59 protein-coding genes and 2 tRNA genes (1 of these 61 running past the window's edge) are annotated in these 57,422 nt (G+C 51.5%); 38 read left to right on the forward strand and 23 right to left on the reverse strand.

Annotated features, from left to right (window positions below; genetic code table 11):
* Positions 1-122: 122 nt before the first annotated feature.
* From LQZ21_RS06755 to LQZ21_RS06825, 15 genes are all read left to right on the forward strand, one after another.
* Positions 123-455: a hypothetical protein gene (locus tag LQZ21_RS06755; RefSeq protein ID WP_411043506.1), complete on the forward strand. Its 333-nt coding sequence runs from the start codon at positions 123-125 to the stop codon at positions 453-455.
* 23 nt (positions 456-478) lie between these two features.
* Positions 479-646 carry a hypothetical protein gene (locus LQZ21_RS06760; RefSeq protein ID WP_411043508.1) on the forward strand — a complete coding sequence of 56 codons (168 nt, stop codon included), beginning with the start codon at positions 479-481 and terminating at the stop codon, positions 644-646.
* 145 nt (positions 647-791) lie between these two features.
* Positions 792-1,163, forward strand: a complete 372-nt coding sequence (locus tag LQZ21_RS06765) for a metal-dependent transcriptional regulator (RefSeq protein WP_411043509.1) — start codon at positions 792-794, stop codon at positions 1,161-1,163.
* A 44-nt stretch (positions 1,164-1,207) separates the two neighbouring features.
* Positions 1,208-1,582 (forward strand): hypothetical protein, encoded by a 375-nt coding sequence (locus LQZ21_RS06770; protein WP_411043511.1) that lies wholly within the window; start codon positions 1,208-1,210, stop codon positions 1,580-1,582.
* Positions 1,583-1,593: 11 nt separating this feature from the next.
* Positions 1,594-2,181: an RNA polymerase sigma factor gene (locus LQZ21_RS06775; protein ID WP_411043512.1), complete on the forward strand. Its 588-nt coding sequence runs from the start codon at positions 1,594-1,596 to the stop codon at positions 2,179-2,181.
* Positions 2,165-2,767, forward strand: a complete 603-nt coding sequence (locus LQZ21_RS06780; protein ID WP_411043513.1) for a 4Fe-4S binding protein — start codon at positions 2,165-2,167, stop codon at positions 2,765-2,767. Before LQZ21_RS06775 ends, LQZ21_RS06780 begins: the two co-directional genes overlap by 17 nt.
* Positions 2,768-3,011: 244 nt before the next feature.
* Positions 3,012-3,254 carry a hypothetical protein gene (locus LQZ21_RS06785; protein WP_411043515.1) on the forward strand — a complete coding sequence of 81 codons (243 nt, stop codon included), beginning with the start codon at positions 3,012-3,014 and terminating at the stop codon, positions 3,252-3,254.
* A 4-nt stretch (positions 3,255-3,258) separates the two neighbouring features.
* Complete coding sequence (locus LQZ21_RS06790; protein ID WP_411043517.1) at positions 3,259-4,629, forward strand: MATE family efflux transporter; 1,371 nt, start codon at positions 3,259-3,261, stop codon at positions 4,627-4,629.
* A 582-nt stretch (positions 4,630-5,211) separates the two neighbouring features.
* Positions 5,212-5,871: an efflux RND transporter permease subunit gene (locus LQZ21_RS06795; RefSeq protein WP_411043518.1), complete on the forward strand. Its 660-nt coding sequence runs from the start codon at positions 5,212-5,214 to the stop codon at positions 5,869-5,871.
* A complete protein-coding gene (locus LQZ21_RS06800; RefSeq protein WP_411043520.1) occupies positions 5,868-6,107 on the forward strand; it encodes an efflux RND transporter permease subunit in 240 nt (79 codons plus the stop codon). Before LQZ21_RS06795 ends, LQZ21_RS06800 begins: the two co-directional genes overlap by 4 nt.
* 287 nt (positions 6,108-6,394) lie before the next feature.
* Positions 6,395-8,266, forward strand: a complete 1,872-nt coding sequence (locus LQZ21_RS06805) for an urease accessory protein UreH domain-containing protein (protein ID WP_411043522.1) — start codon at positions 6,395-6,397, stop codon at positions 8,264-8,266.
* A 181-nt stretch (positions 8,267-8,447) separates the two neighbouring features.
* Complete coding sequence (locus LQZ21_RS06810; RefSeq protein WP_411043523.1) at positions 8,448-8,588, forward strand: hypothetical protein; 141 nt, start codon at positions 8,448-8,450, stop codon at positions 8,586-8,588.
* Between the two features lie 57 nt (positions 8,589-8,645).
* Positions 8,646-9,131: a DUF2318 domain-containing protein gene (locus tag LQZ21_RS06815; protein ID WP_411043525.1), complete on the forward strand. Its 486-nt coding sequence runs from the start codon at positions 8,646-8,648 to the stop codon at positions 9,129-9,131.
* Between the two features lies 1 nt (position 9,132).
* On the forward strand, positions 9,133-11,682 hold the full coding sequence (locus tag LQZ21_RS06820; RefSeq protein ID WP_411043527.1) for a heavy metal translocating P-type ATPase: 2,550 nt from the start codon (positions 9,133-9,135) through the stop codon (positions 11,680-11,682).
* Positions 11,683-11,704: 22 nt separating this feature from the next.
* Positions 11,705-12,388, forward strand: a complete 684-nt coding sequence (locus LQZ21_RS06825) for a hypothetical protein (protein WP_411043529.1) — start codon at positions 11,705-11,707, stop codon at positions 12,386-12,388.
* Between the two features lie 116 nt (positions 12,389-12,504).
* Here LQZ21_RS06825 and LQZ21_RS06830 read toward each other — a convergent pair whose 3' ends face one another.
* On the reverse strand, positions 12,505-13,029 hold the full coding sequence (locus LQZ21_RS06830; protein ID WP_411043530.1) for a flavodoxin: 525 nt from the start codon (positions 13,027-13,029) through the stop codon (positions 12,505-12,507).
* Between the two features lie 180 nt (positions 13,030-13,209).
* Here LQZ21_RS06830 and LQZ21_RS06835 point away from each other — a divergent pair, with 180 nt between their 5' ends.
* The gene (locus LQZ21_RS06835; RefSeq protein ID WP_411043532.1) at positions 13,210-13,848 is read left to right on the forward strand and encodes a TetR/AcrR family transcriptional regulator; all 639 of its coding nucleotides are present in this window, start codon (positions 13,210-13,212) and stop codon (positions 13,846-13,848) included.
* Positions 13,849-14,118: 270 nt separating this feature from the next.
* Here LQZ21_RS06835 and LQZ21_RS06840 read toward each other — a convergent pair whose 3' ends face one another.
* From LQZ21_RS06840 to LQZ21_RS06850, 3 genes are read right to left on the reverse strand one after another with little or no spacing between them, the layout of a single operon-like run.
* Positions 14,119-14,403, reverse strand: a complete 285-nt coding sequence (locus tag LQZ21_RS06840) for a PG0541 family transporter-associated protein (protein ID WP_411043533.1) — start codon at positions 14,401-14,403, stop codon at positions 14,119-14,121.
* Positions 14,400-17,513, reverse strand: coding sequence for an efflux RND transporter permease subunit (locus LQZ21_RS06845; protein WP_411043535.1), 3,114 nt, complete (start codon positions 17,511-17,513; stop codon positions 14,400-14,402). The genes LQZ21_RS06840 and LQZ21_RS06845 overlap by 4 nt, the downstream gene beginning before the upstream one ends.
* A gap of 13 nt (positions 17,514-17,526) precedes the next feature.
* On the reverse strand, positions 17,527-18,474 hold the full coding sequence (locus tag LQZ21_RS06850) for an efflux RND transporter periplasmic adaptor subunit (protein ID WP_411043537.1): 948 nt from the start codon (positions 18,472-18,474) through the stop codon (positions 17,527-17,529).
* Positions 18,475-18,655: 181 nt separating this feature from the next.
* Between LQZ21_RS06850 and LQZ21_RS06855 the strand changes: the two genes are divergently transcribed.
* The 13 genes from LQZ21_RS06855 to LQZ21_RS06915 all read left to right on the forward strand — a co-directional run bounded on the left by LQZ21_RS06855 (position 18,656) and on the right by LQZ21_RS06915 (position 28,752).
* Positions 18,656-20,200, forward strand: a complete 1,545-nt coding sequence (locus LQZ21_RS06855; RefSeq protein ID WP_411043538.1) for a type I restriction-modification system subunit M — start codon at positions 18,656-18,658, stop codon at positions 20,198-20,200.
* Between the two features lie 270 nt (positions 20,201-20,470).
* Complete coding sequence (locus tag LQZ21_RS06860) at positions 20,471-20,764, forward strand: nucleotidyltransferase family protein (protein ID WP_411043540.1); 294 nt, start codon at positions 20,471-20,473, stop codon at positions 20,762-20,764.
* On the forward strand, positions 20,757-21,110 hold the full coding sequence (locus LQZ21_RS06865) for a HepT-like ribonuclease domain-containing protein (protein ID WP_411043542.1): 354 nt from the start codon (positions 20,757-20,759) through the stop codon (positions 21,108-21,110). The genes LQZ21_RS06860 and LQZ21_RS06865 overlap by 8 nt, the downstream gene beginning before the upstream one ends.
* Complete coding sequence (locus LQZ21_RS06870) at positions 21,107-22,348, forward strand: restriction endonuclease subunit S (protein ID WP_411043543.1); 1,242 nt, start codon at positions 21,107-21,109, stop codon at positions 22,346-22,348. Before LQZ21_RS06865 ends, LQZ21_RS06870 begins: the two co-directional genes overlap by 4 nt.
* A 4-nt stretch (positions 22,349-22,352) precedes the next feature.
* Positions 22,353-22,592: a hypothetical protein gene (locus tag LQZ21_RS06875; protein ID WP_411043544.1), complete on the forward strand. Its 240-nt coding sequence runs from the start codon at positions 22,353-22,355 to the stop codon at positions 22,590-22,592.
* Positions 22,561-23,667 (forward strand): LPO_1073/Vpar_1526 family protein, encoded by a 1,107-nt coding sequence (locus LQZ21_RS06880; RefSeq protein WP_411043545.1) that lies wholly within the window; start codon positions 22,561-22,563, stop codon positions 23,665-23,667. The genes LQZ21_RS06875 and LQZ21_RS06880 overlap by 32 nt, the downstream gene beginning before the upstream one ends.
* Positions 23,668-23,731: 64 nt before the next feature.
* Positions 23,732-23,989 (forward strand): hypothetical protein, encoded by a 258-nt coding sequence (locus tag LQZ21_RS06885; protein ID WP_411043546.1) that lies wholly within the window; start codon positions 23,732-23,734, stop codon positions 23,987-23,989.
* A gap of 1 nt (position 23,990) precedes the next feature.
* Complete coding sequence (locus LQZ21_RS06890; RefSeq protein ID WP_411043547.1) at positions 23,991-24,212, forward strand: DUF3791 domain-containing protein; 222 nt, start codon at positions 23,991-23,993, stop codon at positions 24,210-24,212.
* Between the two features lie 192 nt (positions 24,213-24,404).
* Complete coding sequence (locus tag LQZ21_RS06895; RefSeq protein WP_411043548.1) at positions 24,405-24,614, forward strand: hypothetical protein; 210 nt, start codon at positions 24,405-24,407, stop codon at positions 24,612-24,614.
* Positions 24,615-24,712: 98 nt separating this feature from the next.
* Positions 24,713-24,949, forward strand: coding sequence for a DUF3791 domain-containing protein (locus LQZ21_RS06900; RefSeq protein WP_411043549.1), 237 nt, complete (start codon positions 24,713-24,715; stop codon positions 24,947-24,949).
* Entirely contained in the window at positions 24,934-25,425 is a 492-nt protein-coding gene (locus LQZ21_RS06905; protein WP_411043550.1) for a DUF3990 domain-containing protein, read from the forward strand. Before LQZ21_RS06900 ends, LQZ21_RS06905 begins: the two co-directional genes overlap by 16 nt.
* Positions 25,413-25,655, forward strand: coding sequence for a hypothetical protein (locus LQZ21_RS06910; RefSeq protein ID WP_411043551.1), 243 nt, complete (start codon positions 25,413-25,415; stop codon positions 25,653-25,655). Before LQZ21_RS06905 ends, LQZ21_RS06910 begins: the two co-directional genes overlap by 13 nt.
* Positions 25,648-28,752 (forward strand): type I restriction endonuclease subunit R, encoded by a 3,105-nt coding sequence (locus LQZ21_RS06915; protein WP_486401689.1) that lies wholly within the window; start codon positions 25,648-25,650, stop codon positions 28,750-28,752. The genes LQZ21_RS06910 and LQZ21_RS06915 overlap by 8 nt, the downstream gene beginning before the upstream one ends.
* Before the next feature lie 10 nt (positions 28,753-28,762).
* On the opposite strand, the gene LQZ21_RS06920 is transcribed toward LQZ21_RS06915, so the two are convergent.
* The gene (locus LQZ21_RS06920) at positions 28,763-30,049 is read right to left on the reverse strand and encodes a TolC family protein (RefSeq protein WP_411043553.1); all 1,287 of its coding nucleotides are present in this window, start codon (positions 30,047-30,049) and stop codon (positions 28,763-28,765) included.
* Positions 30,050-30,183: 134 nt separating this feature from the next.
* Positions 30,184-31,611, reverse strand: a complete 1,428-nt coding sequence (locus LQZ21_RS06925) for an MATE family efflux transporter (protein ID WP_411043554.1) — start codon at positions 31,609-31,611, stop codon at positions 30,184-30,186.
* Between the two features lie 90 nt (positions 31,612-31,701).
* On the opposite strand from LQZ21_RS06925, the gene LQZ21_RS06930 reads away from it, so the two are divergent.
* The 5 genes from LQZ21_RS06930 to LQZ21_RS06950 all read left to right on the forward strand — a co-directional run bounded on the left by LQZ21_RS06930 (position 31,702) and on the right by LQZ21_RS06950 (position 35,054).
* Positions 31,702-32,397 carry a response regulator transcription factor gene (locus LQZ21_RS06930; protein ID WP_411043555.1) on the forward strand — a complete coding sequence of 232 codons (696 nt, stop codon included), beginning with the start codon at positions 31,702-31,704 and terminating at the stop codon, positions 32,395-32,397.
* The gene (locus LQZ21_RS06935; RefSeq protein WP_411043556.1) at positions 32,394-33,752 is read left to right on the forward strand and encodes a HAMP domain-containing sensor histidine kinase; all 1,359 of its coding nucleotides are present in this window, start codon (positions 32,394-32,396) and stop codon (positions 33,750-33,752) included. The genes LQZ21_RS06930 and LQZ21_RS06935 overlap by 4 nt, the downstream gene beginning before the upstream one ends.
* A gap of 89 nt (positions 33,753-33,841) precedes the next feature.
* The gene (locus tag LQZ21_RS06940; protein ID WP_411043557.1) at positions 33,842-34,096 is read left to right on the forward strand and encodes a transposase; all 255 of its coding nucleotides are present in this window, start codon (positions 33,842-33,844) and stop codon (positions 34,094-34,096) included.
* A gap of 655 nt (positions 34,097-34,751) precedes the next feature.
* A tRNA-Ser gene (locus LQZ21_RS06945) sits at positions 34,752-34,838 on the forward strand.
* A gap of 129 nt (positions 34,839-34,967) precedes the next feature.
* Positions 34,968-35,054 (forward strand) — tRNA-Ser (locus tag LQZ21_RS06950).
* A 371-nt stretch (positions 35,055-35,425) separates the two neighbouring features.
* Here LQZ21_RS06950 and cobA read toward each other — a convergent pair.
* The 17 genes from cobA to iolG all read right to left on the reverse strand — a co-directional run bounded on the left by cobA (position 35,426) and on the right by iolG (position 52,655).
* Entirely contained in the window at positions 35,426-36,997 is a 1,572-nt protein-coding gene (gene cobA, locus LQZ21_RS06955; RefSeq protein ID WP_411043558.1) for a uroporphyrinogen-III C-methyltransferase, read from the reverse strand.
* Entirely contained in the window at positions 36,994-37,944 is a 951-nt protein-coding gene (gene hemC, locus LQZ21_RS06960; RefSeq protein WP_411043559.1) for a hydroxymethylbilane synthase, read from the reverse strand. Before hemC ends, cobA begins: the two co-directional genes overlap by 4 nt.
* A 9-nt stretch (positions 37,945-37,953) precedes the next feature.
* A complete protein-coding gene (locus LQZ21_RS06965; RefSeq protein WP_411043560.1) occupies positions 37,954-38,565 on the reverse strand; it encodes a precorrin-2 dehydrogenase/sirohydrochlorin ferrochelatase family protein in 612 nt (203 codons plus the stop codon).
* Complete coding sequence (locus LQZ21_RS06970; RefSeq protein WP_411043561.1) at positions 38,565-38,987, reverse strand: M67 family metallopeptidase; 423 nt, start codon at positions 38,985-38,987, stop codon at positions 38,565-38,567. Before LQZ21_RS06970 ends, LQZ21_RS06965 begins: the two co-directional genes overlap by 1 nt.
* On the reverse strand, positions 38,981-39,205 hold the full coding sequence (gene thiS, locus LQZ21_RS06975) for a sulfur carrier protein ThiS (protein ID WP_411043562.1): 225 nt from the start codon (positions 39,203-39,205) through the stop codon (positions 38,981-38,983). Before thiS ends, LQZ21_RS06970 begins: the two co-directional genes overlap by 7 nt.
* A 93-nt stretch (positions 39,206-39,298) precedes the next feature.
* Positions 39,299-40,189, reverse strand: a complete 891-nt coding sequence (locus LQZ21_RS06980) for a DMT family transporter (protein WP_411043563.1) — start codon at positions 40,187-40,189, stop codon at positions 39,299-39,301.
* A gap of 13 nt (positions 40,190-40,202) precedes the next feature.
* Entirely contained in the window at positions 40,203-41,027 is an 825-nt protein-coding gene (gene moeB / locus LQZ21_RS06985) for a molybdopterin-synthase adenylyltransferase MoeB (RefSeq protein WP_411043564.1), read from the reverse strand.
* On the reverse strand, positions 41,027-41,290 hold the full coding sequence (locus LQZ21_RS06990) for a sulfurtransferase TusA family protein (protein WP_411043565.1): 264 nt from the start codon (positions 41,288-41,290) through the stop codon (positions 41,027-41,029). The genes moeB and LQZ21_RS06990 overlap by 1 nt, the downstream gene beginning before the upstream one ends.
* Positions 41,287-42,150 (reverse strand): 4Fe-4S binding protein, encoded by an 864-nt coding sequence (locus LQZ21_RS06995; protein ID WP_411043566.1) that lies wholly within the window; start codon positions 42,148-42,150, stop codon positions 41,287-41,289. Before LQZ21_RS06995 ends, LQZ21_RS06990 begins: the two co-directional genes overlap by 4 nt.
* 131 nt (positions 42,151-42,281) lie before the next feature.
* Positions 42,282-43,598: a nickel-dependent lactate racemase family protein gene (locus LQZ21_RS07000; RefSeq protein WP_411043567.1), complete on the reverse strand. Its 1,317-nt coding sequence runs from the start codon at positions 43,596-43,598 to the stop codon at positions 42,282-42,284.
* 99 nt (positions 43,599-43,697) lie between these two features.
* Positions 43,698-45,149: an NAD(P)-dependent malic enzyme gene (locus LQZ21_RS07005; protein WP_411043602.1), complete on the reverse strand. Its 1,452-nt coding sequence runs from the start codon at positions 45,147-45,149 to the stop codon at positions 43,698-43,700.
* The gene (locus LQZ21_RS07010) at positions 45,146-46,177 is read right to left on the reverse strand and encodes a type II glyceraldehyde-3-phosphate dehydrogenase (protein ID WP_411043568.1); all 1,032 of its coding nucleotides are present in this window, start codon (positions 46,175-46,177) and stop codon (positions 45,146-45,148) included. Before LQZ21_RS07010 ends, LQZ21_RS07005 begins: the two co-directional genes overlap by 4 nt.
* A gap of 219 nt (positions 46,178-46,396) precedes the next feature.
* Positions 46,397-47,656, reverse strand: a complete 1,260-nt coding sequence (locus LQZ21_RS07015; protein ID WP_411043569.1) for a phosphoglycerate kinase — start codon at positions 47,654-47,656, stop codon at positions 46,397-46,399.
* 206 nt (positions 47,657-47,862) lie between these two features.
* Positions 47,863-48,756 carry a myo-inosose-2 dehydratase gene (iolE, locus tag LQZ21_RS07020; protein WP_411043570.1) on the reverse strand — a complete coding sequence of 298 codons (894 nt, stop codon included), beginning with the start codon at positions 48,754-48,756 and terminating at the stop codon, positions 47,863-47,865.
* A 49-nt stretch (positions 48,757-48,805) separates the two neighbouring features.
* On the reverse strand, positions 48,806-50,683 hold the full coding sequence (iolD, locus tag LQZ21_RS07025; protein ID WP_411043571.1) for a 3D-(3,5/4)-trihydroxycyclohexane-1,2-dione acylhydrolase (decyclizing): 1,878 nt from the start codon (positions 50,681-50,683) through the stop codon (positions 48,806-48,808).
* Between the two features lie 50 nt (positions 50,684-50,733).
* Entirely contained in the window at positions 50,734-51,561 is an 828-nt protein-coding gene (locus LQZ21_RS07030; protein ID WP_411043572.1) for a 5-deoxy-glucuronate isomerase, read from the reverse strand.
* 74 nt (positions 51,562-51,635) lie between these two features.
* Positions 51,636-52,655 (reverse strand): inositol 2-dehydrogenase, encoded by a 1,020-nt coding sequence (gene iolG, locus LQZ21_RS07035; protein WP_411043573.1) that lies wholly within the window; start codon positions 52,653-52,655, stop codon positions 51,636-51,638.
* A 357-nt stretch (positions 52,656-53,012) separates the two neighbouring features.
* Here iolG and LQZ21_RS07040 point away from each other — a divergent pair, with 357 nt between their 5' ends.
* The 4 genes from LQZ21_RS07040 to LQZ21_RS07055 form a co-directional block, all read left to right on the forward strand.
* Positions 53,013-54,014, forward strand: coding sequence for a LacI family DNA-binding transcriptional regulator (locus LQZ21_RS07040; protein WP_411043574.1), 1,002 nt, complete (start codon positions 53,013-53,015; stop codon positions 54,012-54,014).
* Between the two features lie 93 nt (positions 54,015-54,107).
* Complete coding sequence (locus LQZ21_RS07045; protein ID WP_411043575.1) at positions 54,108-55,622, forward strand: sugar ABC transporter ATP-binding protein; 1,515 nt, start codon at positions 54,108-54,110, stop codon at positions 55,620-55,622.
* Between the two features lie 2 nt (positions 55,623-55,624).
* The gene (locus LQZ21_RS07050) at positions 55,625-56,623 is read left to right on the forward strand and encodes a Gfo/Idh/MocA family protein (RefSeq protein WP_411043576.1); all 999 of its coding nucleotides are present in this window, start codon (positions 55,625-55,627) and stop codon (positions 56,621-56,623) included.
* 20 nt (positions 56,624-56,643) lie between these two features.
* Positions 56,644-57,422, forward strand: the 5' portion of a protein-coding gene (locus LQZ21_RS07055; RefSeq protein ID WP_411043577.1) for an ABC transporter permease. 208 nt of this gene lie beyond the right edge of the window; 779 of the gene's 987 nt are visible here — the first part of the coding sequence; it begins with the start codon at positions 56,644-56,646; its stop codon lies beyond the right edge, outside the window.

Here is a 57,422-nt window from a genome sequence, read left to right on the forward strand (position 1 = left end):
CAATCCATCGCCTCCTCCTAAACCACCGGCAATATTATCAGTTCAGCAGGAGTTCGTATGGTAGAATCTGTTCCTGTTTTGGACACTAGTGTGAGGAAATACAACGCTGTTTTTCACCAGAATTGACCGTCAATCAAAACTCCGCACCGACACCGGAGGAATTATCTCAAAAAATAGCGTTAAACAAGACGCTCCATGATGAACTGCAATATCAAATTCGCCAATTAAAATGGTCGCAGCTTACCGTTTTCAAGCTTAATTTCACTTATATACCAACCCATTATATTGCGAAGTATTCTCCCCTGCGCTTTATTGATGTTCCAAAAATTCGTACCATTACCAAATTTGGCGATAAGGTTGTTTTGGAGAACAGTAAATATATACATACCGTTTCCGGTGTCCGTATTTGGGCATACGAAAAACTTGTTGCGCTCTTGGACCTTCGGCTCCGTTAACTCAAAGATTTGGAAAAAATAGTATGATATATACCAACGTCAATCTTTCGCACAAGACAGCCGTTCTCAAAGCCGCCCTCGACAAAGCCGAAGCCCTCATCATCGGCGCAGGGGCCGGCCTCTCAAGAACCCGCTTGCGCTGGGGAGATCCGTGGTGCCTGAAATTCTTTAAAAATTGTATAAAATATTAAAATATTTTGGCTCCTTATTTGTCTATATACATAAGGAGTTAAATATGGTAGACAATAGGGCATGGATATACTATAGTTACCGCTGTAACAAATGCGGAGCTTGTATCGGAACCTGCCTCGCCGGTGCGCTGGAGTTCGCCGAAGCATGATGACCCCATCGCTTGAGGATTACCTCAAAATGATTGATGTACTTTCAGACAAAGGCAATGTTCGGGTAACGGATATGGCTTTGCGGTTGGGTGTTTCAAAGCCATCGGTAGTCAGCGCTCTTAAAAGGTTGGAAGATAATGGTATGGTGGAACATGAACGTTATCGGTACGTCAGCCTTACCCAAGAGGGCAAGCGCCGGGCAGATGAAATTCGCGCCCGGAACAGTTTGCTGATTGTCTTTTTACAAGATACGCTGGGGGTAAGCTCCGGGAATGCGGAAAAAGATGCCTGTAAACTGGAGCATACCGTTTCCGATGAAACCCTTAAGAAAATACGCATCTTAGTAAAGAATTTTGGGGAAAGGTAAAATGTTTCCCCAGAAAATTTGTCTACATATACAAGGAGACTAACATGAAACGAATTTTTGAATATCTTTTAGGCGCGGTAATTTTTCTGGCGATGATTGCGCTCTTCAGTTTGGCGGCAATGTTCCTTTGGAATAAATTACTGCCTGGCATTTTCGGATTGCCGGTAATCAATTATTGGCAAACAGCGGGTTTACTGATACTTGCCCGTATTATTTTCGGCGGCTACAGAGGAATTGGAAAAAATAGGACGCATGGTTTGAGTGGGCACAAAAACCCAATCCGTGACAGATGGGATAGCATGAGCGAAGAAGCACGAAAGGCTTTTATAAAAAAGCATGGAGATTTCTTTTTACATGACCACTTTCATCATCGTTTTACGGACGATACCGGAAAAGAGACGGATACCGAAAATGAATGAACGCATAGCCCATGCCGCAAATAAATATCGCAAAGATTTTTACAGAATATAAAGAACGGCTTGTTTCTTTTGTTCGCAAGCATCTTACATCCTCGGACGATGCCGAAGATGTTGTGCAGGATATTTTTTATCAACTTACCCGCATGAGTGATTTGACAAAACCTATCGAACAAACTGCGGCATGGCTTTTCAGTGTCGCCCGGAATATGATTATCAATCGGCATAAAAAAAAGCAGGACATTCCCTTTTCTGTATTGGCAGCTGTTGATGACGAAACCGAAGATGGTATAGCAAATTTTATTGATATACTATCCGCCGATGAAACGACGCCGGAAACAGAAATGTTACGTTCAATTATATGGGAGCAAATAGAAACAGCTATTGATGAATTGCCTCCTGCACAACGTGATATTTTTATTCAGACGGAATTTTTAGGTTTGCCTGTAAAAGAAATATCGCAAAAGAGCGGTGTTCCGGTAAATACTCTGCTTTCACGGAAACATTATGCGGTTATTTACTTACGAAAAAAATTAAATGATTTGTATATGGATTTTTTAAGAATACAACAACGATCATGGAAGTATGAATATGAACACTGAAATAGTAAGTGTGGGAAGCATTCTCCCACCGGCATTCTTAGGGCTGACAATCATCTCGGTTGTCATTTTTGGCAGGATTTTTTGCGGCATGGTATGCCCTTTGGGATTGCTCCAGAGTTTAATCCATAAAATACCATTTCCAATAAAAATTAAAACATTTAAAGCCGATAAATATTTTCGCCTCATAAAATATATCGGTTTAGCCGTTATGATCGTTTCAGGGATTTTATCGGCTGTTGGCATACTCCCCGCAACTAATGAAGAAAGCAGCCGGCCGTCCTATGGTGTTATTATAGGAGCAATTCTTTTTCTGGCGGCTGTTATAATACAAAGACCGTTTTGTAAATATTTTTGTGTGGTTGGGGCTGCGATGTCATTAGGAAATAAAATTTCATTATATAAATATCGTATCGATAGAGGGTTATGTATAGAATGTAATAAATGTACAAAAGCATGCAAGATGGATATTATTCCCTACGGGAAACAAAACGAATCGGAATGTATCAGATGCGGGCTTTGTAAAAAAGTATGTCCGCGTAAGGCGATTGTTACAGGATTTGGTTTGGGAAACAAGCAAAACAAATAGGATATTCTACAAATCCTTCGTAGAACACTACGGAAACCCTGTAGTGTTCTACGCAAGTCTTATAGAACTCTATAGAAATTTCGTAGAACTCTACGGAACTTCTGTAGAAGTCTATGGAACTCTTGTAGAACTCTGCGGAAATACTTTAAATACTACGGAACCTTCATAGAACTCTATGGGACTTCTGTAGAATATCCCCAAAGGCAGGACAATCTACAAAATTATCGTAAAAGGAGCGTAAATTATGGCTGAAGACTACATTCCCCACTCGGACGGGGCTTTTTTAGAATGGTCAAAGACACTTGTTGCCTATGTAAACCCAAAATTGGCGGCTTTTAACATTCCGGCGGGAGCAACAACTGAAATTCAGACCCTTTTAACCGCCTGCGAAGCGGTTTTTGGAAATGGCGGCTGGGTACTTGCGTGGCGAATAATTTTCCGTCCTGTATTATATAGCAGTGATAAAATAATTATCAAAGGAGATTGAAGAAATGTCAAAAATACAAAAAGACCTTACCACAGGGAGTGTTTTTAAGAAGATGGTGCTGTTCGCTCTGCCGTTCCTCGCGACGAACATCATTCAGTCATTGTATAACGCCGCCGATATATTCATCGTCGGCAACTTTTCCGGCCCCGCCAGTATGTCGGGCGTCAGTATCGGTGGGCAGATTACCATGACACTAACGTTTTTGGTTATGGGCTTCACTACGGGCGCGACCGTCCTCATCGGGCAGTATATGGGGGCGAACAACAACGACGGCATAAAAAAAACCACCGCTACAATCATTACCCTGCTGTTGTTCTGCGGTGCCGGCATCGCGGCGGTCATACTGATTTTTAAGAACCCGATATTGCGCCTTATACAAACGCCGCCTGAGTCCTATCCCGAAAGCGCCGCCTATCTTACGGTTACGGCGGTTGGTATTGTTTTCATCTTCGGGTATAACGCTTTGTCGGCAATTCTTCGAGGAATGGGAAATTCAAAACAGCCGTTCTACTTTGTATCGATTTCCTGTGTAACAAACATTGTGCTTGATTTGGTTTTTGTCGCGGGTTTCCACCTTGGCGCGTTTGGGGCGGCGGTGGCGACGGTGATTTCACAGGCGTTAAGCGTGATACTTTGTATCAGATATTTGATACGCAACAAGTTTCAGTTTGATTTTAAGCCGTCGTCGTTTAGGCTCTATAAAGCCGAACTTGGGCTTATCATCAAAATCGGTTTGCCGAGTTGTATACAAAGCGGCTTTACAAGCCTTTCGCTGTTGTTTGTTACAACGCTTATAAACGTGGTTGGCGGGGTCAGCGGTTCGGCGGGGGCCGCCTCCGCGAACCAATTCGGCAACTTCGCGTTCATACCACTTATGGCAATCAGCGTCGCTATATCGACTATGACAGCGCAGAACATCGGCGCAGGCAAAATGGATAGGGCGATAAGAAGCTGCCGTATCGGAACGACTTTTGCCGCCGTTCTAACTTGGGCGTTCTTCGTTTTAGCGTGGGTATTCCCGTCGCACATCATCTCGATTTTCGGTGACGACCCCGCCGTGATTCAAGACGGCGTCAGCTATTTAAGAGCTTTCAGCTTCAGCTTCCTGTTGCTCCCCATTATATCCTGTATTAACGGGTTCTTCATCGGCGCGGGGCACACGGTTATCGCTATGGTTACGAGCATTTTGTATTCGGTTTTATTGCGCGTTCCGTTAAGCTATCTCTTTGGCGTGTACTTCGGTTGGGGGCTTTTCGGTGTCGGGCTGGGCAGCCCCGGCGGGCATTTGGGCGGGTTGCTGATAATCGCCGTATACTTGATTTCCGGTAAGTGGAAGAATGTTTCGATAAAGGCAAAGGCGTCGGTTGAGGCGTAAATAAATTATGTGAGGAGTTGGTAATGCTCATAGCAACTATGCTTTCTTCGGCCAACGTGACGTTAAGACGCAGAGTTTCTATGGCCTCCTCTGACTGGATTATATTCCGTTGTAATTGCCAGACAGTATTCTGATGAATCAATATGCTTTCCCGCAAATGGTTTTGCTGCATGGCGATGCTGTCGCCGAGAGAATCAATTTGCTCTTTTGTCTGAGACTAGGGGAGAAAATTATCCAGTTTCATCAAAAGGGTTATTGAAAATTGTTCGCTGTCCATCCACTCATCGGTTTTACCGCTATACATGGGTGAGGCGTTCCATGAAAAATTCAACGATGGTACGTAAGAACTGATCCATAATCCTCTACGTTGCGCTTCAAGGGAACTGATGCTTTTTCGTAATATCCCTGCCGCCAGAGACTCGCCGTTTATTCCGGCCCGTAAATCGATCTTTCGGTAAGCAAGGTAGGCAGGGCCGAAACCGCAATGGACCCCGCCCCTATCAGCATGATTGAAACCATTGTCACCCTGAAACCAAAAAACAGTGGCGCGAAGGGCTTACCCAGGAAACCATAGAATATGAAATGATGGGCAAACTCGCCGCCCTGCCGGGGCTGAACCTGGCCTTTACCCAGCCCATCACCGGACGGCTCGTCATGCTGACCACCGGGGTAAGAACCGACCTCGGTATCAAACTCTACGGCGAAGATATACGCGCCTTACAGCAAACCGCCTTTGACATTGAGGCCGCTCTCGCCGTACCCCTGGGCGATCTGGCGCAATTCCGTATAGTGGACGACCCGTCCATGATCAGCAGTGAGGACGGTATGCCGGTACTCATCATCCAGATGAATACCAGAGGCCGGGACGTGGTGAGCTTTGTCAACGAAGCCAATCAAGTCATCAGTGAAAAAGTAAACCTTCCCGCGGGCTACTCCTACAAGTGGGCCGGGGAATTTGAAAACCAGGAACGGGCGAAAAACCGGCTGGCCATCGTTGTTCCCATCGTCATCGCCCTGATGTTTTTCCTGCTCTATATGGCCTTTAAGTCTTTCAGTGACGCGGTGCTGATCCTGTTGAACATTCCCTTTTCCCTGGTGGGCGGTATTGTGGCGATGTACCTCGCCGGCACCTGCTTTACCGTGGCGGCGATGGTGGGCTATATCGCCCTGGGCGGCATAGCCCTGGAGAACGGCGTCATCATGATCACCTATATCAAGCAAAGTGGGCGGACAAGCCATTGAAGGAGGCGGTTTTCGAGGGCGCATTGTCCCGCCTCCGCCCGGTGATGATGACCGCCGGAACCACCCTGGCGGCCAGTTTAAGCCTGCTTTTGGGCAGCGGAACCGGCGCGGAAATGCAAAAGCCCATGGCGATTGTGGTTACCGGAGGTCTGGCGACTTCCACCATACTGACCCTGTTTATCCTGCCAAGCATTTACCTGCTCTGGTACAGACGGCGGGAAAAACAAAGTGTGTAAAAACATATTTGTGAACAACGCATTTGTTAAATGCGTAAGAAACAGAACGTTATTAGAGGTTTGAGCAACTAAAAAATCAGCTCCAGCCGGTTCCCTTGTCCACCCATACCTATACAGGAGACCTCCTTTCCTGGGGTTGGCGCCTACGAAGGGGACCGGCTTTTTTGGGCTTTCGCTGAAACGGTAAAATACAAAAAAAAGTCTGTTTTTTTTGAGATCTTCATAATTTAATCACAATTATATGCTAGATTATACCATGTAAAACAAGAGGAGGCCGGAGGGTTTATATGAAAACGGCAACGATCCGTATCGGCGGCATGACCTGTATAAGCTGCCAGAACAGAATTGAAAAGAAACTGAAAAGTACCGTGGGAGTTGAGCAGGCGGCCGTTAGTTTTAGCGCCGGAACGGCGGCTGTTACCTACAACACCTCGGTAGTTACGATGAAAGAGATTACCGAAGCTATTGAAAAACTTGACTACAGGGTATTGGACGGGAAATACAAGGCTGACTTTTCACAAATTGCGGGAATGCTCATCATCATCCTTTCCCTCTATGTGCTGTTGCAAGGCTTGGGTGTAAGCGCCCTTGCCTCGGCTTTCCCCCTGGCGGAAGCGGGGATGGGGTACGGTATGTTATTCATCATTGGCCTTGTCACATCCGTTCACTGTGTGGCTATGTGCGGGGGGATTAATCTTTCCCAGTGTATTCCCCAAACAAGGCCTGAAGGGGGCAGGCGGTGGGAGACCCTGCTTCCCAGCATCCTCTACAATGGGGGGCGGGTGCTTTCCTATACCGCGGTTGGGATTATCGTCGGCGCTTTGGGCTCGGTAATTACCGTATCGGGACGTTTCCAGGGGGCGGTACAGCTTGCCGCCGGGGTTTTCATGGTGATGATGGGAATCAATATGCTCGGTATATTCCAAGGTTCCGTAGGAACCACCCTCCGCCGTTTTAGCCTGCATATGCCGAAGATTTTCGCAAAAAAAATAGATGAACAAAAAACGGGGAATAAAAGCCCCCTGATTATCGGTCTCCTTAACGCTCTTATGCCCTGCGGTCCTTTACAGGCCATGCAGCTTTACGCCCTATCCACCGGCAGCCCCATTGCCGGGGGAATTTCGATGTTTCTTTTCAGTATGGGGACGGTTCCCCTGATGTTCGGCATAGGGGCCTTGAGTTCCGTTCTGAGCAAAAAATTTACCCTGCGGGTTATGAAGGCCGGAGCGGTTCTGGTTACGGTGCTGGGGATGACCATGTTTACCAACGGCTGGAATCTGGCGGGTATCAACTTCAATCCCCTTGATTCGATACGGGCCGCGTTTAATCCCTTCGCTGCCCCAAGCGGAGCCGCGGATGCCGAAACCTTTGAACCGCTTATCGAGAATGGCTACCAGATCGTGAATTCCTCTTTAAGCGGCGGGCGGTATCCGGCGATCACGGTCCAACAGGGTATTCCGGTAAAATGGACCATTAACGCCCCCCAGGGGAGCATCAACGGCTGTAACAACCGCATGATCATCCGGGAATACAAGATTGAACACCGCTTCCAACCCGGAGAAAACGTGATAGAGTTTACTCCTGACAAGACCGGCAGATTTTCTTATTCCTGCTGGATGGGAATGATACGGAGTTCCATCACCGTAGTTGCCGAGGGGGAGAATGTCGCCGATATACAAGAACCGGATACTACTCCTGTTCCGGCGGGGGTAGCCATTCCCACGGACAAAGTTTTGTTGGCTGAAATACAGGGAACGGAAACCTATGGTTTTTCTTACCAAGCTATCACCATCAAGCTCCGCGATGACGGCATGGATACTGGCATAATCGTGTTTCAGCGGGATATGCCGGCATTGTTGACTATCAATAACGATTCCCTTGATCCGGGGAACAGCCGGCTTATTTTCCCCGCCTATTATACACAGATAGACATGGAACAGGGGGATAACATTATTCAGTTAATGCCTACCGATGACTTTGATTTTTCCACCGGGGACAACGTATTTTACGGTTATGTGAAAGTGGTAGATGACTTGAATGCCGTAGACATCGAGGCAATTAAGGCGGAAGTGGGAAATTTTGAAACCAAGATTTACCCGGATGCCTATTTTGAAGCGGCAGCGTCTCAGGGCGGTTGCTGCGGAAGAGCAGGGGCGTAAAAAATTTGAAGGAGGTAAGACCGTGGATTTTTTATTGAGTCATTGGCATTGTATCGTCCCGGTGATTTTAATTGGCGCGGTTCTGCTCTTGCAGGGCCGGGGTAAGAAAAAACAGGATGATGAATAAAATTCATAATTCTGACACAATGTTGTGTTAGTTTTTATGCAGGAGGTAAACGAAATGGAAAACATTATCGCCGTTATTGCGGTACTCGTATTTCTGTCGGGTATTTTGCTATTCGCGAAAAAATTCCTCAAGCCGCCCAAGGGTAAACTCCCCGACTGCTGCGGCCCCAGGGGAAACCGGGATATTGAAGTATAAACGCCGTTGGCGGTGCGCCGCAGGGTGCAAAAAAATATTTTTTACAGGAGTAAAAGAATGAAAAACTGTCGCAATATACATAAAGTTTTTCTCTTGGAAACAGTTCTGTTGTTACTAGGGTCTGTCGTATTCGCGCAGAGCGGACAGCTCAATCTGGTAAAGCCGCCGATTGCCGACCGCGATCTGGTTATCCAAATTCAAGAGCTTACAGAAAACGCGGTTTTCTATCCCGTTGATATTGAGGGGACCCGGCTTGAGGTTTTGGCGGTAAAGGCCCCGGACGGCACCATACGCACGGCCTTTAACACCTGCCAGGTTTGTTACGGTTCGGGACGGGGCTTCTACAAACAGCAAGGGACGGTACTGGTCTGCCAGAACTGCGGCAACCGCTTCCGCATGAGCCAGGTAGAAGTGAGGAGCGGCGGTTGTAATCCCGTGCCGATTTTCCCGCAAAACAAAACAGTAACAGCCGCGACCATTACCATTTCAAAGGACTATTTGAAAGAAGCAAAATCTATCTTTTCAAGGTGGAGAAGGGGGTAATATGGAAAGCCAGACATTAAGCATAGCTGGGATGACCTGTGCGGCCTGCGCCGGACGGATCGAAAAGACCGTACGGAAACTGACGGGAGTGAATAGCGCCACGGTAAATCTTGCCAGTGAAAAACTGTTTGTTGAATATCAGGACACCCAAACCCTTGCCGGTATTAAGGACGCGGTGGTCAAGATAGGCTATCAGGTTTTGGATAGACCCCATGGCAGCACGGTTACTATTCCTATTGGCGGGATGACCTGCGCGGCTTGTTCGGCACGGGTGGAAAAGGCGCTCAACAAACTGGAGGGCGTGGAAAGCGCCTCGGTAAACATAGCCACGGAAAAGGCCACGGTGATCTACAATCCCCAAACCCTGCGCCTTTCTTCCATCAAAGAAGCGATTGAAAAGGCGGGCTACAAAGCCCTTGATTTTTCCAAAGAGGGAGCGGTGGACGAGGACAAACTCCGCAAGGAAAAAGAAATCAAAACCCTCCGGACGAAATTTATTGTCGCTTCCTCATTCGGTTTGCCCCTGCTCTACATCGCAATGGTCCCGATGATTAAGTGGTTTACGCTGCCTTTCCCCAAGGCGCTGGCCCCGATGAACTTCCCCCTTCTCTATGGGCTGGCGGAATTGGTTCTGGTCATTCCCATCATCATTGCCGGCAACCGCTTTTACACCGTGGGGTTCAAAAACCTCTTGCACCGCAGCCCCAACATGGATAGCCTTATCGCCGTGGGGACATCGGCGGCGATCCTTTACAGCGTGTACAACATTTTTGAGATTGCGGGGGGCAACTTCCACGCGGTTGATTCGCTCTACTTCGAAACCGCCGGGGTGATCATCGCCCTTATCCTTTTGGGGAAATCCCTTGAGGCGGTTTCCAAAGGCAGGACCAGTGAGGCCATCAAGAAACTGATGGGGCTTGCGCCGAAAACGGCAATCATTATCGAAAAGGGCGGGGAAAAAGAAATTCCCATTGATGAAGTGATCCCCGGCGATATTATTGTGGTGAAGCCCGGCGCGAAGATCCCCGTGGACGGCCTTGTCACCGAAGGCCATACCGCCATTGATGAATCCATGCTTACCGGGGAAAGTATGCCGGTGGACAAAAAAGCCGGAGATAAGGTGTACGCCGCCACCATTAACAGTAACGGCGTTATCCGGTTTAAGGCCGAAAAAGTCGGAGGGGAAACGGCGTTAGCGCAAATCATTAAATTGGTGGAAGACGCCCAGGGCAGCAAGGCCCCCATTGCCCAGTTAGCCGATATTGTCTCCGGCTACTTTGTCCCCATCGTCTGTATCATTGCTGTTGTTGCGGGCGTTGCGTGGTTTGCGGCGGCCTCCACCGGGCTGGTATCACTGCCCGCGGGAAAATCGGTCCTTGAATTTTCCCTTACTATTTTTATCTCGATACTGGTTATTGCCTGCCCCTGTGCGCTCGGTCTTGCCACGCCTACCGCTATTATGGTGGGAACCGGCAAAGGCGCGGAAAACGGCATTTTGATTAAAGGCGGCGAGGCGCTGGAAACGGCCCACAAAATCAACACCATCGTATTTGACAAAACCGGGACGATAACGGAGGGTAAACCCGAAGTTACCGATGTGGTTACGGTCGCGGGTATTGAGGAGCATTATCTTCTGCAGATAACGGCCTCCGCGGAGAAAGGAAGCGAACACCCATTAGGACAAGCCATTGTGCAGGGGGCTCAGCAGAAGGGGCTGGAAATTTTCAATACCGAAAGTTTTGAGGCTGTCACCGGACGGGGCATTGAAGCGGGTATCAAGGGCCGCGCGGTTCTTGCGGGGAATAAAAAACTCATGGACGACAAGGGAATTTCCCTTGCGGAACTTGAGGAAGCCTCCGACCGTCTTGCCAGTGAAGGCAAAACCCCGATGTATGTTGCTCTTGACGGCAAAATTGCGGGGATCGTGGCTGTTGCGGATGTGCTGAAAAAGAGCAGCAAGGCGGCGATAGAAAACCTGCACAAAATGGGAATTGAGGTCGCCATGATTACCGGGGACAACAAGAAAACCGCCGCCGCCATTGCCAAACAGGTAGGCATTGACCGGGTGCTTTCCGAAGTGCTGCCCCAGGACAAATCCCTAGAGGTGAAAAAACTGCAAGATGAAGGCCGCAAAGTGGCAATGGTAGGGGACGGCATTAATGACGCTCCGGCATTGGCGCAAGCGGACATCGGTATTGCCATCGGAAGCGGGACCGATGTTGCGATGGAAAGTGCCGATATTGTACTTATGAGGAGTGATCTCATGGACGTTCCCACGGCCATCAACTTGAGCAAAAAGACGATCCGCAATATCAAGCAGAATCTCTTTTGGGCTTTTGGATATAACGTGGTGGGCATTCCCATTGCGGCGGGTCTCTTGTATCTCTTTGGTGGGCCGCTCTTAAACCCGATATTTGCCGCCGCCGCGATGAGTCTCTCATCGGTATCGGTGTTGACCAATGCCCTGCGGCTCAAACGGTTTAAGGCGGCCGGGGCAGCTAATCCCCCGCGTGAAACACTGGAAACCGCGGCGATCCACGGCTGCTGTTAGAATAGAAAGGAGTATAGGGAAAATGAAAACGACAACAAAAATTCTTTGCGCGGGGATCTTTGCCCTGCTCGTGCTGACGGCGGTTTCCTGCGGGAAACTGGATGTGGTGGGAACAAATTCAATAGCATCCTTTGACAAGGTTTTGCGGCAGATCCCCCAGGCGGTAACGCCGGACGAAACGAACGGCGGTTGGTCTTTGGCGGCCCCGGACGGTACGGTACGTTTTATCTGGAGTAAAAACTACGCCGAAAGCCCCCTGCATGATGTTATGCTGGAATTCGACGCCGCCCCCTTCATTGCCGCGGGGCTTGACCCTGAAAGGCTCCCGGAAAATTTCGCCTTCTCTAAGGGCATGATCATGGTGGGAACAAAACTTGGCGGGGAAACGCTCAAATATGCGGGCGAAGTTACCCCCCTTGCTTCTTATGAACAGATCGTAAAACTCAAAAGAAGCAGTATCGGTTATCATGGCGCGCTGGATCATTATGGGGTGAGCCTGGGGGATGGTAATCTCTTTGAATGGGCCAAGAATATGGGCGCCAATGACAAGGATATTGTTTTTGTCCTTAACCCCGAACCGTTTATCGCCGCCGGAGTCGATCCTTCCCGGATTGAGGGCTGGGCCTTTGCCAAGGTTACGGTAGATGACGCCAACGGGAAGCCCGTAGAGGTGGACAAGATTTTGAAACCCTTTAATCTGATATAGGGTAAGAAAACATCCGGCGGGGCCGGATTGCCGGAACAATCACAGTCAATGGATATGTTGTTGATTGCGCCGCCAAAACCGGCCATCGCGTGTCCCTTGAAATGGAACCGCCTCTTTTATCTTGACATTCCAAGCCTGCGAAGCCAGGAATTAAGATCCCTGTTCGGCACGGTTACCCTCGTGCCATCCTTGGGATTGGTGTCAAACGCGCTGACGGAAAGTCCTTCGCCGATTACAGAACGCGGGCACAGTTTTTTTATGTCTTCAAGGCTTCTTCCAAAACGGCTGCCCCCGTGGGTAATGAGGGGATACATCGTCTTGCCGGAAAAATCATAGGATTCAAGGAAGGTAAAAACCCCCATGGGCAGGGTTCCCCACCAGTTTGGATAGCACAGAAAGACCGTGCCGTACTGCGCCATATTGGTAACGCTGCCGGAAATGGCGGGGCGGTCGTTCCTGTCCTGTTCCTGTTTGGCTACTTCGATACATTCGTTGTAGGTATCGGGATAGACTTTCACCGTCTTTATCTCGAACAAATCCCCGCCGGTTTCCTGTGCTATCTGTCCGGCGAGCGCCCTGGCGTTTCCACTCCATGAAAAATACGCAATCAAGATTTTATTGTTTTGATTTTGTGCCGGCATAGTTACCTCCATACAAAAAAACGCGAATAAAAAAAACAAATATTTCTTCATGCTACACATCCGATTTATACAACATATAGTTGACACAATGTCATCTAATTGTAGCAGATAAATAACGGACTGTCAACTATTGTTCTTGATTTTTTTTGAATTCTGTGTAAAATAAATCAAGAGGAAATCATGATGGGTTTTATCAGGGCAAGGACGGAAGAACAGATCTTCAGCCGTCAGGAAGAAATCATCAACGCCTGTGATGTATTGTATAGTCAATACGGTTATGAGGGGGTAAACTTCAAGGCAATCTCGGAGATGACCTCCTTCAAACGGCCGACCATCTATATCTATTACAAAACAAAGGATGAGGTTTTGCTCGACCTCTTGAAAAAAGAAATGCTGGATTGGGATGTTTCCATGCAAAGGGTAATCCAAACTACTGAAATAATGACCAAAGAACAGTATGGTGCTTTTCTTACGGAAAGTGCGGCCTCCCGTAAGAAAATGCTCCGGCTGCTTACTATTCTTTGTACCACTATTGAAAATCAATGCAGGCTGGAAAAACTGATTGGTTTCAAGAAAGAAGCGGACGGCGCGTTTGTTACGATTCGGGAAAGCCTTGATAAATATTTTCCTCAAGGCGACATTTCAAAAAAGAATTTTTTTATGACCTCCTTCTTGTCTTATATTCACGGTTTATATCCGCTGGCGTATCCGTCAAAAAAACAGAGCGATGCGATGGTTCTGGCGGGAAGAACATATATAGCGCCTGATTTCAACGATACTCTGTATCATGGCATATTGCTTTTGTTGGCTGATTTATAAGTTTAGTATGGGGGTGATTTTCTTTGAATTGCGGAACCCTCTGATTGCTGCCCCCTTTGAAGGACTTATTTTAGCATTATCGGTAAAGCAAATCGAAAAAAGCTCCGCAACGCCTTGCAAGGGAGGAAATGGGGATATGGGTACGGTATGTAGCGGGGAAGACTCCGGCTGATTTGGCCTCGGCTTGTAAAAAGCCCGGTTCCCCGTGGGTGCGGTAAAAACGGCGGGGGCTATGACTGCGGTCTTGTACTAAGAACCGGGCCTGTTTTTTCAACCATCACTATCAATAAAAAAGGTTTTTATTCCCTCTTGGGGAAAACAGTTTTTTATTTCCACAACAACGGATTGCGCCGCTTCCGCATCCCGGTCATGCAAATAACTGATTAAAAGAAAGTTTTCCTCGGGCCAGGTAGGGGTACCCAGACGGTATTGGGTTTTGCCCCTTCCGTGTACCACCGGCAACAGGGTGTAAAAAAAATTGCCTATACCCACTTCAAGGGCGTTGATGATTTCTTCCTCCACCGACCGGTTTGCCATTAACTCCATCCGTTTCATTTTTCCGTCTCCTTTTTAATGCGTTTTCCCCGATGTTCGTTTATAAAGGAATACATGACGGGAATAAAGAACAGGGTAATAAAGGTGGAGGAGGTCAAGCCGCCTATGACGGTCAGTCCTATGGGCTGAATCATCATGGCGGATTTGCCGGGGAAAAAGGCCATGGGTATCAGCCCCAAAATCGTCGTCAGGGTGGTCATCAGGACCGGGCGCAGCCGGGATGTTCCCCCGTCAATACAGGCGTCCCGAACCGGAACGCCCCGGCCTACGAGCAGGTTGGTGTAGTCCACCAGGACTATACCGTTGTTCACCACAATGCCCGCCAGCATCACCAGGCCCACCAGGGTAAAGGTACTGATGGCCTGCCCTGCCGCAAGATAGATAGCCACCACGCCTATCAACATTAAAGGGATGGTACAAAGGTTGATGAGGGGATCTTTGAATGACTCGTATTGGCCGGCCATGACGCCGAACACCAGAAGTACCGCCAGAGTTATAATAAGGGTAAAAGTCCAAATAGTTTTGGTAATCTCCCCCCATTGGCCTTTATAGGACAAACTTACGTTTTCGGGAAGAATAAAGGTGCTGTCAAGAATGCCCTTGATTTTATTTTCCACCTCATCTGCCCGAAATCCTTCTATCAAAGTTCCGGTAACATGAATGGTTCTGGATTGATTTTCCCGGCTGATGCTTACCGGGCCCGTTCCCTTTTCCAACAAGGCGAAATTGGAAAGGGGAATGAGCGCCCCCGTGCTGGAAGATACAAAAATCCGCTGCAGGTCCGGTAGTTTCTCCCGGTCTTCTTTCCGCAGTTCCAGCGTTACCGAATATTCGGTTCCGCTGTACCGGAAGCTGGTCGGCGTGACGCCGTTCATGGCCGCGGCAATTTCATTGGCGATGCCACTGACCGAAAGCCCCAGGTTGTAGGCCCGCCGCCGGTCAATGACCACTTCCACCTGGGGCAGCCCTTCGGTCATGTCAACGGAGACTTCGGTAACCTCGGGGACCTCCGCCTTGAGAATCTCCGCTATTTCCCGGGCCGCCTGCAATCCCGTGTCTATATCATCAATGCTGAGGACCAGATCAATATCCGATCCCCCGGCCATAGCCCGGCCCATACCCTGTCCAAAACTTAAAGCGGCGTTGGGAAAATCATCAAAATGGGCCCGCAGTTTGTTCATCACCTGATTTGAATTGTCCGCAGCAGGATTATCCATATTCAAACTGACGCTTAATTCCCCCCGGTTGGTGCCGCTGCCGCCCATAGCCCGTCCGCCGGAACCAACGTTGACGATAATATTTTTCGCCCCCTTTATTTCATCAATAGCGATTTCCTGAAGCTGCAGCATCACCGCCTTGGTATCTTCGTATCTGGTTCCCAGGGGAAGCTCGACGTTAAGCCGCACCGATTCCTCGTTCATGCGGGGCATCATGGTGATCTGCATTTTTGGAAGGCACAACACGGAACCGGCAAAAGCGGCGACAACCAGTACCAGCACCGCCAGGCGGTGATTAATCGCCGCGGAAAGCAGGCGGCGGTATCCTCCGGTCAGACGGTTAAGGAGGGACTCAATGGCCCCGTCAATGGCAATGAGCGTCTTGTTTTTTAGCGGATGCTGCGCTCGTGTTTTCAGGGGCAAATACTTTCCGGACAGGATGGGAACCAAAAAAATCGCCACGAAAAGGCTGGATGCCAGGGCAACGCCGATGGTAAAAATAAGACCCTGGAATAATTCTCCCATCATTTCCAGCCGGTTCTTGAAGAGAAATATCGGCACAAACACGCAGAGGGTGGTGAGGGTGGAGGAAACGATGGAAGACATCACTTCCTGGGTTCCCAGAACGGCCGCTATATCGGGTTTTGCGCCCCGCTCCCGGAATTTAAAAATATTTTCCAGAATAACAATGGAGCAGTCCACAATCATGCCTATCCCCAGAATGAGCCCCGCCATGGTAAGCATATTTAGGGTAATGTTCGCCAGGTTCATCACGAGGAGGGTTACCAAAATGGAAAAGGGAATGGAAATGCCGATGATGATCGCGCTTTTTATGTTCCGCAAAAAGAAAAAGAGGACCGCCATAGCCAGCGCCGCGCCCATAAGGGCGGAATTCAAAAGTTCATTGATCATATCCCTAATCTGGGTGGTATCGTCCTGGGTTATTTCGAGGCTCACATCCTGGGGCAGCAGTTTTTTTATTTCCTCAAGTTTTTCGTATACCCGGTCCGCCACCGCCGCGGAATTGGAGCCGCTCTGTTTGGTAACTCCCACATACACGCCGCTTTCACCGTTGATATACACCGTCGAGGTTTCATCGGGATAGCCCAGAGCAACGTCGGCTATATCCAAAAGCCTTATATCCGCGCCGTTCCGTTTTGCGATGACCGTTTCGGCAATGTCCGCCAGGGACTTATATTCGCCGGTAGTTCTGACGCTGTAATTTTTTGAGCCCTCCACAATAGAACCGGCCCCCAGCTCAATATTTTGCGCGGCCAGGGTTCCGGCGATACCGGTGATGGTAAGGCCGTAGGCTTCAAGGCGGTTTTGCGCTATTTCTACCCGGACAAACTGCTCGCGGCCCCCCATCACACTGGTTGAAGCAACGCCGTCAACCTGCTCAAGCCGGTCCTGAATCGTATCCACCGCAATGGCGCGGAGTTCATTTTGGGTCCGGTCCCCCTTAACCGCGATGCGGAGTATGGGCATGGAGTTGGGATCAAACTGCATGATGGAAGGGGTATCCGCTTCATCGGGAAGCCGCCGCCTGACCCGGTCGATACGGTCCCGGATATCGTTGATCTTGGCCTCAAGATTGGCGCCGTAATCAAATTCCAGCCGTATCATGCTGGACCCTTCGCTGGAAGTGGAAGTCATTTCGGTTAATCCGCTCAAGTTTACGAGCTGGGCTTCCAGCGCCCTGGTTACCGATTTTTCAACCGTCTCAGGCCCCGCGCCGCTGTAGGAAGTCGTAACCACCAGCATCGGCATACTTGTTTCAGGAAACATATCAATAGCAATGCCGGAGACCAGGTACAGGGCGACGATGGCGATAAGGCCAAACACCACAATTCCCAGAACCGGCCTTTTAACTACATGCTGTGCCACACTCATCGGTTAATCTCCTTTATCTACTGCCGATTACCCGTACTGCGGCGCCGTCGGTAAGAAATTGCTGGCCCTGAACCACCACCGCCTCTCCGGGGTTAAGACCGCTTTTTATCTCCACTTCCCCGTCCACGCTTACCCCGGCAGCTATTTCCCGCATGCTTACCTGCGCTGTTTCTTCCGATACCACATAGGCCACCGTCTTCCCCCTGCTTTCGACTATCGCGTCTTCGGGGACGGATACCACATCCTGATAGGTCCGGGTGTTAAGTTTAATCCGCGCAAACATTCCCGGATTGATCCGGGGATCTTCACGGGTAAAACGCAGGACAATCTGCTTTGTCCGGGAAACCGGATCCAGCACCGGGGAAAGGCGGATCACTTCCGCAGGGAACACTTCACCGGGAAAAGCCTCCAGGAATACATCCGCCCGGAGTCCGGTACGAAGCTGCCCCACCTCCCGTTCGGGAATGGCGGCCTCTATTTCTACGGAACCCGCCGCTGCCAGGGTTAATAAGGTTGTAGCGGTAGAAACCGTAGAGCCTATGCTCAAGGGATTGGAGACTACCGTTCCGGAAACGGGGGCATAGACGGGGCTTAACGAATAGGCCGTACCGGGACGGGAAGGATCGACCTCCGCCACCAACACGCCCTTCTGCACCAGGGAACCAAGGCCGACCTTCATGGAAACCAATTTGCCCGCGGCATTGGGCACGACCGCTACCTGCTCCTCGCTGACGATATTGCCGTTTACCTCGATGTAAGCCTGGAGAGTCCGTCGTTCCGCATTTGCCGTGCGGACCGCGAAGACCGTATTCTGGCCCTGATTTCCCGGACCCCCTGGCCTGCCGCCCATACCCGGTCCCGGCCCCGGCGCGGCCGCGTTATTGCCCGCCAATTTTGGGGGAATAAATATGAAGCCCGCCGCAAGGACCGCCACGATTATGAGTAGTATCAATTTTTTCAAGACCGCCTCCCAGAAAACCGGCAATTTGAAACGTAAAGCAGGGTGTTTCTTTTCATATATGAAAAATAAAGGGTTCATAAGGAAAAGGCCATTAATAGGGGATAAATAGTTTATAATTTTTTGTTATATTTGTATTGTATAGATTTTTTCATTATGGTAAACTGTGCCGGAGAATATCAATATGTCTGCTCAGAATACCGCCGAAATAGGTTTTGAAAAAACAATATGGGACGCCGCCTGCGTCCTGCGGGGAAACATCGACGCCGCCGAATACAAGCACGTCGTCCTGGGCCTCATCTTCCTGAAATACCTTTCGGATAAATTTGAAGAACGCTACAAGACCCTTAAAGAGGAAGGCGAAGGGTTTGAGGAAGACCGGGACGCCTATGCCGAAAAGCAGGTCTTTTACGTTCCCGCGTCCGCCCGGTGGAAAAAAATAAGCGCAAAAGCCCACACGCCGGAAATAGGCAAAACCATCGACGACGCCATGACAGCCATTGAAAAAGAAAACAAAAAGCTGAAGGGCGTGCTGCCCAAAAATTTTGCCCGCCCGGAATTGGACAAACGCCGCCTTGGTGAAGTGGTCGATATTTTCACCAATATTTCCATGCACAAACACGGCGGCGGACGCGAAGGAGCCCACGAAGGGTCCATCGATATTTTGGGACGCGCCTACGAATACTGCCTGGGAAAATTTGCCGAGCAGGAAGGCAAACTGGCCGGTGAATTTTACACCCCCGCCTGTGTGGTAAAAACGCTGGTGGAAGTCATCAAACCCTTCAACGGCCGCGTCTATGATCCCTGCTGCGGTTCCGGCGGTATGTTTGTTCAATCGGCGCGCTTTGTGGAACATCACGGGGACGCATGGCATCCCCAGGGCAGCGTCGACAGTCTTTCGGTTTTTGGACAGGACTCGAATCCCACCACCTGGAAACTCTGCAAGATGAACCTTGCCATCCGGGGCATAGAGGCAAACCTTGGGGAAGCCGCCGCCGACACGTTTTTCAACGATCTGCATAAAACTGAAAAAATGGATTTCATCCTTGCCAATCCGCCTTTCAACCTTTCCGATTGGGGCGCCAATAAACTGCAAAACGATGTCCGCTGGAAATACGGACTGCCCCCCGCGGGAAACGCGAACTTTGCCTGGCTCCAGCACATGATCTTTCACCTGAGCGCAAAAGGCCGCATGGGCATGGTCCTTGCCAACGGTTCCCTTTCAAGCCAGTCCGGCGGCGAGGGCGCCATCAGGCAGGCGATAGTTGAAGACGACCTGGTGGAATGTATCGTCGCCATGCCCACCCAATTATTTTACACCACCCAGATTCCCGTATCCCTTTGGTTCCTGAACAAGAAAAAGAAGCAACAGGGCAAAACGCTTTTTATCGACGCCCGCACTATGGGCGCCATGGTAAGCCGCCGCCTTCGCGAAATGACGGACCAGGACATCGCCGCCATAGCGAAAACCGTGGACCTCTTCTGCGAAGGAAAGCTCAAGGCCCAAAAAGGCTTCTGCGCCGCCGCCTCCACCGAAGAAATCGCCAAACAGGACTACATCCTTACCCCCGGCCGTTATGTCGGCATCCCGGATCAGGAAAACGACGCCGAGCCCTTCGATAAAAAAATGACACGGCTGACGGACGAACTGGGTGGCCTTTTTGCGGAAAGCCATAAGCTGGAAAAGGAAATCAAAAAACGGCTGGGGGCGATTGGGTGGGAGGTGTAAAGACGTGGGAAAAATACAAAGGGGGAAGTCTCCCCCTCGCTCCGAACTCCTCGGTGCGCTCCGCGCCCCTGCGGTGTTCTCCGCTACCCCCTCTTTGGCCGCAGAAACATTTTGCGGCTATGTGTAATGGTTTTGTCATGCAGATAGAAGCGGGATTCAGTTGTCAAGGAATACTTGACAGTTCAAAACGAGGGAACATGGTGGGAGGCGTATGAAATCTGATAATTCCGAAATTGTTATTTATCAAACTGAAAAAGGAGCTTGGTTTGTATGTTGTCAAATAGTGAAATAAAAAAACGAGTATCTGATATTGCTCATAAATACGGCGTTGAAAAAGCGTATCTCTTTGGTTCTTATGCGCGGGGAGAAGCAAATCAAAACAGCGATGTTGATATTTGTATTATCAAAGGTAAAATGCGGACTCTCGTTGATTTATCGGGTTTTTATCTTGACTTGGAGGAAGCGCTTGGGATTAAAGTAGATGTGGTAACTACAGACAGCATAAGCGGTGAATTCAAACACGCCATAGAAAAGGAGTTTGTGGAGATTTATGGAAATGACTGAAAAAGATAAAAACATTTTGACCCATATCGTTCAACACTGCGAAACTATTTTTTCATCAATGAAACGCTTTGGTGATTTTTCTGCCTTCTCAAAAGACACCGATTATTTTAATTCGGTTTGTATGAGCTTGCTGCAAATTGGGGAATTGGCGAATCATCTTTCACATGAGTTCAGAGAAACACATGCCGGTATTCCGTGGAGAAACATTATCGGTTTGCGGAATGTGGTTGTGCATGGATACGGATATCTCGACAGCGCCGCCGTATGGGAAACGCTGCGGGAAGATGTGCCGAAGCTGGATGGGTATTGCAAAGAGATTATTGCAAAAGAAGGGAATACGCTATGAACCCTAACTGGCAAACGGTACGGCTGGGGGATGTGGCAGAAGTCGTTGGTGGCGGGACTCTAAGTACCACGAACAATGCATATTGGGATGGGGAAATATCATGGATAACACCAAAGGATTTAACTGGTTATACGAATATTTATATTGGTAAGGGTGAAAGAAGTATCAGCCAAAAAGGGCTGGAAAATTCATCAGCCCGATTGCTACCCGAAGGAACTGTTTTATTAACTACACGAGCGCCTATTGGCTATGTTGCCATTGCTTCTACTAATCTCTGTACAAATCAAGGGTTTAAAAGTTTCATTGTTGATGAACAAAAACTACACAATCTGTTTCTTTTTTATTGGTTAAAGGGTAATACAAGATACCTTCAAGCAATTGGTACTGGCACAACATTTATGGAAATTCCCGGAAAAAGAGCAAGAGAAATAGAGATTGTTCTTCCCCCGCTCCCCACCCAACGCGCCATTGCCACAACCCTTTCCTGCCTTGACGAAAAAATCGAGCTGAACAACCGCATAAACGCCAACCTTGAGGCACAGGCACAGGCGATTTTCAAAAGCTGGTTTGTGGATTTTGATCCTTTCAAAGGCGGCAAGTTTGTTGACAGCGAATTGGGTGGAATTCCCAAGGGATGGAGAGTGGGGACGCTAGGGGATGTATGCGATGTAAAAGGCGGCAAACGTCTGCCAAGGGGCGAAAACTTATCTACTGTACCTAACAAACACCCATACATTCGTGTTCGTGATTTAAATAATACGGTATTTGTGCAGATGACATCATCAGTTGAGTACATTCCTGATGACATACAGGTAGGAATATCTCAATACACAGTTTCATCAAATGATATGGTCCTTTCAATTGTTGGAACAATAGGATTGGTTTGCATTGTTCATCCCTCGCTTGACGCTGCAAACCTAACTGAAAATTGTGTCAAACTCACAAATTATAACGGTGTTATTTCAACATGGCTTTTTCTGTTTTTATCATCTGATAGAGGAAAAGAACAAATCCGCAATGTGACTGTCGGAGCCGTACAATCAAAGCTGCCAATAAAGAACATCCAAAGCATTACTTTTATATTGCCTCCTGTTGAAGTAATGTCAGAATTTGACAGGATCGTTTCAGGTATATTTAAATTGATTGCAGAAAATTGCACTCAATCCCGTACTCTCGCCGCCATCCGTGATACCCTGCTGCCAAAGCTGATGAGCGGGGAGGTTGAGGTGGAGGAATAGCCCTATGTTAAATTGGATAATATCAAACAAAGAATGGGTGTTTGGTGGTATTGGCATAGCAGTCTTTGGCGGTATTTTTACATTCCTAAGATGGATTTTCAAAAAACATGACCGGGAAAAAACCAATGCAAGAAATCAATCCCAAAAATCCGGCAGGAATTCAACTAATATTCAAATTGCCGGTGATTTGATAATGACCGGAGGGGTAGAAAATGACGGAAATGAGCCAAAAGGCGGGGAATAATTCGACCAATATAGGTGTTGGCGGAAGTCTTGTTATTCAAAACGGGATTTCAGAACAACGTGTCCGAGAAATTTTTGATGAGAAGACTGGCTGTGCCATTGCTCAATTTTCAAGCGAAGCGAAAAAAATCGCATCGGAGAGAATAAATAATTTTGTGAAATGTCTTATCCCCCGGATGGCAGAGACAGGATCGCTCAATGCGTTTATAGACCCCGATTTTCAATTATTGTTGATTGAAGCGCAGAAGGGTGCCGCTTCAACGGAAAGGGAACCGGATATTAAATTGCTGACAGAATTGCTTGTTCATAGATTCGCTAAACAAAATGATAGAAGTGCGCGTATTGGTATTTCGAAGGCGGTAAATATTGTTCATCAGATACCAGACAAGGCATTGCTTGGCCTGACCGTATTCTATGCGGTTTCTCAATTTATTCCAAAAACGGGCGATATTGAGGAAGGTCTTAATATACTGGATGATTTGTTTAATCGTATTATATACGATACTCTTCCCGAAGGAACAGATTGGCTTGATGATTTGGATGTTTTAGATGCAATAAGAATTGGTAGGTTTAGAAACCTGAAAAAATTTGAAGAATTTTATCCTGACAAATTACCAGGTTATACCTGCGAGGGAATTCTGGAAAATTCAGAACAACATAACGAAATAATTAAAATTTTACAGGACAATAAAATTGATCCTAATGGTTTTGTTGTTAAACACATATTGTCAGAAAATCATTTACGGTTAAACATTATAAATAAAGAAGCGATTAAAGGATTAACGCTTAAATTTAGTGTAATATCAAATGGGAATATACAAAAAACCAGTCAAAAATTAAGCGATCAACAGAAGCAAGCCGTTGCCTTGATTGCTGAGCAATATATGAAAATTGATGTTCCTTTTCAGGAAAACAGAACAGCGTTTATGAAACTGTTGGATGAAAGACCAAGTTTAAAAAAAGTAAAGGAATGGTGGAATAAAATAGGGGCGTCCTTTAATACTACGTCCGTTGGTCGTGTTTTAGCCCATGCTAATGCGCAGAGATGCGATAATACGTTGCCGCCTCTTGATTAGGAGTTTATATGTTGTTGTTATCATTGAATATATGCAGAGTCATCGGATACAGGGAGATCGCCCCATGGAAGAATTAAAAGAATACGATATATCTCAATTCAAAGGCATACGGGAACTGCTTGTGCCCCTGGTGATCCGGGAAATCATGAAAAGCAGGAATGTAAGCGAAGAAGAAGCCTTTCGCCTCTTGTACTCATCGTTTTTGTACAGTAAATTGGAAGTAGAAGCCACCAAATTGTGGCATTTAAGCCCCCGCGCGCTTTACGGGCTTTTAAACGAGGAATTGGAGACCGGGCAGATAACTTTCCCCGAGGAGGCATAGCGTGAACGACAGAACCGATTTCATAGCCTATTGCATCGAAGAATACAAGGAAAACGAAAACCTCACCGGCCGGGAAGTGATTGATCTGTTCACCCGGTATGATATTATTCCATATATCAAGTCGGCCTATGACGGCCTCCACGTTATGGGTGGCTTGGCCATAACCAGCGATATAAAAAGCCTCATTGCCGGGATTCGTGAAAGCCGGGGAGAAACTGTCTGATGAGCGGGAGAATTGAGGTGGGAAAAGAACCATGAGAGTATATCTTGACAACTGTTGTTATAACAGGCCGTTTGATGACCAAAGCAATCTTATAGTTGTGATGGAAACAGAATCAAAACTGCTCGTCCAGAAGCTCATAAAAGATGGAAATAGAAGTTATAAGTCCAATAGATTTTGTAAGGAGGATTCTGAATGATGACTGATACTGTCTTAAAAAGCGAAGGTATGAGAATATTGTCTAAAGCGCTTGGTATTGTTGAAGCCGAGCGATTTATTTCGTTGATGATTCGCGAGCCATTTGATTACACGGAATGGCAGCGTGATTTATATGCTGATATGCCGCTTGATGTGTTTTATGAAAAAGTGAAATATTTTCGTAAAAACCAAAACGTGGATTTATAGCGTGAAGCGGTGCGTCTATAATGCCTAAAGTGTTTAACGAAGCCAGCTACGAAAATGCCGTAAAATGGGACGGCAATTTATGAAACCGGAGGAAACCCATGACCGGTATTGAAAACAGAAATGCCAGTACCTGGCGTGATGAAAACCTGATGATCGTCTATGCCGTGGAAGGCTATGCCCGCAGACATAACATAACAACCCGGGACGCGTATACTATTTTCACAAAACATGGTATCACCGCTGATATTAGAAAGCACTATGGAATTCTGCATACTCAAGATCCTGACGAAACAGTCTATTTTTGTGAAGATGTATTGGCATGGAAACAAACATGACGCTGTACCACGGTTCAAATATTGATTTTGAAAAAATCTCTCTGGATAAGGCAAAGGATAAGCGGGATTTTGGCAGGGGGTTCTATACAACGACCATCAGAGAACAGGCAAAAGAATGGGCGGAGATACTTAACTATCGCAGCAGGCGGGATGGCTGTTTCTTGTATGAATTTACTTTTGAAAAAACAGACAACTTGCATATTAAATCTTTTAATGGCATTACAGAGGAATGGCTGAATTTTATCGTTGAAAATCGCCTAAAAGGTGGAGTACAACATTCTTTTGATGTTGTTATTGGTCCTGTGGCAAATGACCGGACTGTAAATACCATTGGTCTTTATTTGTCGGGTGATTATTTCCTGGACGAAGCGTTAAGGCGGCTTGAGTATTTTAAGTTAAATGACCAGGTTTCCCTGCATACTGAAAAGGCATTGTCCTATTTGAAATTTATAAGGAAATATACATGGACTGCATAAAAAACATCTATTTGTGGAAAGGAGAAGACATCTCATTTATTGTATTAAAAAAAATCGAGCAGACCGTCAGCCTGATAGCCGAAAAAGAAAACCGCGGTTTCGATGAAGTTTATGCGGAATTTCTTGAATCCAATACCTGCCGGGCAATACAGGAACCCCGTTCTCTGATGTGGTACGAGAATGCCGAGTTTATTGTCGATGAATACTACCGGGAAAAAGCCTGTGTTTAACGAAGCCAGCTACGAAAATGCCGTCATCTCGATAATTCAGGCCCTTGGCTATGAACACAAATATGGCCCGGATATTGAGCGGGATTATCATAATCCGCTGTACATGGACGTTTTAACGGAACAGTTGGCCGTTATAAACCCTGGGGCAAAACACGCCGCGCTTGAAGAGGCGGTCAACAAAATTACAAATATTGAAAACGGAACCCTGGTGCAAAAAAATAAAACATTTACCGAATGGCTGCAAAACGGGCTGGAGGTGACGTGTCAGGATAAGGGGGAAACCAAAACAGAAATCATACATCTTATAGACTTTAATCATGTTTCCCATAATGTTTTTCAGGTTATCAATCAATGGACTTTTATTGAGAACGAAAACAAACGGCCCGATATTGTTATTTTTGTCAACGGCCTGCCCCTGGTGCTGATCGAATTAAAAAGCTGCATGCACGAAGATGTGGGCATCGAAAACGGCTACCGGCAAATACGGAATTATATGCGGGAGATACCGGCCATGTTTTCCTACAACGCCTTTTGCATAATCAGCGATCTGCTGGAAACCAGGGCGGGAACAATATCGTCCAGCTTTGACCGTTTTGCCGCGTGGAAAACCATAGACGGAAATTATGAAGAAACGAAGTACGCCCAATACGATGTCCTCTTCAAAGGGATGCTTGAACCTAAACGGTTTTTGGACATACTGCAAAATTTTATCCTCTTTTCTCACGATATGCCCGAAGACAACAAAATCCTCGCCGCGTATCATCAGTATTTCGCCGTAAAAAAGGCGGTCCTTTCAACATTGATAGCCGCCGGTTTTGCGGATGTGCCGAATTCCGGGAACGGCGTTGACTATTTGCAGGCGGCGGAGGTTGCTCCTCACTATGGCAAGGGCAATGGAAAAGGCGGCGTATTTTGGCATACCCAGGGCAGCGGCAAATCCCTGTCTATGGTGTTTTATGCCGCCCTGCTCAACAAGACGATGGAAAGTCCTACCATCATTGTGCTTACCGACCGAAACAATCTGGACGATCAGCTTTATGAACAATTTTCCGCCTGCAAGGATTTTCTGCGCCAAACCCCGGAACAGGCGGATAGCAGAAAGGATTTACACAGGCTCCTGGATGATCGCGGGGCAAACGGCATCTTTTTTACCACCATTCAAAAGTTTGAAGAATCATCGGAACCTTTATCGACACGAAGAAATATCATCGTCATGGCGGATGAGGCCCACCGAAGTCATTACGGCCTTACCGAAAAGATACGCAAAGACGGCCGGCTTGTTACCGGGACCGCCCGGATTATCAGAGACAGCCTGCCCAACGCCGCGTTTATCGGGTTTACCGGAACCCCCATTTCCAGCCGGGACAAAAACACCAGGGAAGTATTCGGCGATTATATTGACATATACGACATGACCCAGGCCGTCGAAGACGGCGCCACAAAGCCGGTCTACTACGAAAGCCGGGTGATAAATCTTGGCCTTAAAGAAGAAATCCTTAAAAAGATCGACGAGACCTACGAGCAGCTTGCCTTAAACGCCGATGAAAAGGACATTGAAAAAAGCAAGCGGGAACTCGGCAACATGGAAGCCATACTTGGCGCGCCGGAAACCATAAGCAGTTTGTGCCGGGACATTATCGATCATTATGAAAATAACCGCGCCGCCCTGCTTACCGGCAAGGCATTGATTGTCTGCTATTCCCGCCCTATCGCCCTGTCAGTTTACAAAAAGGTGCTGGAACTGCGCCCGGCATGGATCGACAAAGTAAAAATCGTCATGACCGCCGGGAACGACGATCCCGAAGAATGGCGCGCCATCATAGGAAATAAAACGCATAAAAAAGAACTGGCGAAGAAATTCAAGGACAATGACGACCCTTTGAAAATCGCCATTGTGGTGGATATGTGGCTTACCGGTTTTGATGTCCCCAGCCTTGCCACCATGTATGTGTTCAAGCCGATGATGGGTCATAATCTTATGCAGGCCATTGCCCGGGTAAACAGGGTCTTTAAGGATAAAGAAGGGGGTCTTGTTGTAGATTATATCGGAATCGCGGGCGCGCTCAAGCAGGCCATGAATGACTATACCAAACGGGACCAAAAGAATTACGGCGAAATGGATATAGCCAAAACAGCCCTGCCGAAATTTGCTGAAAAGCTGCTGGTCTGCGCCGAACTTTTTCACGGCTTTAGCTGGCGGGCTTTCATTGACGACAAGGCCTCCGATGCTGAAAGGGCAGACATAATCCGGGACGGCATCAATTTTATACTCGGCAAAGATGAAGATACGCAAAAGTTGTTTCGCAAAGAAGCCCTGTTGTTAAAGCAGGCAAAATCCCTTTGCCAAAGCCTGCTGAACAGGGAACAACGGTATGAGGCGGCTTATTTTGAAGCGATACGGGTTGCCCTCAACAAATTTACCGGAACCGGAAAACTTTCATTTAAGGAAATAAGCGAACAAATCGGCGAGCTTCTTAAACAAAGCGTCAGGAGCGAAGGGGTTATTAACCTGTTCGGCGATAGGCAGGAAGAATTCTCAATTTTTTCTCCAGGGTATCTTGAAGAAATCGCCCGCATGAAAGAGAAGAACCTTGCGGCGGAATTGTTAAGAAAACTTATCGACGAACAGGTTAAAATTTACCAGCGGAAAGATTTTGTGCAGGCGCAAAAATTTTCGGAGCGCATGCAACGCCTGATGAATGCATACCGCAACGGACAAATTACCAATGCCGATGTTATCGACGAACTCAAAAAAATGGCCCAGGACATTTCCTCCGCCCATGAGGAAGGGGTTAAACTGGGCCTGGCACCGGAAGAACTCAGTTTTTATCACGCCCTGACAAATCCCCTGCGGCAAAAAGATTATTATACCAACGAACAGCTCAAGGCGATGACCCAGGAATTAACCGGATCTTTGCGAAAGAACAGGACCATAGACTGGAACAGAAAACAGGGCACCAGGGCGGCCATGCGGATGCTGGTAAAACGGTTGCTCAAAAAGTACAAGTATCCCCCGGAAGGGGAAGAAGAAGCGATCAACACCGTTATCTCCCAGTGCGAAATGTGGGTTGACGAAGAAGATTTTCAGTCTATTTGACCATAATCCTTTAAAACGTAAATTCCCTGTTCAATTCTTTTTCCACATCCAGTACCGCCGCGATAAGGTTGTAGTATTCCTGCTGAACCTGATACTGTGCCTGCAATAAGCTGTCGGCGGCATTACGCAGACTCTGGTAATCCGCAGCCCCCTGCCGGTAGGCTTCCCCGTACATTTCGTAGGTGCTTTCCGCCAATTCCACATTCAGTTTGAGGGCTTCTATCGTTTCTATGGTTTGGTTTATCGTCCGTTCGTACTGCCTGATACGGTCTTCCCGGTTTCTTAATGATTCGGCCAGTTGTAATTGGGAGGATTGAATACTATCGGAAAAGGCATCCATCTGCGTTCTGGCCGCGGACCAGGGTAAGAAGCTGTCTATATTGATTCCCAAACTGATGGAAAAAGAACCGCTGTCATTCCAGGTTTTATTACTGTACAGGGGATTGGCATTCCAGGAAAACCGCAATGTCGGTATATACGCTTCGTGCCATGCCGCTTTTCGCTGGGCTTCCAAGGCCTTTATCCCCTGCCGTAACACCGCCATTTCAAGGGATGAATCCGACTCATCTCCGCCGCTTTCAGCAATAACACCGCTGCCGTCATATTCAAGGCTTCCCGAGAGCAGTAATTCTGTTTCCTGTTCAATGCCCAGGACCGCCTTGAAGGAATCCAGGGCGTTCGCGTACAAGGTTTCGGCGCTTCGTACCTTGGGCCGCTGGTTTTCCAAATCAACCCGGGCCGATAGCTCATCCAGCCGGGAAGTCTGTCCAATCCTGGCAAGGGCGGCGCTTTCTTCGTACCGGGCCAGGGCGCTTTCCAGACCCCGGGAGGCCAGTTCCTTATTGGCCTGTAACAGTAAAATTTGATAAAAAAGTTTCCGTACCTGTAATTCCAATTCCTGCCTGGCCATTTCATGGCTTAGAAGCCCCGCCTCGTAGTCCGCTTTTGTCTTTTTTATATTTTCTATCACCGCGGTAGATATGTTGAGGGACGCCGACACCGAAAGCCCCGGAGTCCAGCCGTCCCGTTCCGGGGATATTGATCCGGTAACCGAACTGGGATGACTGAGCCCCGCTGAGACGCCCAGGGAGGGCAGCAGGCTGTTCCATGACCGGTCGCTGGTTCTCTTTTTTCCGGCGGTTTCCCGGCTGCTCCGCTGCAGGCCAAGATTTCTCTCCATCGCAATCTTTACCGCCTCGTCAATGGTCAGGGATGTTTGCGGCGAGTTGCTTTGACCCTGAACTTCGGTAAAACAAAGGATGGCGAGGATCACGCAAAAAAAAGCTTTACTTTTCATACATAAAAAGTAAAAGGATAATAAAGGAAAGACCATTAACAGGGGATAAATAATTTATAATTTTTTGTTATATCTGTTTTTTGTCCCCACCACCCCCGGCCATGGACGGCGGCGGGCGGGCCTAAACACCAATTTTACGCCGGAGAAACGCCTTCCCCCTGCATTATTTTGAACAGCGGGCGGCTCAACAAAACCGCTATTCCGGTGGTCAGCATATCGGCGGCGGGCTGCGCCCAGATAAAACCCTTAAAACCGAAGATATGATTAAGCAGGTAAAGAAAGGGAATATAAAACAAAAGCTGCCGCCCCAGTGTAACAACTATTGCCTGCCCCGATTTCCCGAAAGACTGAAACGAGACCATGAACGTTACTTGTGAACCTATAAACGGCAGCCCCCAGATAAACGTATACATTATCGCCGTCCCCGCCTCAATAGTTTTTGCATCATTGATAAAGAAGCGGATAAACGTGTTACCAAACAGGCGGAGTATGAAGCTTCCCGTGACACAAACCGCCGTAGCATACAGCAGGGCAATCTTAAAACCTTTTCGCAGGCGGTCATAATTTTTTGCGCCGTAATTAAATCCCGCAAACGGCTGATACCCCTGGACAAGTGCAAAGACCAGCATAAAAACCATACTGGCAATCCTCATTTGAACACCGATACCCGCAACCACAAAATCGCCGTAACTTGCCGCAATGCGGTTGCCCAGTATATTGGAAACGCTCATAATGAGGTTGCCTAACCCCGCCGGTATGCCGATAGATAATACCTGAAACAGCATGGTATTGTTCGGCCTGTAATCGGCGAAACGTATCGAAAGGATTGATTTTTTGCCAAGATAGTATAAAATCCCATAAATCAATGAGGCGGTTTGTCCCGCCACAGTCGCCCATGCCGCTCCGGCGGTTCCCATATTGCACCACAATATCAGAATAGGGTCAAGAATGATGTTAAGCGCAATACCGATAAGTTGAAGCGTCATTGCCTTATCTGTTGCGCCTTCACTGCGCATTTGTCCGCTTAACACCACTCCCGCCGCCGCAACCGCCATAAAAAGTACCGTTACCGAAAAATAGTCGTCAGTATAGGCAAAGGTTGCATCACTTGCGCCGATAAGACGCAGTACCGGTGTTTTGAAAATCCAAAGGATGGCGGTTAAAATAACGCCGACACCAAGGGTGGTATAAAACGATACGGCGGAAGTATGGCGGGCTTCGGTGTCTTTTTTTGCGCCTAACATCCGGGAAATATAACTGGAGCCGCCGGTGGCAAAAACGTTTCCTAATGCTTGCGAAAGCATAAACAAGGGAAATACCAGGGAAACTGCCGCAACCATGTTCGGGTCTCCGGTCTGACCGATAAAGAACATATCGGTCATGTTGTAAATCGCCTGGGCGAGCATTGCCGCAACCATCGGCAACGCCAGGCGGATGATTGCCGGCCCCACGGGGGCGGTTTCCATAAGTTCAATTCCGGTATATTTCTTCACTGCGTATCCTTTTGTTTGAGGGTAATTCTTACTAATATCAATGCTATCAAGAATAATGTTAATAAACAAGGGATAAATAATTTATAATTTTTTGTTATATCTGTTTTTTACCTTGCGGTTTAAGGGTAGTTTTGGTTATACTTTCTTATAGGATGCAATATGCAGGGAAAAATCCTCATCATCGAAGACGTAAAAGAATTAGCCGATCTCATAGCCCTCTACCTGACCAGGGAAGGCTTTGAAATCCGCGCGGTAAAAAGCGCCGAAGACGGATTTGTCCTCCTGGAAGAATGGAAACCGGAGCTTATCATTCTGGACATCAATCTTCCCGGCATGGACGGCTTTGAATTCCTCCAGAAAATTCGGCCGGGGAACGGTGTGCCGGTACTCATTGTTTCCGCCCGTGACAGCGACGAAGACCTCATAAGCGGCCTGAGCGGAGGGGCCGATGAATTTGTAACAAAGCCCTTTTCTCCCAAGGTGCTGGTTGCCAGGGTCAGGGCCCTTTTCCGCCGGGTACGGGACTATGAGGAGAAAGAGCCGCGCCGGGTTTTCCGTTTTGGCCCCTTTGTCCTTGACTATGACGCCTGTATACTTAAAAAAGCGGATCTGCGTATTCCCCTGTCCAACAGAGAATACGGCTGCCTTGCCTATCTTACGGAACACCCGGGGAGGACCCTTAATCCCGAAACCATCTATGCCGGCGTCTGGAATAATCCCTATGGGGACCTTACCACCGTAGCCGTTTACATACAGCGGCTGCGAAAAAAAATAGAAGACGATCCGGCCAATCCGGTTTATATTAGAACCGTGTTCGGTATGGGTTACTGCTTTAATCTACCGGAGGCTCCATGAAAATTCAAACCCAGTTTCATCTCCTGATAGCCGGTATTGTCATTGTCCCCATTTTGTCTGTCCTGTCACAGATACTGTTTTTCAATTTTCTTGAAAGAAGAGAGCAGGCGGAAATTCCGGTTTACGATGATGTCATACTTGCGGACTATATCAGCCGTCAGGACTGGAAAACCATATCCCGCTTTATCGCAAAGAACAATGCGGATTTCGTTGTTTTCCGCGATGATCTTTTGGTACTCTATTCCACTATTCCCGATTTCAAGACCGGCGCCATTGGAACACAGGAAGCAATATTTTCCCTCCTGACAACGAAAAACAGCCAATACAGATACAACTTTGAATCCCCCGGCTGGCTGGAAGGCCATGAATATATTCTTATCCGCCGCCACTTGCAGGACAGGCCCCGGCCACCTCCGTTCCCCCTGGTGAGTACCATAGCGCTGCCCGCCGCCCTCGTGATATTCGCGATATTCATGTCCCTGTTCATTGCCCGGTCCATCACCAAATCGGTACTGGTTCTTGAAGACGCCACCAAGCGGATAGCCGCAGGGGAACTGGACCTAACCGTGGATGTGCGGGGAAGCAATGAAATTACCTCCCTGACCAGTTCTTTGAATCAAATGCGCTCCACCCTTAAAGAGGAAGAAAACCGCCGCGGCCGCTTCATCATGGGCGTTACCCACGACCTCAAAACCCCGCTGGCCCTGATTAGGGGTTATACCGAGGCGCTTAGAGACGGTATTACCGATGATCCGGTTTCCCGCATTAACGCCACGGATATTATCATTTCAAAGGCGGATCAGCTTGAAGGCATGATCAACGATCTGCTTGAATTTGTGCGGATGGATACCGGAGAATGGAGGAGCCGTCTGCAAAAAATAGACATCAGCGAATTCCTGAAAAGTTTTGCCAAACGGATCAGCCTGGACGCAGAATTGTTTCACCACCATACGGAAATAGACATCACGCTACCCCCCGCCCTTTATGTCCCGCTGGATGAACGCCTTACCATTCGGGCACTCGAAAACCTCGTCAATAACGCCATTCGTTATACCCCCGACGGAACCACGGTCCGGCTTGGCGCCATAGTGGTTGAAAACACCATCCACATAACCGTAAGCGACAACGGTCCCGGCGTAAGTAAAACCGATCTGCCCCATGTCTTTGAAGCGTTTTACCGGGGGAGTTCATCCCGCCGGGAAGAAGGTATGGGTCTGGGTTTATCAATCGTGAAATGGGTTGTCTCTTCCCACGGCTGGTCGATAGCGGTTACCTCGGAGCAAAACATAGAGAATAACGCCTCTGAAACTTGTTTTACCATTACCATCCCGTTGGGAAGGGTTATGGAAGGGTAATTCCGCAGTTCTTCGCTGTTTATCACTAGACCGTATCCCATCAGATAGACATAAAAATAAGCGTATAGTAAACAGAAGGAGAGGAAAAGATGGGAAAAAACGACCAAGAACAGCGGGTATACCCCCGGGAATTTAAAGCCGAAGCGGTAGCGCTGGCCGAAAAACATGAGAAACCGGTAAGCCGGATAGCGGCGGATTTGGGTATCAACGAAAATATGCTGCGCCGGGACTATGGGAAAGGGGGTAAGTCGGAAGAAAGTGGCCCGGTTACTGCGGGAAAACGGCTTAAATGCCCGCCGGAGGGGGAAATTCATCCCCACGACCACCTCGAACCATGGGCTTGAGGTGTGCGAAAACATCCTGAACCGGGAGTCTCAGGCGGCAGGTAGCGGGGAGCAATGGGTCTCGGACCTCACCTATCTGCGGACGGAAGGGGGCTGGATATATCTGACGGTGAGGCAGAGCATGAGCCGAAAGGGGAATTGTTCAGGCCTTTGGTATTCATGTACATCGAGGCCTATTACCATCGGGTTCGGCTCCATTTGGCGCTTGACTATGGTGCGCCTGATATGTTTAACTCAGGGAGAGTCGCTTAATGGTGTCTACCTAATGGTGTAAAGTCCACTTCGTTATGGAACACTAAAATTCACCTCCGGATTGAAAATTCCCGAGTGATACAAAAGTGATACTTTTTAGTCTCGAAGGCATAATTTTCCACTTGACGCTTTGCCGCATAATGCGCTATACTGACACTTCCTGGATAGGTAATTCTATACAGGATAAGGAAATAGCAATATTTCTAATACGAATTGATACAGCGTGATTTCTTATGAATTGAGAAGTCTTCAGATTGCGGATCTGAAGGTCGGAGGTTCGAATCCTCTCAGCCTCATCAGCCTTGGGGCAGTTCCAAGATCCGATGATCCGGCAGGACCATGAATTTGGAACCAGCGTTCGTAAGTATTATAATCCTGATTATAGGGCGATCAGGTTATTATAGGAGAGATGCGAGAGCGGTCGAATCGGGCGGTCTCGAAAACCGTTGAACCCGTGAGGGTTCCGAGGGTTCGAATCCCTCTCTCTCCGAGAAGTCATAAAAATCCCTCTAAAGGAGGGATTCGAACCGGAAGCTGCGCCGATCGGAGGGGTGTTGTTGTTGAAGCGTTTTTCAAAATTCGATTGATTATGAAAAATGTTTATGGGACAAATTTATTGGGAGAGATGACCGAGCGGCCGAAGGTGCACGATTGGAAGTCGTGTGTACCCGGAAGGGTACCGAGGGTTCGAATCCCTCTCTCTCCGAAAAGTTACAAAAAGCCTCTAAAGGAGGGATTCGAACCGGAAGCTGCGCCGACCGAAGGGAGGAAAAGGCGGCAGGGATGCCGCCGGCAGCAGCTGGAGGCGGGGGTGAAGGAGCAAACAGGAAGTTTGCGAGAGAACCCCGAATCCCTCTCTCTCCGAAAAGTTACAAAAAGCCTTCCTAAGGAGGGATTCGAACCGGAAGCTGCGCCGACCGAAAGGAGGAAAAGGCGGCAGGGATGCCGCCGGCAGCAGCTGGAGGCGGGGGTGAAGGAGCAAATAGGAAGTTTGCGAGAGAACCCCGAATCCCTCTCTCTCCGAAAAGTTACAAAAAGCCTCGTGTGGTTTGTGGTTTTATCAGTGTTTTTAGCCCATTACGGTATAGGGAACCGCTCGTCAGTTTTCGGGGAGGCGTTGCGGGAGATTAATTCCACTGCCAAACGGCAGAGTCCTTCAAAACTGGCTTCCGCCGGGGTATAGGTTTCCATGCCGAACCCCTTCGCCCGGACCGCGGTGGCTGTTCCGATACAGAGGGCCTTGACGCCCTGGCCGGAACAGGCGGCGGCAAAAACCGGTACCGCGGAGGGACTGAAAAAGAGTACAAAATCAAAACGGCCTTCGCCGATAATGTCCCGGGCAATGGAACTGCCTTCGGCGGGAAGGGTCTCATATACCACCAATTCCCGAAAAGGGATCGCCCTTTCTTTCAAAATTCTGTCGAGGCCCTTTTCACTGACCTGGGAACGGATCAGCAGGGCTTCTTCCCCGGGGGACATCTGTTCTATCAGGGCCAGCCCAAGCTGGGTTCCGTTAAAAACCGGAGGCATACAATCGGGGATAAAACCCCACCCGGCCAAAGCTTCCGCCGTGGCGGTACCTACGGCGGCGAATTTACGTTCCGCAAAAAAGCGGAGGTCCCCGCCGGAACTGAGGAATCCATTGAAGAAGTAGTTGACCCCTTTGGCGCTGGTAAATACCAGCCATTGACTGGACCCGAGGGTTTCGCGCCAGGAAGATCCCCAACCGGACACGGGCCGGATCCTGACACAGGGGAAAGGTATGGGCACTCCGCCTAGGGCGTGGATCTTACCGCAGGTTTCGGCGTTAGTTGGTTCCGGACGGGTTACCACCATCCGGGCTCCCTTGAGGGATATAAAGGGTTCCGCCGATTCTTCGGTATAAACCCGGTCCACAGGCATTTGGTAACCCAGGGAGCATACCGGACCTATCACCACCAATACGGGCGCTCTGCCGGGGAATAGGGGGCCGTTGTTCTCTTCCGGTTCCGCTTTTCCCAAAGAACCAAGCAGGGTGCGGAACACGCGCTGCCGGGGGGTAGTTCCCCCGGTAATGATTGCCGCCGGGACATCCGGGGAGAAGCCCTCCTGTATAAGGTGATGGGATATCTCCCCCAGCTCAGATCCTCCCATAAGGATTACCAGGGTTCCCCCCACCGATGTAAGTCCCCTCAGGACTTCCGGTCCCGGCGGGCCGTCCTCCCGCCCATGCCAGGAAATAATGTGCAGTCCCGAGCTGAGTCCCCGGTGGGTAACGGGGATCCCCGCCCCGGCGGGGACCGCCAGGGCCGAGCTGATCCCCGGTACGGCCTCCACGGGAATACCCGCATCCCGCAAAGCGAGCAGTTCCTCCCCGCCCCGGCCAAAAAGAAAGGGGTCCCCTCCCTTCAGCCGTACCACCCGTCTACCCTTCCGGGCTTCCCCTATTAATAGACGGTTAATCTCCTCCTGGGGAAGGGGATGATGGTGGGGGACTTTGCCGGCGTTAATCAGACGGACTTTGGGGGGAAGGGTAAGGAGGATCTCCTCGGAGACAAGCCGGTCATAGACCACTGTTTCGGCCTGATCCAGAACTTCCCGGCCCCTCAGGGTGAGGAAAGCGGGATCTCCCGGACCGGCGCCCACAAGCCAGACCTTACCGGTACTCATTGTTCTTCCCGTCCGGACAGGAGCCGCCGGGCCAGAGATTCTGCCAATTCAAATTTCCGGTCCCTGTCTCCGGAGATTTCTTCTCTATAAAACGGAGAGGCGGCGCCGGCGGCATATATGGCAATGATGACTATTTCCGTACCCGAAATCCGGGCAAAGGCGGCGGCGGGGAAGTGGCAGCCCCCTCCCAGCGTCCGGATGACCCGCCGTTCCGTCCCTGCTTCTTCTTCGGTAACCGGGTCCCGCAGGGCATCGAGGAAGGCGTAATCTTCACCCCGCCTTCCCTGGAGGGCCAGCACCCCCTGTCCCGCCGCGGGGACCATATCCCGGACGGAAAAGTAATACCCCCGCCGGTCTTTGATCCCAAGCCGCTGGATGCCCGCGGCGGCCAGGATCAAGGCCCCGAATTGTCCCTGATCCAGTTTTGCCAGCCTGGTAGGTACATTTCCCCGGATGGGCGCGACGGTAAGTTCCGGGGCCCGGACCAACAGCTGGATCCGCCGCCGCATACTGGAGCAGCCTACGGGGGCGATGCCGGGCTGTCTGAGGGGAAGCGCCCTTCCAGGGGATAATTCGGTGAAATTTTCGGGGTTCCCGGTTTCGGGAGCTTTGGGCAGGATCAGCATGTCCCGGGGGTCTCCCCGCTTGGCCATACCAACTATGGGCAGCAGATCATCCTGTTCCATGGCCATATCCTTTAGGCTGTGGACGCAGAGATCCACTTCATTTTTTAAAAGGGCCTGTTCCAACGCGCCGGTAAAGAGGTCTTTCCCGCCGGCTCCGCCGCTTTCCAGGGGGAGTTCCGGGTACAGATCCCCCCGGGTCTTCATGGTGACCAAGCGGAGGGAAAATTCCGGATGGGCCTTGGCAATGATCCCCATCACAAGCCGGGTCTGGGCCACCGCCAGATCGCTTTCCCTGGTGCCAAATCGAATTTCCCGGACCAACGCCTTCTCCTATGAGTTTTTCGTTACAACCCTACTGATCAAGCGGTTCAGCCCCTCTTGCCAGCCGGTTCCTGTTTCCTCAGGGAGGCGCCCGTCCTTATAACCGGCGGAACTTTCCGTTCGGAGGCGTTGCCGCGCATCCTTGAGGGCCGCTAAACTTTCCCCCAGGTTGGGGGGCCAGCTTTTGTCCAGTTCCTCCCTAAGCCGGGCCGTGAGCCCCGGGCAGGCGCCGGAACTGGTGATCCCCGCCACCAGTTCCCCCCGCCGTACCAGGGCGGGGAAAAAAAAGCCGCACAATTCGGGATCGTCCGCCGTGTTGACCAGGATACCCGCCTTTTGCGCGTCAACGGCAACACGCCGGTTAAGTTCCCGATCCTTCGCGGCGGCGATTACCAGGCCGGCGTCCCGCAGGTCCTCCATCCCGGCATATTCCCTTGTTTCCAGGACTAACAGGCCCTCCCGGGCCAGTTCCCGGATGGTTCCGGAAGGCTCCGGGGCGATCACGGTAAGAGATACCCCGAAATCAAGCATGGTCCGGACCCGCCGCTCCGCCACCGAACCTCCCCCAACCAGGGTACAAAGCGACCCGGCTAAATTAACAAATAGCGGGAAATAGGGCATTATACCTCCGGAACCGCCGGACCGGCGATCGGTTCCTCCTCCGCCCGGCCTTGACGGATCAGGAAGCTTTTCAATTCCGGCGGGTCTTTCTGAAATGATATGATAACATAACTAAGGGAGGGATCAAAGGCGAGGCGGATATCCTCCGCGGAAGGCCGGGCAGGAGTTGCCGGGTGGCTATGAAAATTACCCAGCAGGATCCACCCCCGGTTTCGTATGTCCTTGATCACCTTGAATTGGTCCTTCGGGTCCATGGAAAAATGTTCCGCGCTTTGGTCCGTATTGGTCAGACCGTATACCGCCTTGACGGTTTTCTCCTCCCCCCGGATCTCCCCGGCAATAAGGCCGCAGGACTCATGGGGCAGTCCTTGCCTGCCGTGAAGGATCAGGGCTTCCCGGTGTTCCGGCGGAAGGATCAGCATGGGCCCTGCCCATCCGCGCCGCCGCCCATATAATAGAGGAATTCCACCACCGCCCCTTCCCGCACCAGGGCGGTATCAAAATCGGCCCGGGGTACCAGTTCCTCGTTTAACTGTACGGTCACATAGAGGGGATCGCTTATCTTGAGTTCCTCCAGCATCCGGGAGACGCTGACTTCGCCGGATAATTCCGCGGGCTTTCCATTTGCCGTTATGATCACGGTTTACTCCTTGTCCGGTAATAATAGAGGCTTTCCCAAAACTAACCGAGTTTTGGGAAAAGCTCAATACATATAAAAAACATAGGTATTCTATTAATTTTTCGTGCCCTTTGCAAGCTTTGAATCGTATCCTGTCCCGGAGGAAGCATTATATTTCTGGCTCATCAGCACCGCGCCGATAATGATGATCCCCCCCAGCATGCTAAGAGGTGCCGGGACCTCCCCCGAAAAAATAAAAATCCAAACCGGATTCAGCAGCGGTTCCAATTGATCGATGAAAACCGCGTCGATAGCTCTGAGCCGTTTAATCGAATAGGCGTAGAGCAGGGATGCCACCCCAACCTGAACAATTCCCAAAAAGAGGATGGCCCCGGCGCTTGCCGGGGTAAATACCGGCGGATGGGTTATGATAAAGGGAAGGCCCAGGGCAAAGGGAATACAGTGGGATAAAAAAAGGCAGAACCCCGGGGAACCTTCCCGGTTCATCCGCAGAAAGACCATGGCCGCGCCGAAGCAAACCCCCGCGGCCAGGGCTATGGCGTCTCCCGCAAGGCTCCCGCCTTGTAAGCCGTTTACGAAGAACAACAGCAAGCCCGTGCCGACAAAGACCAGGGATACCCACTGCCTTTTCTCCGGCCGTTCCCTGATAAGGAACCACCCCAGAAAGGCCGCCCACACCGGGGCGCTGTGGTGGAGCAGGATGGCGTTTGCCGGGGAGGTAAGCTTGTTCGCCGTTACGTAGAGTATCTTGGTTCCGGCGGAACTGAAGGCGGCGGCCAGGAGCAGGATCAGACCGGGGACGCTCCGGGCGGGTTTGCCTGGAGCGGACCGCGGGACAGCGCCGGTGAACAGGCGTCCCCTCCGGACCAGGAGCATGAATACGGCGGCTATTCCACTCCTCAAACCCGCGATAACCATGGGATGCCAGCCGATGAATTTGATAAAGAGCCCGCTGGTACTCCAGCAGAGTACGCAGAGCAGCATGGTGATCCTGCCGTTAATGGTTGTGATACTCCTTCAAGTCGCAGACCGCCTGCTCATAATCAATCAGGGTAGTTATGGTAGGCCCTTCCCCGCAGACCGGGCAGTCCGGATTAGGGGCGAGCTTTACCTTACGGAATTCCATGGTCAGGGCGTTGTAGGTAAGGAGGTATCCGTTCAGGGATCCTTCCATCCCCAGCAGGAACTTCAACGCCTCCGTAGCCTGGAGGGTCCCGATGACTCCGCCCATAACTCCCAGTACCCCGGCCTGCCGGCAGGTGGGAACCGCGTCCGGCGGCGGCGGTTCCCGGAAAACGCAGCGGTAACAGGGACCCTTGCCGGGAATATAGGTCATAAGCTGGCCCTGGAAACGGATAATCCCCGCGTGGGAAAAAGATTTCCCCAGCATGACACAGGCGTCGTTGATCAGAAATTTGATAGGGAAATTATCTGTTCCGTCGATGATAAAGTCATAGTCTTTATCCTTAATAATATCCGTTATATTGGAGGCGTTGATCCATTCGCGGTAAACCGCCACCACCGGATCCGGATTCATGGCCTCCATGGTTTCCCGGGCGGACTCGACCTTGGGTTTTCCTAGATCCGCGGTGGTATGGATGATCTGCCGCTGCAGATTGGAAAGCTCCACGTTATCGGCGTCGGCGATACCGATGGTCCCCACCCCGGCGGCGGCCAGATACATCGCGGCGGGCGCTCCCAGGCCCCCGGCGCCGATGATCAGGACCTTGCCTGCCATGATCCGTTTCTGGCCCTTGACCCCCACTTCCTTAAGGATGATATGCCGGGAATAGCGTTCCAGCTGTTCGTCGGTAAAGGCCATCAGGATAAGCCGCCCTTAACGACCCGGAGCAGATAGGCGCCGTCTTCGGCCTTATTAACGCTGATCACCCGGTGGCCTTCGTCTTTAAGGCTCCGGGGTACGTTTTGAATGGGCTCGCCATCGTTGAGCCGCACTTCCAATATCTGGCCGTCATCCAGTTCCTCCAGGGCAACCTTGGTTTTAACAAAGGTAACGGGGCATACCACGGTGGTAATATCCACCCTGGCGTCCGGTTCCTGTTCACCGGTTTGATCCTGTATCATACCGCTTCCTCCAATTCCTTTTTCAGCCCCTCTATCCCAAGCCGGGTGAGGGTCTTGCCCAGCCGTTCCCCGGGCTTGGCGTGATCCCGGTAAAACTTGATCACCGCGTCCGCAGCCTTAAAGACCTGGGCCTTGTCGAAGATCAGCGGCAGGAGGTGAAGCCCTTCCTTAATATCATTACCGAACATACCGCCAAAGGAGAGAAGATACCCCTTCTTTCCCTTCCATGCGTCGGTGGGACAGCCCTTTACGCACTTGCCGCAGTATACGCAGTCTTTTTTACCGAATGAGAGGTCCCGGTTTTCCTTGTCCACCACGATAACCTTTACCGGGCAGGCCGCTTCGCAGAGTCCGCAAAAGGTACAGGCCGTTTTATCCCATTCGGGGAAGATTCCTCCCTTGATTCCCAGGTCGTTTTCCTCCGCCTTAAGGCAGTTGTTCCTGCAGCCGGTAATGCCTATCTTGAATTTATGGGGCAGTTCCTGCCCAAAGTACCGCTCGTCCAGCTCCTCCGCCAGGCCGGAGGTTTCAATTATCCCGCTGGGACAGACCCCGGAACCCTGGCAGGCGGTTATGGTCCGTACCCGGGGACCGCAGACCCCTATATTTACGCCTCCCCCGGTCAGCTCCTTTTTTACCCGGTCAATATCCTCCAGGGCGATGAAGGGGATCTCCACCCCCTGTCGGGAAGTCAGGTGGATGTAGCCTTTGCCGTATTTCTCCGCCACCTCCCCGATTTTCCGGACCTGGGCGGCGGTAAGCTGCCCCCCGATGACTTTAAGCCGCATAGAGAAACGATTCTTTTGAATTTGACGCATAAAGCCGCCTTTTTTAAGGGCCGCATAGTCAATATCAGACATAAGCTGAACTCCACAAAGTTATATTTTTACGGATTAATAATACTAATTCGCTAGGGATTATAGTGTATTTTTTAGTTAAGTGCAAGACCCCGGGGCGTTTTTCTGAAACTGGTACGTTTTTCCCGGCTATTTTAAGGTAAAGCCGGTTCGGGCACGGTGACACAGCCGTCGGGCAATATCAGGACCTTGGGGCAGGGGATACCCCGGTCCCCGGCGGCTTTGAAAGCCCTTGCCAGGGCTTCCTGGGGGGAACAGGCCTTTTCGATAAACAGGGCCTTGAGCTGTTCCGCGGAAAGCTCCGCCACAGCCCTGATCGTTGCCCGGCCCGAAACCGCGGCCATTTTTGCGGCCTTATGATACCCCAGCTGGTACCCCGCCCGGATCCGTTCCAGGGCGTCCTCGGGACTTGCGGCCTGAGCCATAAGGCGGGCGTAGGCTTCGTCCCCAATACCGTCCCGGCAGGAAGAAACCAGGATCAGGGTCCCCCCGTCCTTGAGGGCTAAGGCCCCGTTGTCAATGGCCTTTTGGGATTGGTAGAGGTCGATATCCATGGGGAATTTGGCCACCGAAACCACAATATCCGCCTTGGTGGGGATGGAAACGCAGAAAATCTTTCGGGCGACCTCCACGGCGGCATAAAAAGAAGCCAAAAGGTCCCCGGCGGTGGCGGCGGCCACCTGTTGATCCTTGTTCAGAACGGTCATAAAGGAAAATATGGGGGCCGTTATCAGGGGGAGGGCGTCCATCATGTCCTCGTGGACCGGGTTTCCCTCCAGGGCCAGGGACCGGGACGAGGGGGACAGGGCCTGTTTATGGTTGGCCTCTATAGTGCGGAAGGCCGCGATCCCCGGCAGAAAGGCCTTGCGTCCCCCGGTAAAGCCCCCAAAGTAGTGGGGCTCCACGCTCCCGGTAGCGATGATCCGGTCCGCCTCAAAAAGCCGCTTGTTGAGCAGTATCGGGGTGCCGTTCCGGGTACGGCCCAGGTCGGCCATGTCCTCATCTTTCCGGGCGTCGTGGTGGACCGCCCGGACGCGGAGTTTATCGTAGAAGGTCCCCAGGATCTGGTGATATTCCTCTTCGGTGGGCTTACGGTGGGCGCCGGTGGCCACCAGGAGGGTAAGATCCTCCGTCTTGATCCCCCCCTGCTCCAGGGCCGGAATAAGGGCCCTGAGGATGGCCTCCGTGGGGGTGGGCCTGGTGGCGTCGTTGATGATAATCAAAATCCGGCGCCCCCCCCGGAGAAATTCGGTCAGGCTTTGTCCGCTCCGTTTTTCCGCAGCGAGAAAGGGCCCATCAACAAGGCTGTAGGGCCGCGCCAGGGCTTCCCCAAGGATCTCCGCCGGGCTCCCGGCCGTCCTAAAATCATTGGGTTCCGCCACCCCCAGGAGGTTTTCATCGGATACTTCCAGGGGAAACTGTCTGTCCAGATAGGGTATCGATAATTTCATAAACTTACATATTTAAAATTCAGGTACTTTTTCAAGGTTCATTCCAAACCCGCCCGGAATCCGGCGCCAAGCATTTTGCCTGACACCGGGAGGGTCCCGCTATTTTACCGCATCAATGGCCTTTTGCAGGGCCGTTTCCAGCAGCTGCGGAGGCGGATCTTTGATATGACCCAGCTTTTTCATGTCCTCCACCACGGCCCGGGCAGCGGCAATATCCGCCTTGGCCCGGTGATAGACCTCCTCCCAGGAGAGGGTCACCCGGGCGACCCCTTCCTTGATGGCCTGGATCGCCACATCCGCCGCTTCCTGGACGAAAACCTCGGCTTCCTCCATGGTGGCGATAATGTTATCCGGCTGTATCCCCCGCTTTTCGGAGAATTCCGCGATGGAGTGGGCGCAGCGGATGGCCATGCCGTCGGTGATCTTCCGGGCCCGGACCAGGAGGGCCCCCTTGAGGATGCCGGGGAAGCAGACCGAGTTATTGACCTGGTTGGGAAAATCCCCCCGGCCGGTGGCCACGATAAAGGCCCCCGCTTCCTTGGCGGCATAGGGCCAGATCTCCGGTACCGGGTTGGCGCAGACAAAAACAATGGACTTTTCCGCCATGGAACGGATCCACTCCCGTTTTACCGTATCCGGGCCCGGGGTGGATAGGGCGATGAGTACATCCGCCCCCTTGAGGGCTTCCGCGATGGACGGCGCCCTGCCGGGGTTGGTCCGCTCGCAGAGTTCCCACTTGCGGTAGTTCCGTTTATCCCCCTTGATATCGTCCCGGCCCGCATGGAGGCTCCCCTTGGAATCAAAGACCACCATCTTGGCGGGATCCCCCCCGTCGGCAAGGATCAGCCGGGCGATGGTGGTATTGGAGGCCCCCGCCCCGAGGAGGACGATCCGGGCATCCCCGAGTTTTTTCCCCGCCAGTTTGAGGGCATTGATGAGCCCCGCCAAGGTAACGCAGGCCGTCCCCTGGGCGTCGTCGTGCCAAACCGGGATATCGCAGGCTTCCCGGAGCTCGTCCAGGACCTTAAAACAGTTGGGCTGGCTGATATCTTCCAGGTTTATGGCCCCAAAGGAAGGCTGGACCATCTTGACAAAATCAATGATCTTATCGGGGTTGCTTTTTCCGTCGGGTCCCTTGGAATCCACACAGAGGGCCACCGCATCCACCCCCCCCAGATACTTCATGATCATGGCTTTACCTTCCATGACTCCCAGCCCCCCCGGGGGGGTACAGTCCCCGTCTCCCAGGACCCGGGTAGAGTCGGAGACCACCGCCACCAGGTTTCCCCGGTTGGAGAGGGCAAAGGAGGCGTCGTTATCGTCCCGGATAGTGGTGGATATCTGGGAAACGCCCGGAGTGTACCAGACGTTGAACCAGGCAAGGCCGTAGATACCGCACTTGGGCAGGGTCTGCATTTTGCCGCCATAGAACCGGTGGGCCTCGGCGGAGAGATTTTTGAGAAATAGGGTTTTTGCCCGGGCCTTTTGGTCCTCGGTAAAATTACCGGGGAACAGGGCATCGAGATTTTTTAACGAGGGATCAATTTTCATTTTTTCCATTTTCCTAGACCTAAATATTTATTTGTTTCCGCGGTAGCCGAAGCAGAATCAGACTGCATCTTCAGCGCCGCCCGGATACCGTCCATGGTTTCCGGAATAGTAACCGATTCCTGGGGGATATTAATGGCGTACATGATATTATCCCCGCTTTCCACGATACTGTCCTCCCAGAGGCCAATCTCGTACATATCCCCCCGGGGATTCCCCAGATCCCGGGCATACCGGAAAAAGGAGGCGTTCCCCAGAAAACCGTCTTCCAGGGAAACCACCCGGATCCGGTCGTGGTTCTTAAAGGCTTCCCGGGCCATTTCCCGGGTGATCTTTTTGCCCCCCCTGCCATGGGCCAGTACCGTAATGATGTGGCCGTGGGTAACCGGGGTATGCACCAGAATACCGGTAGCCTCCACATGGGGCATGATGGTCATCAGGTCCAGGGCCTGGTGTGAGGGGGCTTTTTCCAGCTGCAGGGCATTGGTCAGCCCCCGGTGGTAGTCCCCGGGATCCGCGACCCGGCGGATGATGGTGATCGCCACCCGGTCAACGCCGTATTTCCGGTCCAGACAATCCACCGAACGGATAAGCCCGGTGGTGTTACAACTGGTCAGTTTAAGATAATTAACCCCCAGGCCCTTTTCGTAGTTGGCATACCCGTGGAAAAACACATCCGCCACGGAATTTTTTTCTCCCCCCTGGAAGATGGCCTTAACCCCGGCTTTTTCATAGAGCTCCTTGTTTTTGGCACCCACCCCGCCGGGGGAAGAATCCAGCATGATATCCACCTTACCGATAAGATCCGCAAAACTGCCCTGATAGGGGATCCCCAGGGCGTCAAATTTTGACTTGTCCGCGCCGTCCACCAGGTACAGCTTATAGGGCATCCCTTTTTCCTTCAGGGCCCGGATCGAAAGGGTAGGGGCGAGGTCCGCAATCCCCACCAGTTCCATATCTTTCTGCAAAAACACCCCGTCCGCCAAGCGCTGCCCGATTACTCCGTAACCTGCTACACCGACTTTTACCATAATTATGTTACTCCTTACCATCAAAATATATTATCATCACCGTTATTGTTCGGGAATCTTCGTTTCCGAATAAATTCCATGATAAAACCGCAATTACCAAACTCCTTCGCGACCCAAGGGGGTTCTCTAACAAGTCTACTATATTAAATGAGGATCGTCATCCTCGAAAAAGCTTTTTTATGGGAGTCTTTTTCAAAATTCGGCGGCTTTGAACGCGGCTCAATTTTGCAGCCGCCGCAGGGTTGAACCAAACCGGAGGGCTTTGACCACTGGCAGTTCTTCCCCGGTAAGGAAACGGATCAGGGCCCCCCCGCCGGTACAGAGGTAGTTGATCGCCTGGGTCTTGCCATACTTCTTGGTGGCGCTGATACTGTCCCCCCCGCCGATCACCGTATAGGCCGCCGTATCCCCCAAGGCGTCCCACACCATCCGGGTCCCCTGTTCCGTGGGCGCCTCCTCGAAGACCCCCATGGGACCATTGACAAAGACCGTCCTGGCCGACCGGATCCGTTCCTGGTAACGGGCCGCGGTTTTAGTCCCGATATCCAGGATGAGGGCCTCCTTCGGGATCTGCCCCAGGGGGTATTCCACCCGCCGGCCGTCCCGGACCACGGCAAAATCTTCGGGCATCAGGATCCGGTCCCGGTATTTTGCGAGGAGCTCCCTGGCGGTTCCCACCAGGGATTCGTAGCCCTCCTTTCTGATGAAGTTCCGGGCCCCTTCCCCAATATCCGAATCCGCCGCCCAGAGGAGTACCTCTCCCACCAAGCCCCCGGCCAGGACCTGATCGGCGATACCGCCTCCCAAAACCGTACTCATCATAAGGAAGGCGTCGTTGATCTTCGCCCCCCCCAGAACAAAAACACAGGGCCGCTCGGGCTTTTCCATGAGGGCCGAAATGACGCAGAACTCCTCCTCAAAGAGACGGCCCATGGCGCTGGGGAGGAGCTGCTCAAATCCGCAGAGGCTGGGCTGATCCCGGTGGGCCGCGGCAAAGGCGTCGTTGACATAGAGGTCGGCCAGGGGGGCCAGTTTCCGCACCAGGAGGGTTTTGGCCTGCTCCTCATGGGAGAGGAGGAGTTTGGTTTCAAAGAGGGTCTGCTCCTCCGCCACGAAACGGACATTATCTAAAAGCAGGATCTCCCCCGCCTTGAGAACCCGGATGGCTTCCCGGGCCGCGGGGCCGCAGACATCGTCGATAAAACGGACCTCTTTCCCCAACAGCCCGGACAATACCCGGGCGTGGGGTTCGGTGGTGTAGAAGTTTTTGTATTCGATATCGCTCCCCTGGTGGGCCAGGAGTACCAGTTTCGCCCCCTTTTCCGTGAGTTCCCTCAGGGTCGGGATACACGCCTCGATCCGGGTAGTATCCTTGAGGGTTCCTGTTTTTTTATCCACCGGCTGGTTTATATCGATCCGGCAAAGAACCGTCTTGTCCTTTACCTCCAGATCGTCCAGGGTGTTAATACCGAATCTCATAAGGTCTCCTTATCCCCGGTGAATTGAAAACCATCCCCGCCGGGCAAGACCGGGACGGCGGATGGGCCTTTCCCGAAACCAATCGGGTTGGGAAAAGCCCGTGGAAGCGATTTTGTTGAACCGGTCTCAACAAAATTACAGATGTTTATCTACATTGGTCTTGTCGATGACTTCCCCTTCCATAAAAAATACCCGCTCCCGGGGTCTTAAATTTTGGCCTTTTCTTTAATATAGGCGCGGGCCTTGCGAGCGTACTCTAGGGGATTGGCCTTGGCGGGGTCCTGCTCGGCCTCCACCACCCACCATCCCTGGTATTTGGCCTTTTTAAGGGCCTGGAAGATGGGCTCAAAGTCGATGCTCCCGTCTCCGGGCACGGTAAAGACCCCCTCCTTAACCGCGGTCAGGAAGGACCACTTTTCTTTAATCGCCCTCCTGCGGATCGCCGGACGCATATCCTTAAGATGTACGTGGCCTATCCGTTTCATCCATTTGGTGAGGACCGCCAAATGATCCTCCCCGGAGAAGACCAGATGTCCCGTATCGTAGAGGAACCCCAGCAGGGCGGGATCGGTATTTTCCATGAGCCGGTCTATTTCCGCGGCGGTCTGGACCCCGGTCCCCATATGGTGGTGGTAGGTGAGCTTCATCCCCTTGGCCACGGCCTTTTTCCCCAGTTTGTTAAGGCCCTCGCAGAGCCGTTCCCACGCTTCATCGGTAAAGGTGGGCTTATCGTCAAAGATGGGCCGTTCCAGGCCCTGGATGGAATGGCCCTGTTCCGCCGCGCCGATGACCCGGGCGCCTACGGCATAGAGAAAATCCCGGTGTTTGATGAATTCCGCCTCCACCTCCCGGTAGGGTTTGGTGGTAAGGAAGGAACTGAACCACGCATTACAGATCGTAAGCCCCCGGAGGCCCAGGGCTTTGTTCAGAACCTTGGGGTCCCGGGGGTACTTGTTCCCCACCTCGCTTCCCGTGAAGCCCGCCAGGGCCATTTCACTGACACACTGCTCAAAGGGGATCTCCCCCCCCAATTCGGGAAGGTCGTCATTGGTCCAGCCAATGGGGGCTATCGCCAGTTTAATCGCTTGTTCCTTCGCCATGTTTTCCTCCTATATATCCAGGGGTAGTATCTACCAGACACTACCGGACTTAAAATTTCCTGGTTTTCTCCACTTCCGCCGCCATGTCCTTCGCCGCCTTGACGACTTCCGGATTATCCGAGACCTGGGCGGTACCGACCCGCCACCAGGATTCATAGCCCCCGGTCATGGTTTTGGGGCTTACCTTTACGTCGATCACCACCGGCCGGTCCGCGGCCAGGGCTTCCTTTACCGCCGCGGCCAACTCTTCCGCCGTCCTGGCCCGCAGTCCCCGGGCGCCCCAGCTTTCGCCGTTTTTGGCGTAATCCACCTGCACCGAATTTCCCGCGAGGCGGCCTGACTCGTCCCGGGTTTTCCACTCATTGCCGAAGTGATCGATACCCTGGCTGTTCTGGAGGTTGTCGATGCAGTGGAAACCCGCGTTATCCAGCACCACCACGATGATCTTCTTCCGTTCCTGAACCGCCGTTAACAGTTCCGAATGGAGCATGGTATAGGCCCCGTCACCGATGATCGTTACCACCTCCTTATCGGGGAAAGCGATTTTCGCCCCCAGGGCGGCGGCAACTTCGTAGCCCATACAGGAAAAGGCGTATTCCATGTGATAGGTCCCCGGCACCCGGGTACGCCAGACCCGCTGCATATCCGAAGGAACCGATCCCGAACCGGAGACGACAATCGCCTCTTTGGGGAGGAGCCGGTCGTTAAGTTCCCCCAGCACCCGGGCCTGGGAGAGCAGGGGCTTTCCGTCCGGGGCGGGGGGCGCGTCTTCGCGGTAGAGCCGGTCCACTTCGGCCTTCCATTCGTCCCGGGCGGCCGCAATCGCCCCGCCCCATTGGGATTTATAGGAGGCCGCCGCTTCGGTAAGGGCCTCCAGGGTAAGTTTCGCGTCGGCGATAATAGGTTCGCCGTTCATTTTATAGGCGTCAAAGGACGCGACGTTGATCCCCAGAATTTTGCAGGCGGGGTTTTGGAAAAGCCATTTGGAACAGGTGGTAAAATCCCCGAGCCTGGTTCCCACGGCGATGATAAGATCCGCCTCTTTGGCCAGCCTGTTCGACGCCAGGGAACCGGTGGATCCTATCCCCGAAAGGTTGTAGGGATTGTCCCAGAGGATCGTCCCCTTGCCCCCCTGGGTTTCTCCGAAGGGTATATGGAAACTTTCGCAGAATTTCTCCAGCGCGGGACCGGCGCAGGAATAACGGACCCCGCCGCCGCAGATCACCAGGGGCTTTTTCGCGGCCCTAAGCAGCGCCGCGGCCCGCCCGATCTGTCCCTTGGTGGGGATCCGCCGCTCTATGTGGTGGACCCGCTTGGCGAGAAATTCTTCGGGGTAATCGTAGGTTTCCCCCTGCACGTCCTGGGGAAGGCTGACGGTTACCGCCCCGGTATCCGCCGGGTCCGTAAGCACCCGGAAGGCGTTGATGAGCGCCGTCATAAGCTGTTCGGGCCGCTGTACCCGGTCCCAGTAGCGGCTTACCGCCCGGAAGGAATCGCTGGCGGTATTGGTATAGTCCGTGGGGATCTCGATCTGCTGGAGCACCGGATCGGGCTGGCGGCAGGCAAAGGTGTCCGAGGGCAGGAACAGAACCGGCACATGGTTTGCCGTGGCCACGGCGGCGGCGTTCACCATGTTCAGGGCCCCGGGCCCTATGGAAGAGCAGACCGCCATGATCTTGAGCCGGTTGTTTTGCTTGGCAAAACCCACCGCCGCATGGCCTGCCCCCTGCTCGTTTTTTGCCTGATAAAAACGAAGGGATGTTTTTCCCGATGCCAGGGCTTCCCCCAAACCCACTACCACTCCGTGTCCGAAGATACCGAAGACGCCTTCGACGAATTTGATTTCCTTTCCATCGTATTCCACATATTGGTTGTCCAGGAAACGCAGCGCCGCCTGGCCTGTCGTAAGCCGTATTGTTTTGCCCATTCTTCGCTCCTCAATAAATAAATTCAAAAACAATGCACCATAGTAAAATGCTAGGTTTTAACGGGATTCCAGATATTCCTTTCGTCCCCCATCACCCACTGGTGTTCATCAACAAAAATAGGGGTGTTGGTGGCCGGCCCGTAATGGGCGCCGTCAATATGCCGGATCACCCAGAGGTACCACATGGCATAGCCCGGGGCGGTTACCTGGGGATGGACCTGACCCTCCCGGATCAGGATCGTGTCCTTGTCCCGGATAAGGTACGGGGTGTCTCCGATGGCGGTAAGGCCGAATCCCTGTTCGGGCTTAAACCGGTAATGGTAGATCTCAGGCTGGGGATGATGATGGGGCGGGTAACTTGACCATTTGCCCGGTACCCCTATCACTTCGCCTATCACCAGGTTTGACTCACCGCGGTTGGTGTCGTCAAAACAGGTTCTGACGATGCGGGTGGAGGTTTCCCGCATGGTTCCTTCGCCGCGGAATTCGCTGCGGCATTCTTCGGGGGTAAAGAGTTTTGCCGTGAACCGTTTCGGGTTATCCGTGGCGGTATAGTACCATTCCGCCCCGTCCTGGCCGGCGGTGATGGAAATCTTTGATTCCCGGGGGACCGAAAGGCACCACGGGGAATAATCGAACAGATCGGGCCGGGAAATGTCCTGGTGTTCAGGCGCCGCTCCGTTTACGCTCCAGGTGATTTTTGCGTTTCCCCAGGCCAAGAGCAGGCATTGTTCGTCGGTTTGACTTGACCGTTCCCAGGTTTCTCCGGGTAGAAGGGTCACCACCCCAAAGTCCATGAGCATATCCGCGGTGGCGCCGCTCCGGGTAACCAGGGGGGTATACCCCCGGGCAAAGGGTGTTTTATGATGGAATTGCATCCTTATTTCCTCCTTATGGGTCGGGGTAACATACCTCTGGTGGGCTGCCCCGTCCGGGTCTTAGCCCACCTATTTCATGCCCTGACTTCTTCCACTAAAACGGGCCGTTTTTCCTTAAGGGATTTTCCCGCCGCCAGGGCGGCGTACATATTTTCAAGACCATCCTCCCCGGTCACCGCCACGGGTTTATTTTGGAGGACCGCCTCGGTAAAAGAAAGCATCTCGTCTATAAAGGCCCCCTTGTACCGTTCCAGAAAAAAATAGAGGGGCTTTTCCCCGGTCACCCCCTGTTCGGTGTAGAGCTTAACCGTATTGGGGAGGTCGTTTTCCGCCAGGGCCGCGCCCTTGGAACCAAAAACCTCCACCCGCTGATCATAACCGTAGACCGCCTTCCGGGAATTGTCGATAAGGCCGATGGCTCCGTTGGCGAAACCCAGGGTAACCATGGCGGTATCCACGTCCCCGGCCTTGCCGATCTCCGGGTCCACCAGGACCGCCCCGGCGGCGTAAACCTCGGTGATCTCGCTTCCCGCCTGAAACCGGGCCATGTCGAAGTCGTGGATCATCATGTCGATGAAGATCCCCCCGGAAACCGCCACATAGGCCGGGGAGGGGGGCGCCGGGTCCCGGGAGGTGATCTTGACCAGTTGCACCTGACCGATTTCCCCGGCCAGGGTATACTCCCGAATCCGGCGGAAGTTATGATCAAAGCGCCGGTTAAAACCTATCTGCAGTTTAACCCCCGCCTTTTTAGCCGCCGCCAGGGCGGTCTTGACCTTGGGCACCGAGAGGTCTATGGGTTTTTCGCAGAAGATCTGCTTTCCCGCTCCGGCGGCGGCGATGATAAGGTCCGCATGGGTGTCGGTGGAACTGCAGATGATCACCGCGTCTATGCCGGGATCGGCCAAGAGGTCCCCGGGATCTTTAGAAAGGATCCGCACGCCCAGTCCCCGGGCCCATTTTTCCTGTTCGGCGGTGAGGTTAATATCCGCGAGCCCTTCCAGGCGGGCCTGGGGAATAAACCGGGCGATATTTTCCCCGTGAATTTTTCCAATCCGTCCCGCGCCGATAACCCCCATCCGTAATGGTTCCATAGCGATTCCTCCTCTTATCAAATATACCGGCCATCCCGGGGGATGAAAACCGGATCGATTACCGAATCCGGTCAAAACCGGTGTTTTGAAACAACTCAAGTTGAAAACGTTTTTAGTATTGACTATATCATAACAGTGCCCCGGAACTTTGTAAAGAGCTTTTTAAAAATCCTAAAAAAATTTTTAATTTTTCTATTTCTATACAATGTAATGACTTATAATCCTAAAAAAATTTTTAAATTTTTTCTTGACAAAGCTTTAAAGTGAGGTATACTGAAAGGGAAATCGTTTGCAAGATAGGTGGCCCAAAATTCGTTTGGGTTTGGTTAGGCCCCAAGAACAGGACAGGAAAAGGACATGGTAAGTATCAAAGATATAGCCCGGCAGGCAGGGATGTCGGCTTCCACGGTCTCCAGGGTCGCAAACGGGAAAAAGCACGTTAGCTCGGATAAACGGCAGCGGATTCTCCAAATAATAGAAGAAACCGGCTATGTTCCCAACAAGGCGGCCCGGGCTATGGTACTTAAAAAAACCTCTTCGGTGGGCCTGGTAATTCCGGACACCTTTAATATTTTCCAGCGGCAGCTTTTTTCGATCGTTGAGCGGAGCCTTGAATCCTTCGGTTATTATACCATGTTCTTTTTCTCGAAATTCGAGGATATCAGTGAGGAGCATTGCCTGAATAAGCTTAAGGCCGAAAATCTTGACGGTATCATTATGCTTCACGAGATGCAGAACGCCGCTTTTTATGAATATCTCAATAAAACCGGTATACCGGCCATTACCGCCACCTTTCGATGTCCGGGGATTCCCGCCATACACGTAAACGAAGAACAGGCCGCCGCCGATGCGGTTAATCATCTGATTTCCCTGGGACACCGGGATATGGTCATGATTTCCGGGGACGGCTTTACCTTCGGCCGCCAGCGGGCGGAAGGCTTTTTTCAGGCCCTGACCGCGGCGGACCTTACCATAGAAGCCGGGCGGGTGGTTTTTGTCCGTAATTATACCGCCGAATTTGGTATGTACGGCATGCGGGAGCTTTTGCTCAGGCGGGGAGGGGGGCAGGATTTTACCGCGCTTTTTGCCGCCACCGACGAGTTGGCCATCGGGGCTATACGGGTGCTTCAGGATGCGGGGATCCGGGTGCCGGAGGATGTTTCCGTGGTGGGTTTCGACGATGTGGATATTTCCAACTATATAATTCCCCGGCTGACCACGGTCCGGCAGCCCATTAAGGAAATGGGCGAGCAGACCGCGTGGGCCCTGCACCGGATTATAACGGGGGGCGGCGCCATTGCGGAAGACCAGATACTGCCTTACCGGCTTATTATCAGGGAATCAACCCGGGCGATTTGATCGGAGTGGTCCCCGGGGAGGAGTGTTTTATCGGGCTGCGGGAAGCCTTGAGCCGGGAAAAGATCCCGGAATATTGATTGTGAGGAAATAGAAGTGGAAGAACATGCTTTATTATGGGTCAAGAAGGTCACCAAGACATTTCCCGGCGTTACGGCCCTCAAAGCGGTCAGTTTTGATGTCCAAGCCGGCGAGGTTCACGGTCTCTGCGGGGAAAACGGCGCGGGAAAGTCTACCATTATTAAGGTAATCACCGGCGCCCATCCGCCCTCGGAGGGGGAGGTTTTTTTTAACGGTCAAAAGATGGAAAACATCACCCCCCATTATTCCATGTCTTTGGGTATCGCCTGTATCTATCAGGAACTGAACCTGGTGCCCCACATGACCGTGGCCGAGAACATATATCTGGGCCGGGAAGTGATTAAGGGGAAAAAGATAGGCTTGATTGACCGGGATGCCATGAAACGGGAATCCCACCAGGTGCTGCAGGGCCTGGGCCTGGACATCGATCCCGGCGTGAATGTCGGCGCCCTGGGGGTAGGCAAGCAACAGATGGTGGAAATTGCCCGGGCGGTACGGGCCGAGGCGAAGCTTATCATTATGGATGAACCCACCTCCGCGTTGAGCGCCCACGAAGCCCACGAGCTTCTGGAAATTGTCAAGTATCTCCGGGGGAAGGGGGTAGCCGTTATTTATATTTCCCACCGCCTGGACGAGGTGAAGGAGATCAGTGACCGGGTGACGATTTTGCGGGACGGTCAGAGTGTCGGCACCTTCGAGAATAAGGACCTCTCCATTGACGCCATGGTGAAGTACATGGTGGGGCGGGACATTACCCAGAAGTATCCCAAGGTGAAAGCCCCTATCGGAAAGGAGATGCTGCGGGTGGAGGGGCTTACCCGCAAGGGGGTGGTGGAGAGTATTTCCTTCGCGGTACATGCCGGCGAGGTGCTGGGTTTTGCCGGCCTTATCGGCGCGGGCCGGACCGAGGCGGCCCGGGCCCTTACCGGAGCGGACCCCATCGACGGCGGTGCCATCTTTGTGGAAGGGAAACAGGTCCAGATCAAAACCCCCCAGGACTCGATAAGGGCGGGGATCGCCTTTCTTACCGAGGACCGTAAAGGCCAGGGCCTGATCCTGATTCAGAATATCGAATTCAATTCCACCCTGGTGAATCTGGGACACTATAAAAAACATATCCTGCTCAATTTGAAGAACGCGCGGAAAGACGCGGAGCGCATGATAAAGGAACTGCACATTATTGCCCCGGGGGTAACCATGCCAGCGGGTAATCTCAGCGGCGGTAATCAGCAGAAGGTGGTTATCGCGAAGTGGTTGCTCTCCAAGGCACGGATCTTTATTTTTGATGAGCCCACGAGGGGCATAGATGTCGGCGCAAAGATTGAAGTGTATAACCTTATCAACGAACTGGTAAAGAACGGGGCGGCGGTTATCATGATAAGTTCGGAAATGGACGAGTGCATGGGGATGTCCGATCGGATTATTGTCATGCATGAGGGTAAAATTGTTACCGAGCTGACGGGCAGCGGCGTGACCCAGGAGAAGATCATGTACGCCGCTTCCGGGTTAACGGTAATGGAGGGAGCGTAAATATGGCTTGTTTACGATGCGGGGTCATCGGTTTGGGAAGATTGGGTTTTAAGCACGCCCAAAACCTTGCCGGCCGTATGGAGAATGCCCGGCTTGTCGCCGTGTCCGATCCGGCGGAGGGAGCGCGGAACAATTTCAGCGGCCGTTTTTCCGGGGTTGACGTATTCGCCGATCATCGGGATTTGCTGGCCCGTAAGGACATAGACGCGGTGGTTATCGCCTCGGCGACCACTACCCACGGCAGGATCATTATGGATGCCCTAAAAGCGGGCAAGCCGGTGTTTTGTGAAAAGCCGGTAACCCTGGATATGGCCGAGGGAGCCCAGCTGCGGAAGACCCTGGCCGAGGTCAAGGGCTATCTGATGGTCGGCTTTATGAGGCGTTTTGACGATGCCTACCTCCTGGGTAAAAAACAGGTTGATTCCGGCAAACTTGGGGAGCCGGTTTATGTGCGCTGTGTAAGCAGGGATCCCGGGGCCCCTCCCCTTGAATTCGCCAAGGCCAGCGGCGGCCTGGTTCTGGATATGTGCGTCCATGATATCGATCTGGCCCGCTGGTTTATCGGCAGTGAGGTAAGCAAAATATCCGCCGAAGGGGCGGTGCTGATGTGGCCCGAACTGGGCGAGATCGGCGATATCGATCATGTGGATATAGAATTCCGCTTCAAAAACGGCCGGCTTGCCCATTTGGAGGGAAGCAGAAACGCCCGGTACGGTTACGACATTCGTACGGAAGTTATTTGTACCAAGGGATCGGTTTTCATCGGGGATCTCCGGCAGACCGCCTGTCTGGTATTAAACGAGCAGGGTTCTCTTACGGATATTGTTCCGGAATTCCGTACCCGCTTTGACAAGGCTTACCTCACCGAGATGGAGGCCTTTGTGAACGAGGTTTTAAATCAACGGGAATCCTCGGTGACCCTGGAAGATGGCATCGCGGCTGTTGAGCTGTGTTTCTCGGTTAATGAGTCATTAAAACAGCATAAGGCTATTGAACTTTAAATTTTAGAAGGAAGACATAGATGGCAGAAATTACAACGTCGGCACTAGGGGCAAATAAAAGAAGCGTCAAAGAGTATTTGAATACCTTCGGGGTGGTGTTAAGCCTTTTACTGCTTTGCATTATCCTCTCGATAGTTTCCCCGCGCTTTTTGACCGTGGATAATCTGATGAATGTCGCGGGTCAGGCGGCAATCAATTCTATCATTTCGGTGGGTATGTTCCTGGCCATCCTTACTTCGGGGATTGATCTTTCGGTCGGGTCGATCCTCGCGCTTTCCACCATGTTCATGGGGCATTTCGCTACCAAATATAATATGAACCCCTGGATGGCGCTGGCAAGCTGCCTGGCCATCGGAACCTTTCTCGGCTTAATCAACGGCCTGATGCTTACCAAAATGCGGCTGCCCCATCCGTTTATCTCGACCATGGGGACCAAGCAGATGGCCCGGGGGCTGTGTCTGGTGATAACCGCGACAAAACCGGTCTATGGGTTTAAGCCGCCGATTCTGTTTCTCGGAAGCCAGCGGCTCGGCCCGGTACCGGTCTCAATTATGCTGGTGATCCTGCTCTATGTGGTCATGTATATATTTCTCAGCCGTACCCGGACGGGACGGCACATTTACGCGGTAGGGGGGAATAAGGAGGCAGCCCGTTTAAGCGGCATTAACGTAAACGGTGTGCTGAACCTCGTCTATGCCGCAAGCGGCTTTATGGCGGCCCTGGCGGGTATCGTCATGGTAGGCCGGGTCGACGCCTCTTTCCCCCTGGCCGGTCAGGACTATGAGACCGACGCCATCGC

The sequence above is a fragment of the Treponema sp. TIM-1 genome (assembly GCF_046533115.1).
In the GTDB taxonomy this organism is placed as follows: Bacteria; Spirochaetota; Spirochaetia; order Treponematales; family Breznakiellaceae; genus JAIRMO01.

Coding starts and splice junctions, on each gene's coding strand:
- LQZ21_RS07050 (WP_411043576.1), top strand. CDS start 55,625: ATGGCTTGTTTACGATGCGGGGTCATCGGTTTGGGAAGATTGGGTTTT.
- LQZ21_RS06965 (WP_411043560.1), bottom strand. CDS start 38,565: ATGCCCTATTTCCCGCTATTTGTTAATTTAGCCGGGTCGCTTTGTACC.
- LQZ21_RS06760 (WP_411043508.1), top strand. CDS start 479: ATGATATATACCAACGTCAATCTTTCGCACAAGACAGCCGTTCTCAAA.
- LQZ21_RS06835 (WP_411043532.1), top strand. CDS start 13,210: ATGATGGGTTTTATCAGGGCAAGGACGGAAGAACAGATCTTCAGCCGT.
- LQZ21_RS06940 (WP_411043557.1), top strand. CDS start 33,842: ATGGGAAAAAACGACCAAGAACAGCGGGTATACCCCCGGGAATTTAAA.
- cobA (WP_411043558.1), bottom strand. CDS start 36,997: ATGAGTACCGGTAAGGTCTGGCTTGTGGGCGCCGGTCCGGGAGATCCC.
- LQZ21_RS06990 (WP_411043565.1), bottom strand. CDS start 41,290: ATGATACAGGATCAAACCGGTGAACAGGAACCGGACGCCAGGGTGGAT.
- LQZ21_RS07030 (WP_411043572.1), bottom strand. CDS start 51,561: ATGCAATTCCATCATAAAACACCCTTTGCCCGGGGGTATACCCCCCTG.
- LQZ21_RS06825 (WP_411043529.1), top strand. CDS start 11,705: ATGAAAACGACAACAAAAATTCTTTGCGCGGGGATCTTTGCCCTGCTC.
- LQZ21_RS06910 (WP_411043551.1), top strand. CDS start 25,413: ATGGACTGCATAAAAAACATCTATTTGTGGAAAGGAGAAGACATCTCA.
- LQZ21_RS06810 (WP_411043523.1), top strand. CDS start 8,448: ATGGAAAACATTATCGCCGTTATTGCGGTACTCGTATTTCTGTCGGGT.
- iolE (WP_411043570.1), bottom strand. CDS start 48,756: ATGGCGAAGGAACAAGCGATTAAACTGGCGATAGCCCCCATTGGCTGG.
- LQZ21_RS06860 (WP_411043540.1), top strand. CDS start 20,471: ATGTTGTCAAATAGTGAAATAAAAAAACGAGTATCTGATATTGCTCAT.
- LQZ21_RS06785 (WP_411043515.1), top strand. CDS start 3,012: ATGGCTGAAGACTACATTCCCCACTCGGACGGGGCTTTTTTAGAATGG.
- LQZ21_RS06995 (WP_411043566.1), bottom strand. CDS start 42,150: ATGTCTGATATTGACTATGCGGCCCTTAAAAAAGGCGGCTTTATGCGT.
- LQZ21_RS06930 (WP_411043555.1), top strand. CDS start 31,702: ATGCAGGGAAAAATCCTCATCATCGAAGACGTAAAAGAATTAGCCGAT.
- LQZ21_RS06905 (WP_411043550.1), top strand. CDS start 24,934: ATGGAAACAAACATGACGCTGTACCACGGTTCAAATATTGATTTTGAA.
- LQZ21_RS06865 (WP_411043542.1), top strand. CDS start 20,757: ATGACTGAAAAAGATAAAAACATTTTGACCCATATCGTTCAACACTGC.
- LQZ21_RS06920 (WP_411043553.1), bottom strand. CDS start 30,049: ATGAAAAGTAAAGCTTTTTTTTGCGTGATCCTCGCCATCCTTTGTTTT.
- LQZ21_RS06795 (WP_411043518.1), top strand. CDS start 5,212: ATGATGGGCAAACTCGCCGCCCTGCCGGGGCTGAACCTGGCCTTTACC.
- moeB (WP_411043564.1), bottom strand. CDS start 41,027: ATGGCCTTTACCGACGAACAGCTGGAACGCTATTCCCGGCATATCATC.
- LQZ21_RS06770 (WP_411043511.1), top strand. CDS start 1,208: ATGAAACGAATTTTTGAATATCTTTTAGGCGCGGTAATTTTTCTGGCG.
- iolD (WP_411043571.1), bottom strand. CDS start 50,683: ATGGGCAAAACAATACGGCTTACGACAGGCCAGGCGGCGCTGCGTTTC.
- LQZ21_RS07000 (WP_411043567.1), bottom strand. CDS start 43,598: ATGAAATTATCGATACCCTATCTGGACAGACAGTTTCCCCTGGAAGTA.
- LQZ21_RS06870 (WP_411043543.1), top strand. CDS start 21,107: ATGAACCCTAACTGGCAAACGGTACGGCTGGGGGATGTGGCAGAAGTC.
- LQZ21_RS06980 (WP_411043563.1), bottom strand. CDS start 40,189: ATGCTGCTCTGCGTACTCTGCTGGAGTACCAGCGGGCTCTTTATCAAA.
- LQZ21_RS07040 (WP_411043574.1), top strand. CDS start 53,013: ATGGTAAGTATCAAAGATATAGCCCGGCAGGCAGGGATGTCGGCTTCC.
- LQZ21_RS06970 (WP_411043561.1), bottom strand. CDS start 38,987: ATGCTGATCCTTCCGCCGGAACACCGGGAAGCCCTGATCCTTCACGGC.
- LQZ21_RS06880 (WP_411043545.1), top strand. CDS start 22,561: ATGACGGAAATGAGCCAAAAGGCGGGGAATAATTCGACCAATATAGGT.
- LQZ21_RS06845 (WP_411043535.1), bottom strand. CDS start 17,513: ATGAGTGTGGCACAGCATGTAGTTAAAAGGCCGGTTCTGGGAATTGTG.
- LQZ21_RS06790 (WP_411043517.1), top strand. CDS start 3,259: ATGTCAAAAATACAAAAAGACCTTACCACAGGGAGTGTTTTTAAGAAG.
- LQZ21_RS06805 (WP_411043522.1), top strand. CDS start 6,395: ATGAAAACGGCAACGATCCGTATCGGCGGCATGACCTGTATAAGCTGC.
- LQZ21_RS07015 (WP_411043569.1), bottom strand. CDS start 47,656: ATGAGATTCGGTATTAACACCCTGGACGATCTGGAGGTAAAGGACAAG.
- LQZ21_RS06830 (WP_411043530.1), bottom strand. CDS start 13,029: ATGCCGGCACAAAATCAAAACAATAAAATCTTGATTGCGTATTTTTCA.
- LQZ21_RS07010 (WP_411043568.1), bottom strand. CDS start 46,177: ATGGTAAAAGTCGGTGTAGCAGGTTACGGAGTAATCGGGCAGCGCTTG.
- LQZ21_RS06900 (WP_411043549.1), top strand. CDS start 24,713: ATGACCGGTATTGAAAACAGAAATGCCAGTACCTGGCGTGATGAAAAC.
- LQZ21_RS06765 (WP_411043509.1), top strand. CDS start 792: ATGATGACCCCATCGCTTGAGGATTACCTCAAAATGATTGATGTACTT.
- LQZ21_RS06875 (WP_411043544.1), top strand. CDS start 22,353: ATGTTAAATTGGATAATATCAAACAAAGAATGGGTGTTTGGTGGTATT.
- LQZ21_RS06855 (WP_411043538.1), top strand. CDS start 18,656: ATGTCTGCTCAGAATACCGCCGAAATAGGTTTTGAAAAAACAATATGG.
- LQZ21_RS06820 (WP_411043527.1), top strand. CDS start 9,133: ATGGAAAGCCAGACATTAAGCATAGCTGGGATGACCTGTGCGGCCTGC.
- LQZ21_RS06885 (WP_411043546.1), top strand. CDS start 23,732: ATGGAAGAATTAAAAGAATACGATATATCTCAATTCAAAGGCATACGG.
- LQZ21_RS06895 (WP_411043548.1), top strand. CDS start 24,405: ATGATGACTGATACTGTCTTAAAAAGCGAAGGTATGAGAATATTGTCT.
- iolG (WP_411043573.1), bottom strand. CDS start 52,655: ATGGAACCATTACGGATGGGGGTTATCGGCGCGGGACGGATTGGAAAA.
- LQZ21_RS06840 (WP_411043533.1), bottom strand. CDS start 14,403: ATGAAACGGATGGAGTTAATGGCAAACCGGTCGGTGGAGGAAGAAATC.
- LQZ21_RS07005 (WP_411043602.1), bottom strand. CDS start 45,149: ATGAAAATTGATCCCTCGTTAAAAAATCTCGATGCCCTGTTCCCCGGT.
- LQZ21_RS06775 (WP_411043512.1), top strand. CDS start 1,594: ATGCCGCAAATAAATATCGCAAAGATTTTTACAGAATATAAAGAACGG.
- LQZ21_RS06815 (WP_411043525.1), top strand. CDS start 8,646: ATGAAAAACTGTCGCAATATACATAAAGTTTTTCTCTTGGAAACAGTT.
- LQZ21_RS06780 (WP_411043513.1), top strand. CDS start 2,165: ATGAATATGAACACTGAAATAGTAAGTGTGGGAAGCATTCTCCCACCG.
- LQZ21_RS06935 (WP_411043556.1), top strand. CDS start 32,394: ATGAAAATTCAAACCCAGTTTCATCTCCTGATAGCCGGTATTGTCATT.